General features: G+C 63.0%; 53 protein-coding genes and 1 pseudogene (1 of these 54 running past the window's edge). 33 read left to right on the top strand and 21 right to left on the bottom strand.

Translation table 11 applies throughout. The features are described 5' to 3' along the window. Positions 1–564, top strand: partial view of an LON peptidase substrate-binding domain-containing protein gene (locus tag D0550_RS17165; protein WP_116810415.1) — the 3' portion only. Its footprint begins 18 nt before the window's first position; only the last 564 of its 582 coding nucleotides appear in the window; its start codon lies off the left edge, out of view; it ends in the stop codon at positions 562–564. Between the two features lie 9 nt (positions 565–573). Here the strand turns inward: D0550_RS17165 and D0550_RS17160 are convergent, their stop codons facing one another. Both D0550_RS17160 and D0550_RS34630 read right to left on the bottom strand, forming a co-directional pair. Further along, positions 574–1446, bottom strand: a complete 873-nt coding sequence (locus tag D0550_RS17160; protein WP_116810414.1) for a CPBP family intramembrane glutamic endopeptidase — start codon at positions 1444–1446, stop codon at positions 574–576. A 3-nt stretch (positions 1447–1449) separates the two neighbouring features. Further along, positions 1450–1629, bottom strand: coding sequence for a hypothetical protein (locus tag D0550_RS34630; RefSeq protein WP_153067208.1), 180 nt, complete (start codon positions 1627–1629; stop codon positions 1450–1452). Here D0550_RS34630 and D0550_RS17155 point away from each other — a divergent pair. Next, positions 1628–2038, top strand: a complete 411-nt coding sequence (locus D0550_RS17155; protein ID WP_153067207.1) for a hypothetical protein — start codon at positions 1628–1630, stop codon at positions 2036–2038. The genes D0550_RS34630 and D0550_RS17155 overlap by 2 nt on opposite strands. A 106-nt stretch (positions 2039–2144) precedes the next feature. Then, entirely contained in the window at positions 2145–3008 is an 864-nt protein-coding gene (locus tag D0550_RS17150) for a glycosyltransferase family 2 protein (RefSeq protein ID WP_153067206.1), read from the top strand. On the opposite strand, the gene D0550_RS17145 is transcribed toward D0550_RS17150, so the two are convergent. Further along, a complete protein-coding gene (locus D0550_RS17145) occupies positions 2925–4706 on the bottom strand; it encodes a glycosyltransferase family protein (protein WP_116810411.1) in 1782 nt (593 codons plus the stop codon). The two genes, D0550_RS17150 and D0550_RS17145, sit on opposite strands and share 84 nt — an antisense overlap. Before the next feature lie 345 nt (positions 4707–5051). On the opposite strand from D0550_RS17145, the gene D0550_RS17140 reads away from it, so the two are divergent. The 3 genes from D0550_RS17140 to D0550_RS17130 are packed head-to-tail and all read left to right on the top strand — an operon-like array spanning position 5052 to position 8947. Further along, positions 5052–6983, top strand: a complete 1932-nt coding sequence (locus D0550_RS17140) for a capsule assembly Wzi family protein (RefSeq protein ID WP_116810410.1) — start codon at positions 5052–5054, stop codon at positions 6981–6983. A gap of 2 nt (positions 6984–6985) precedes the next feature. After that, the gene (locus D0550_RS17135) at positions 6986–7963 is read left to right on the top strand and encodes a glycosyltransferase family 2 protein (RefSeq protein ID WP_116810409.1); all 978 of its coding nucleotides are present in this window, start codon (positions 6986–6988) and stop codon (positions 7961–7963) included. A gap of 9 nt (positions 7964–7972) precedes the next feature. After that, on the top strand, positions 7973–8947 hold the full coding sequence (locus D0550_RS17130; RefSeq protein WP_116810408.1) for a glycosyltransferase: 975 nt from the start codon (positions 7973–7975) through the stop codon (positions 8945–8947). Positions 8948–8963: 16 nt separating this feature from the next. On the opposite strand, the gene hemL is transcribed toward D0550_RS17130, so the two are convergent. Beyond that, positions 8964–10232: a glutamate-1-semialdehyde 2,1-aminomutase gene (hemL, locus tag D0550_RS17125; RefSeq protein ID WP_116810407.1), complete on the bottom strand. Its 1269-nt coding sequence runs from the start codon at positions 10230–10232 to the stop codon at positions 8964–8966. 131 nt (positions 10233–10363) lie between these two features. Between hemL and D0550_RS17120 the strand changes: the two genes are divergently transcribed. Next, on the top strand, positions 10364–10528 hold the full coding sequence (locus D0550_RS17120) for a rubredoxin (protein ID WP_116810406.1): 165 nt from the start codon (positions 10364–10366) through the stop codon (positions 10526–10528). A gap of 11 nt (positions 10529–10539) precedes the next feature. Here the strand turns inward: D0550_RS17120 and D0550_RS17115 are convergent, their stop codons facing one another. Then, a complete protein-coding gene (locus D0550_RS17115; protein WP_116810405.1) occupies positions 10540–11406 on the bottom strand; it encodes a TraB/GumN family protein in 867 nt (288 codons plus the stop codon). Between the two features lie 46 nt (positions 11407–11452). After that, positions 11453–12226 carry a metallophosphoesterase gene (locus D0550_RS17110; RefSeq protein ID WP_116810404.1) on the bottom strand — a complete coding sequence of 258 codons (774 nt, stop codon included), beginning with the start codon at positions 12224–12226 and terminating at the stop codon, positions 11453–11455. A 352-nt stretch (positions 12227–12578) separates the two neighbouring features. On the opposite strand from D0550_RS17110, the gene tkt reads away from it, so the two are divergent. The 7 genes from tkt to D0550_RS17075 all read left to right on the top strand — a co-directional run bounded on the left by tkt (position 12579) and on the right by D0550_RS17075 (position 22776). Continuing rightward, positions 12579–14582 carry a transketolase gene (gene tkt, locus D0550_RS17105; RefSeq protein ID WP_116810458.1) on the top strand — a complete coding sequence of 668 codons (2004 nt, stop codon included), beginning with the start codon at positions 12579–12581 and terminating at the stop codon, positions 14580–14582. A gap of 18 nt (positions 14583–14600) precedes the next feature. Then, positions 14601–15614 carry a type I glyceraldehyde-3-phosphate dehydrogenase gene (gene gap, locus D0550_RS17100; RefSeq protein WP_116810403.1) on the top strand — a complete coding sequence of 338 codons (1014 nt, stop codon included), beginning with the start codon at positions 14601–14603 and terminating at the stop codon, positions 15612–15614. Between the two features lie 2 nt (positions 15615–15616). Further along, positions 15617–16795 (top strand): phosphoglycerate kinase, encoded by a 1179-nt coding sequence (locus D0550_RS17095; RefSeq protein WP_116810402.1) that lies wholly within the window; start codon positions 15617–15619, stop codon positions 16793–16795. Positions 16796–16808: 13 nt separating this feature from the next. Then, positions 16809–18242, top strand: a complete 1434-nt coding sequence (pyk, locus tag D0550_RS17090) for a pyruvate kinase (RefSeq protein WP_116810401.1) — start codon at positions 16809–16811, stop codon at positions 18240–18242. A 10-nt stretch (positions 18243–18252) separates the two neighbouring features. Continuing rightward, a complete protein-coding gene (locus D0550_RS17085; protein WP_116810400.1) occupies positions 18253–20649 on the top strand; it encodes a penicillin acylase family protein in 2397 nt (798 codons plus the stop codon). Positions 20650–20745: 96 nt separating this feature from the next. Further along, a complete protein-coding gene (locus D0550_RS17080) occupies positions 20746–21591 on the top strand; it encodes an AAA family ATPase (protein ID WP_116810399.1) in 846 nt (281 codons plus the stop codon). Between the two features lie 9 nt (positions 21592–21600). Continuing rightward, positions 21601–22776, top strand: a complete 1176-nt coding sequence (locus D0550_RS17075) for a vWA domain-containing protein (protein ID WP_116810398.1) — start codon at positions 21601–21603, stop codon at positions 22774–22776. A 289-nt stretch (positions 22777–23065) separates the two neighbouring features. Here D0550_RS17075 and D0550_RS17070 read toward each other — a convergent pair whose 3' ends face one another. Beyond that, a complete protein-coding gene (locus D0550_RS17070) occupies positions 23066–23635 on the bottom strand; it encodes a peroxiredoxin (protein ID WP_206606359.1) in 570 nt (189 codons plus the stop codon). A 157-nt stretch (positions 23636–23792) separates the two neighbouring features. Here D0550_RS17070 and D0550_RS17065 point away from each other — a divergent pair, with 157 nt between their 5' ends. Continuing rightward, positions 23793–25043, top strand: coding sequence for a patatin-like phospholipase family protein (locus D0550_RS17065; protein ID WP_161965878.1), 1251 nt, complete (start codon positions 23793–23795; stop codon positions 25041–25043). On the opposite strand, the gene mgtE is transcribed toward D0550_RS17065, so the two are convergent. The 9 genes from mgtE to D0550_RS17020 all read right to left on the bottom strand — a co-directional run bounded on the left by mgtE (position 25008) and on the right by D0550_RS17020 (position 32963). Continuing rightward, a complete protein-coding gene (gene mgtE / locus D0550_RS17060; protein ID WP_116810396.1) occupies positions 25008–26360 on the bottom strand; it encodes a magnesium transporter in 1353 nt (450 codons plus the stop codon). The genes D0550_RS17065 and mgtE overlap by 36 nt on opposite strands. Before the next feature lie 74 nt (positions 26361–26434). Further along, a complete protein-coding gene (gene rapZ, locus D0550_RS17055; RefSeq protein ID WP_116810395.1) occupies positions 26435–27307 on the bottom strand; it encodes an RNase adapter RapZ in 873 nt (290 codons plus the stop codon). Between the two features lie 163 nt (positions 27308–27470). Next, positions 27471–27791, bottom strand: coding sequence for a ribosome hibernation-promoting factor, HPF/YfiA family (hpf, locus tag D0550_RS17050; protein ID WP_116810394.1), 321 nt, complete (start codon positions 27789–27791; stop codon positions 27471–27473). Positions 27792–27827: 36 nt separating this feature from the next. Next, complete coding sequence (locus tag D0550_RS17045; RefSeq protein ID WP_116810393.1) at positions 27828–29330, bottom strand: RNA polymerase factor sigma-54; 1503 nt, start codon at positions 29328–29330, stop codon at positions 27828–27830. Positions 29331–29415: 85 nt separating this feature from the next. Then, positions 29416–30141, bottom strand: a complete 726-nt coding sequence (lptB, locus tag D0550_RS17040) for an LPS export ABC transporter ATP-binding protein (protein ID WP_116810392.1) — start codon at positions 30139–30141, stop codon at positions 29416–29418. Continuing rightward, positions 30138–30905, bottom strand: a complete 768-nt coding sequence (locus tag D0550_RS17035) for an LptA/OstA family protein (protein WP_116810391.1) — start codon at positions 30903–30905, stop codon at positions 30138–30140. The genes lptB and D0550_RS17035 overlap by 4 nt, the downstream gene beginning before the upstream one ends. Further along, positions 30874–31446: an LPS export ABC transporter periplasmic protein LptC gene (gene lptC, locus D0550_RS17030; protein WP_116810390.1), complete on the bottom strand. Its 573-nt coding sequence runs from the start codon at positions 31444–31446 to the stop codon at positions 30874–30876. Before lptC ends, D0550_RS17035 begins: the two co-directional genes overlap by 32 nt. Then, positions 31443–31961 carry a KdsC family phosphatase gene (locus D0550_RS17025; protein ID WP_116810389.1) on the bottom strand — a complete coding sequence of 173 codons (519 nt, stop codon included), beginning with the start codon at positions 31959–31961 and terminating at the stop codon, positions 31443–31445. The genes lptC and D0550_RS17025 overlap by 4 nt, the downstream gene beginning before the upstream one ends. A gap of 3 nt (positions 31962–31964) precedes the next feature. Further along, positions 31965–32963 (bottom strand): KpsF/GutQ family sugar-phosphate isomerase, encoded by a 999-nt coding sequence (locus tag D0550_RS17020; RefSeq protein ID WP_116810388.1) that lies wholly within the window; start codon positions 32961–32963, stop codon positions 31965–31967. 166 nt (positions 32964–33129) lie between these two features. On the opposite strand from D0550_RS17020, the gene D0550_RS17015 reads away from it, so the two are divergent. Both D0550_RS17015 and murA read left to right on the top strand, forming a co-directional pair. Continuing rightward, positions 33130–33360, top strand: a complete 231-nt coding sequence (locus D0550_RS17015; protein WP_116810387.1) for a BolA family protein — start codon at positions 33130–33132, stop codon at positions 33358–33360. A gap of 3 nt (positions 33361–33363) precedes the next feature. After that, a complete protein-coding gene (gene murA / locus D0550_RS17010; protein ID WP_116810386.1) occupies positions 33364–34620 on the top strand; it encodes a UDP-N-acetylglucosamine 1-carboxyvinyltransferase in 1257 nt (418 codons plus the stop codon). A gap of 13 nt (positions 34621–34633) precedes the next feature. Here the strand turns inward: murA and D0550_RS17005 are convergent, their stop codons facing one another. Continuing rightward, complete coding sequence (locus D0550_RS17005) at positions 34634–35782, bottom strand: S1C family serine protease (RefSeq protein WP_206606358.1); 1149 nt, start codon at positions 35780–35782, stop codon at positions 34634–34636. A gap of 179 nt (positions 35783–35961) precedes the next feature. Here D0550_RS17005 and petA point away from each other — a divergent pair, with 179 nt between their 5' ends. Genes petA through D0550_RS16980 form a run of 5 tightly spaced genes read left to right on the top strand, consistent with a single transcriptional unit; the run spans position 35962 to position 39719 of the window. Continuing rightward, positions 35962–36582, top strand: coding sequence for a ubiquinol-cytochrome c reductase iron-sulfur subunit (gene petA, locus D0550_RS17000; protein WP_116810455.1), 621 nt, complete (start codon positions 35962–35964; stop codon positions 36580–36582). Continuing rightward, complete coding sequence (locus tag D0550_RS16995; protein ID WP_241520828.1) at positions 36582–37832, top strand: cytochrome b; 1251 nt, start codon at positions 36582–36584, stop codon at positions 37830–37832. Before petA ends, D0550_RS16995 begins: the two co-directional genes overlap by 1 nt. Next, positions 37822–38619, top strand: a complete 798-nt coding sequence (locus tag D0550_RS16990) for a cytochrome c1 (RefSeq protein WP_241520827.1) — start codon at positions 37822–37824, stop codon at positions 38617–38619. The genes D0550_RS16995 and D0550_RS16990 overlap by 11 nt, the downstream gene beginning before the upstream one ends. Positions 38620–38677: 58 nt before the next feature. Then, positions 38678–39277, top strand: a complete 600-nt coding sequence (locus tag D0550_RS16985) for a glutathione S-transferase N-terminal domain-containing protein (protein WP_116810385.1) — start codon at positions 38678–38680, stop codon at positions 39275–39277. A gap of 16 nt (positions 39278–39293) precedes the next feature. Beyond that, positions 39294–39719, top strand: coding sequence for a ClpXP protease specificity-enhancing factor (locus D0550_RS16980; protein ID WP_116810384.1), 426 nt, complete (start codon positions 39294–39296; stop codon positions 39717–39719). A gap of 21 nt (positions 39720–39740) precedes the next feature. Here the strand turns inward: D0550_RS16980 and pdxH are convergent, their stop codons facing one another. Beyond that, positions 39741–40403, bottom strand: a complete 663-nt coding sequence (pdxH, locus tag D0550_RS16975; protein ID WP_116810383.1) for a pyridoxamine 5'-phosphate oxidase — start codon at positions 40401–40403, stop codon at positions 39741–39743. A gap of 191 nt (positions 40404–40594) precedes the next feature. Between pdxH and D0550_RS16970 the strand changes: the two genes are divergently transcribed. The 6 genes from D0550_RS16970 (at position 40595) to D0550_RS16945 (ending at position 47261) form a co-directional block, all read left to right on the top strand. Further along, complete coding sequence (locus tag D0550_RS16970; protein ID WP_161965877.1) at positions 40595–41698, top strand: prephenate dehydrogenase/arogenate dehydrogenase family protein; 1104 nt, start codon at positions 40595–40597, stop codon at positions 41696–41698. A gap of 25 nt (positions 41699–41723) precedes the next feature. After that, entirely contained in the window at positions 41724–42845 is a 1122-nt protein-coding gene (locus D0550_RS16965; RefSeq protein ID WP_116810381.1) for a GGDEF domain-containing protein, read from the top strand. A 92-nt stretch (positions 42846–42937) separates the two neighbouring features. Next, the gene (locus D0550_RS16960; protein ID WP_116810380.1) at positions 42938–43954 is read left to right on the top strand and encodes a Fe(3+) ABC transporter substrate-binding protein; all 1017 of its coding nucleotides are present in this window, start codon (positions 42938–42940) and stop codon (positions 43952–43954) included. 9 nt (positions 43955–43963) lie between these two features. Further along, complete coding sequence (locus D0550_RS16955; RefSeq protein ID WP_116810379.1) at positions 43964–45613, top strand: ABC transporter permease; 1650 nt, start codon at positions 43964–43966, stop codon at positions 45611–45613. Then, a complete protein-coding gene (locus D0550_RS16950) occupies positions 45603–46646 on the top strand; it encodes an ABC transporter ATP-binding protein (protein ID WP_116810378.1) in 1044 nt (347 codons plus the stop codon). The genes D0550_RS16955 and D0550_RS16950 overlap by 11 nt, the downstream gene beginning before the upstream one ends. A 33-nt stretch (positions 46647–46679) precedes the next feature. Then, on the top strand, positions 46680–47261 hold the full coding sequence (locus D0550_RS16945; RefSeq protein ID WP_116810377.1) for an RNA pyrophosphohydrolase: 582 nt from the start codon (positions 46680–46682) through the stop codon (positions 47259–47261). Here the strand turns inward: D0550_RS16945 and D0550_RS16940 are convergent. Continuing rightward, positions 47258–47680: a CopD family protein gene (locus D0550_RS16940; RefSeq protein WP_116810376.1), complete on the bottom strand. Its 423-nt coding sequence runs from the start codon at positions 47678–47680 to the stop codon at positions 47258–47260. The two genes, D0550_RS16945 and D0550_RS16940, sit on opposite strands and share 4 nt — an antisense overlap. Positions 47681–47920: 240 nt before the next feature. Here D0550_RS16940 and D0550_RS16935 point away from each other — a divergent pair, with 240 nt between their 5' ends. The 4 genes from D0550_RS16935 (at position 47921) to ppx (ending at position 51212) form a co-directional block, all read left to right on the top strand. Further along, positions 47921–48661, top strand: a complete 741-nt coding sequence (locus tag D0550_RS16935) for a DUF6776 family protein (RefSeq protein WP_116810375.1) — start codon at positions 47921–47923, stop codon at positions 48659–48661. A 36-nt stretch (positions 48662–48697) separates the two neighbouring features. Next, positions 48698–49123, top strand: a complete 426-nt coding sequence (locus D0550_RS16930) for a bactofilin family protein (protein ID WP_116810374.1) — start codon at positions 48698–48700, stop codon at positions 49121–49123. A 95-nt stretch (positions 49124–49218) separates the two neighbouring features. Then, complete coding sequence (gene erpA / locus D0550_RS16925; protein ID WP_116810373.1) at positions 49219–49593, top strand: iron-sulfur cluster insertion protein ErpA; 375 nt, start codon at positions 49219–49221, stop codon at positions 49591–49593. A gap of 122 nt (positions 49594–49715) precedes the next feature. Further along, a complete protein-coding gene (ppx, locus tag D0550_RS16920) occupies positions 49716–51212 on the top strand; it encodes an exopolyphosphatase (RefSeq protein ID WP_116810372.1) in 1497 nt (498 codons plus the stop codon). A gap of 9 nt (positions 51213–51221) precedes the next feature. Here the strand turns inward: ppx and ppk1 are convergent, their stop codons facing one another. After that, entirely contained in the window at positions 51222–53303 is a 2082-nt protein-coding gene (ppk1, locus tag D0550_RS16915; RefSeq protein WP_116810371.1) for a polyphosphate kinase 1, read from the bottom strand. Positions 53304–53464: 161 nt separating this feature from the next. Further along, positions 53465–54886: a peptidoglycan DD-metalloendopeptidase family protein gene (locus D0550_RS16910; RefSeq protein ID WP_116810370.1), complete on the bottom strand. Its 1422-nt coding sequence runs from the start codon at positions 54884–54886 to the stop codon at positions 53465–53467. A 248-nt stretch (positions 54887–55134) separates the two neighbouring features. Between D0550_RS16910 and tyrS the strand changes: the two are divergent. Then, positions 55135–56222, top strand: a pseudogene (gene tyrS / locus D0550_RS16905) (tyrosine--tRNA ligase); the annotation flags it as partial.

Genomic DNA, 56222 nt, shown 5'->3' with positions numbered 1-56222 from the left:
TTATTCCCGCTGAACACCGTGCTGTTCCCGGGCGGTCCGCTGCGTCTGCGAATTTTCGAGCCGCGCTATCTCGATATGATCAGCCGCTGCATGCGCGACAACAGCAACTTCGGCGTCGCGCTCATCACTGAGGGGCGCGAAGCCGGCGGCAAGGCCAGAACGACGGCCGTCGGCACCACTGCCCGCATCGTCGACTTCGAGCGCCTCGACGATGGCCTGCTTGGCATCACGGCGCGCGGCGAAAAGAAATTCAGCATTGCCGAGGTGAAGACGCAGAGCGATGGCTTGAATATCGCCGACGTGAGCTTGCTCCCGGAAGAGCCGGCGATGGAGGTTCCCGAAGACCTTGCGATTCTGGCCGAGCTGCTGAAGCAGGCGTTCGTGCAGGTGGGAACGCTCTATGGGGATGAGCCGCCGCACTATGAGAACGCGAGCTGGGTGGGGATGCGGCTGGCCGAAATCCTGCCGCTGCCCATGCCGGAGAAGCAGCAGTGTCTGGAGATGAATGACGCGGTGGAGCGCTTGCGGCTGTTACGCGAGCGTTTGGATATTCGGCAGGCCTGAGTGCGCCCGTTACGGCTGGGCGCGTCGCCGACTCAAAACTGCGAATGTCACCGCGATCACCGTGAACCAGACCAGTGCGGCCCAGCCGATGACGCCGTCGTAGGAACCGACCAGCACTTCGAACTGCGAGTCTGGGTTCACCAGCGTGGCTTCACGAAGCACGGCGATGAACGCCACGCCAGCCGCGTGCAAGCCAATGCATCCTGCGATTGCTCCTGTCCGTAGTCGCACCAGGGCAAACAGCACGCCCAACATGGCCAGTGCGACGAACGAATCGGCGAACGTCAGCGGATGCACATAACGCTCGAACAGTTTGCTCAGCACCTCGAAGCCGTGCGCCCACGACACATCTTCCGGTGCCACGCGTAGCTTTCCGCCGAGGAAGTGCAGGGATGCGTACAGCACGCTCGGTGCAATTACTGCGGCTGCCGCCCCTGACGTTCGTGAGACAGCTGTAAACAGCACGCCGCGGAAGAATGTTTCTTCGATGAACGCCACGGTGATGCCCGTGAGCAGGCCGCCTGCGATCAAGCTGGGCCATGCGCCGTCGAAGCCCGGCTTCACCTCGCGAATATCCAGTCCGAGCAGCAGCGCCGTCAGCGGCAACATCAAGCCAATGCCGCACACGAAGCCGATGCCCATCTGCCGTAGAAACTCACGGCGCGGCAATCCGTAGCCCAGCGATTCCTTATCCGTCAGCCCGAGCCGGCGCGTGAGCACTACCAGTCCGACCAGCGCGATCAGCATGGCGATCCGATGCATGACGCGGTGGACCGGTTCGATGGACACCAGGCTGACCAGCCACCAGGCGGGATAGGTGAGGACCGCGGCCACCAGCAGCGAGCCCGCCAGCAGCGCGACGAACAGAGCGAAGGCACGCATGGGTCAGCCTGGGAACGGATCGCGGCTCGGGATGCGCGCCATTTCTCGATGAATCGCCAGATATGCAGCGGATTTGCGCGGGGTCGACGCATCTACACTGCCGCCAGCCTCGAGGCCGCGCGCGCCGAGGCGGAAAGGATTTGGATTCATCGAGTACAACGCTTCTATGGAGAACAGCATCATGGATGACAGCAAGGCTCTGAGCATCGTGTCCGCGCTGGCGAATGGCGTCAACCCGCAGACCGGCGAATTGTTCGAAGTCGACTCACCGTATCAGGCGGCCGATGTGATTCGCGCATTGTATGTCGCCGTCCGCGCGCTGGAGTTGAGCAACCGATCCAGGATGCGCGGCAACCGTGCGCGGATGCCCGCCAATGCCGGCAAGCCCTGGGCGGAACAAGAGGATCGTGACCTGCTGGAAAAGTTCGATGCCGGGCTGTCCCTTGCGCAGCTCGCGCAGGCCCATGACAGAACCCTGGCCGGCATCCAGGCCCGCTTGGAACGGCATGGCCGGTTGGCCGGGCAGGGCGTGCAGTGGCGCAATCGGGTCGGCAATGTTCTCGGCAATCGGACCGAACGTTCTGAGTCATGAACGGACGGCCACTGAGCTTCGGTATGCGCGCGTTGTCAGTCCGCACGTATCCTGCTCCAATCGCTCGCAGCCGGAAGAGCCTGAGCCATACAGGTAGCTGATGCGAGTGCACAAGCCAATCGCCGACTCCGCGCTGGTAATCGTGGGCTGCGTACGCAACGGCGAGAAGACGTTGCGACGCTCGGTCGAAACATTGGCTTGCGCGAGCGCAGGATTCGCGCGGGTGCAGTTCCTGATCGTCGAGAGCGATTCGGCCGATCAGACACTGGCCGAGCTGCAGCGCCTGCGAAGAGAAATGAGTGCCTTGCAGTTCACGACGCTCGGTGCGCTCGCGGCGCAGATTCCGGCACGCACCGAACGCATTGCAGCGTGCCGCAATCGCTATCTCGATGAGCTGCGCCACGATCCACAGTACGCAGACGTCGATTATGTGATGGTCGCGGACCTGGATGGGGTGAACAACGATCTGCGCGCCGAGGCGGTGGCGACGTGTTGGGCATCGCCCTGGCCGTGGGATGTCGTTACCGCCAACCAAAGCGACGCGTATTACGACATCTGGGCGCTGCGCCATCCGGACTGGTGTCCAGTGGATTGTCACGATCAATACGCGCGGCTCCGCGATTTGTTCGGTCATCCGCGCGCGCTGGCCATTGCCATTCATTCGCGGATGGCTCGGCTGGATCCCCGAGCGGATTGGGTCGAAGTCGATTCGGCGTTCGGCGGGTTGGCGATCTATCGTCGCGAAGCGTTACTTGCCGGTCGCTATAGCGGAGTGTGTGAAGGTCATGCCGTTTGTGAGCATGTGCCGCTGCATGCCGGGCTGCGTGCCGGGGGCTGCCGGATCTTCATCAATCCGGCGCTGATCAATGCTCACCGCACCGACCACTCAGCGCGCATTCGATTGAGCGTTCGCTTGCGCCGGCAGATCGAGTTCGTCGGGCGTCGCGTGCGAGCGCGGCTGCACGGCTGATTCGGCACGCAGCAGCCGGGCGACGATCTGCTCGGCGTTGAAATATTCGGCGCAGCGCTTGGCGAAGGCGCCAGAACGCTGACGATAGTGATCGATATGGAGCAGGACATCGCCGAGCAGCTCGCCGCTCTGATCCATGTTCGCCGCCGTCAGGCCGACCGAGCCTGCTGGATAATTCTCGCCATACAGGCGGCATTCGACGGCGTCCACGGTGATTACACCGTCGTCCCAAGCATTGCGCCATTTGAGCCTGGCGCGCCGTGCGTTCTCGTGCAGATGGAACAGCGAGTACACCGCCGCAGGATCGCTGCCAGGGCCGATGATCGCGGCGAATGTCATCAACTGAGTGCCCTGTGCATCCAGTTGTTCCAGCTCGACGTGTGCATACGTGCCGCGCGTCGACGGCTCCAGCCACCGCAGGCGCAGTAACAAGGAGCGCGCGCCGGTGGCTAGCTCGAACTCACAGCTCGTCTCGGCATTGGTGAACGAGATCGCGGCACCGCTGGTGTCTGTGCCGGCCTGCCACGCAAGCGAGCCTGCGCCAATCTGTTGCAAGGGCATGGCGCGTGTGGCGATGTCACGCAGGTGACGCTGGTTTTCGTCGTGAATCTGTTCCGAGAGCCAACAGCCCCCAGGCACGATGACCGGTACGCCTGCGCTGAGCATCTCGAGCAATACGCCGCTACAACGGCTGTAGTAACGAGTGCTGTCATAGAGCAGCAGCCCGACATCGGAACTGCGCACCAGCTCAGCATAGCGCTCCAGATCCAAGGGGAACGGCGCGTAGACAATGGGCGGGGTGGCGCTGTGTGCGCCGAGATCGGCGACTGTCGAGTCGAGTGCACGTTGCAGGTCACGCCGGCGGGTCTGCATCACCAATTGCGCGCGCCCCTTGCTCAGATAATCGTTCCACAACTTGCGCACTACGATGGGCAGCTCGCGGTAACCTTTCTCGCGACGGCTGTGGCCGAGGCAGGCAATACGCACGCTGTCGCTCGACGACTTCGGGGCCGTCGGTAAAAGGAACAATGGATGCACGGGGTAGGGCAGTGTGTGGAATGGCCCCACGCCGAGATATTCGTACTGCGCGCTCAGCTCTCGAGTCGTGCAATACAAATGAATGTGATGGCCGGGCGCGCGTGACAGTGCATGCAGGAAGATCTCGCGCATGAACTCCCGGCGCGGCAGTTGCTCGGCATAGTCCGGATCCCGGCCTTCGAAGATGCCCAGGTGGAACTGCAGATGCCAGTGGATGCGGCGGTATTCAGCCGGCGCGCTGCGCAGGAACATCCCCAGACCATCCAGGTCGATCTCGGAAGCGGACGCGAAGAACACATGATCGCCCGCCTTGAGCGCGACCCTGCTCAACAGAGTGGCGCAATCCTCGGCGAAGCTTTCCGCGAGCCGCTGCCGTTCGCGGGCACGCCACTTGCTTTGCGTGCGAGCCCACCAGGCGCCCAGCGTTCCACGAGCGCTGGCGGTTTCGACGTAACGCTGCGAATAACTCTTGTTGCGGAAGATGGCATGCGCCTGCCAGCTCGGCGGCAACGCGGCCAGATCGCGAAAATCACGATGCATGGCCAGCACCGGCTGCATGCCGGCGCGCTCGGCCGCAGGCAGCACGCAACTGGCATATGTGTAGTAATGACCCCCCAGATCCCGCATGGAGTGGTCGATGAGAACGAACTTTCGTGTCATGTAACTGGCCAGCTCACGCAACCGCCTCCGAGCGGCGCGGCGTCAACGCCCCTGATGGCAGCGCATCGTACGCGCTGCGAGCTCCTCCTGCAGCACTGCCGTCGCAATCGGGCGACTCACAGGCCGGCTGTGGCGGTTGGCGGGTATCGATGCGCGGGCTGGTGAGCATGAAGCGGGATAATATTCCAGTGCTGTGGCCACCGCGCGACGGAAACTTGTTGAGTTCGATGTGCCCATGCAAACTCCCGGTTTCAACGCGTCGGCACCGATGCGCGAGGAGTCAGTTTGGGAAACCGACGTAGAGCCGTCAGTGTCTGGGGCTCGTTGTTCATATTATCAGGGGCGATGATCGGTACGCAGGCAGCGGCGCGCGGCGTCAGCCCTTATCTGCCTCTGGATATGTCGCCAGAGCTGGATCGGAAGATCCAGCGCGTGCTGGTTCTCGGCGGCAAGACGGTCATGCGCCGGCCCGTTCCGGCCGCCGTCGTGCTCGATGCCTTGCCGAAGGCCTGCGAGCGGGACCCGGTTCTATGCGGTGAAGTGCGTGCCTATCTGCAGCGATACATGCAGCGCGCCGGGGTTACGCATGCCCGCGCCAGCGCGGCTGTTGCCGATACCGATTCCCAGAGCACCCAGCCGAATGCACATGGCGAGCGGGTCGACAATGCCTGGGAGGCACGGGTCAACGCCCACTTTCAGGTGAACGACTATTTGCTGCTCTCGGCGGGAGGACTCGCGTACCAGGACGAAACCTCACCGGTCGGCACACTGCTCAGCTTCGGCACGGAGTATGCGCAGCTGGATATCGGCTATCGCGATCATTGGCTGTCGCCGCTCAACGATAGCAGCTCGCTGATCAGCACCCAGGCACTGACCATGCCGTCGATCACCCTGTCCAACTACAAACCGATCAGCTCGCTCGGGCTGAGTTATGAACTGTTCGCCGCGGAGATGTCGCGCCAGGTCGGCTTCCCCGTGGTCGATGAGGATTCGCCGACGTCGGGAACGCCGCGACTGGCGGGCTTCCAGGGCGTCATTGCACCCGCCGAGGGGCTCGCATTTGCGATCAATCGGATCACGCAGTATGGCGTCGGACCGGACGATTCAGGCGGCTTTTCCGCCTGGAGGCAGGCGCTGACCAGCAGCAACAATGCGACTCCAGACACTCTGCAGTATGACAATCGGGTCGCCTCGATCACCAGCAGTATCATCTTTCCCGGTAAAACCCCCTTCGCCGTGAACGTGGAATACGCCGGCGAGGACAGTGCTTATTCCGGCAGCTACCGGCTGGGTGCCACCAACATGTCGGTGGGCATCGATTTCCCGCAGTTGTGGCGCGACTTCGATGTCAGTTACGAAGTTTCGGAATGGCAGAACGATTGGTATATCCACCACGTGTATCCGCAGGGACTGACGTATCGCGGCCATGTCATCGGTCACTGGTTCGGCGACCAGCGGGTGTTCGGGGATGCGATCGGCGGCTCGAGCCAGAGCTTGCGGGCTGGCTGGCGCAGCCCGTCGGGACGCTACTGGCAGGCGACCTATCGCACCATGTCTCTGAATGAGGCGTGGCGCCGTGGCGATGGGCCGAATGTCGGCTACGAAACCTTCCAGTCATTGCGCCTCGACGTGGCAATGAACGTACGGGGCTACGCGGTGGAAGCTGGCGTTCAGGTTGGCCAGGATATATTCGGCGACTCGTTTGCACGCCTTGCGGCGTCGGTGGACTTCGCGCAGCCCGGCCCGTCCGGGCGCATGCAATTCGAACCATCGAGCGGGCGCAGTCAGGACTCGACGCAACTGTTCGTCGATTTCGGTGTGGCATACGGCAGCGTCAACAAATTTTTTGGAGTGGACATTCCGAATGTGCGATCCGATTCGCAGATCGAGCCTCACCTTGGTTTGGGCGCACGGCGCATGGTTTCGGATCGCAGCGACTTCGGTGTGCGAGTGGAGTTCGATCGGCTCGATGGCTACAGTCTGATCTCCTTGCGCGCCCTCGATTACCGCTTCAGGTACAGCCAGAAGCTGGCGCTCAACGGCTTTTTCGGTGCCGGTCGGTATGACTATGGGCTGCCAGCCTACGGCTATTATTTCGGCCTCGGGGTGCAAGTGATGGACCTGTTGCCCGGCTGGGATCTGTCGCTGGATTTCAGGCATCACGAGAAGCTCGGTCGCGACAAGGTCTTGCCGGGTGATCCGCCGAGCACCCCGGATCGCACTCGCTTGTTCTTCGATGCCGATACCATTGCGCTCTATCTGAGCCGGCGCTGGTAACCATGAGTCACGATGCCGCCGAGCCGTTGATCTCCGTGGCGTTATGTACGTACAACGGAGAGCTCTATTTGCGCGAGCAGCTCGAGTCGCTGCTCGCGCAGACGTACTCGAACATGGAGGTTGTGGCGGTCGACGATGGATCCACGGATCGGACGATCGAGTTGTTACGCGAATATGAGCGCCGCGATGCGCGGCTGCGCGTGTTCGTGAATACGCGCAATCTGGGCTTTGTCCGAAACTTCGAGCGCGCCATTTCGTTATGCCAGGGCGGACTCATCGCGCCTTGCGATCAGGACGATGTCTGGCTGCATCAAAAGCTACGTACCTTGGCCAATTGCATCGGCGAACACTCCATGGCGTATTGCGACTCCGAGCTGATCGATGCGCAGGGGCGCGGTTTGGGGGTGAGCATGTCGCGGTTCTGGGCCATGCGGGACCTGAACGATCCGGCCGAGCTGGTTTTGTCGAATTGCGTCTCGGGGCACGCGATGCTGTTCCGGCGCGAGCTTCTCGACGGTCGGCCGCTGCCCACGGATGTGTTCCATGACTGGTGGCTGGCCATGCGAGCTGCCGCACGCGACGGCGTTGCTTATTGTCCGCAGCAGTTGGTGCGTTATCGCCAGCACGGTAACAACGTGACGAACATTTTGCGCACGCATCGCAAGCGGATGCGGCGCATCCCGGGATCGCGCATGAAACATTTCGATGACCTGGCGAGACGACTGAGCTATCTCGCCGGCGTGGGGGATTCGTATAGTCCGTTCTTCGCCGAATTTCACCGCCTGTGGGTGAACAGCGAAAGCGTATGGTTTGCGCCACGGCTGGCATTGTTCATGTGGCAGCATCGGCGGCGTTTGTATCCGCTGCGGAACAAGGGCCAGCTCAGTGCACTGCGCAAGTCGCTGTCGCATGTGTTCGGTCTGCGGCTGCGACGGCTGTTCAAGCCGACGAAGTATGCGCGGGTAGCGGCTTTCGTGTAGTACGTGAGCATGACGTGCGGACCCTTCAGAGTAAGCATCCTGATGCTGACGTATCGAATGGAAAATACGATACGTCCGGCGCTGGAGGCTGCGCTCGCGCAAACGGTGCCCTGCGAGATCATCGTGTCCGACGATGCGTCGGGCGATCGCATCCTGGAGATCGCGCGTGAAATGACGGCCGGTTATGCGGGGCCGCACAAGGTGATCATTCGCAGCAACGAGCGGAACCAGGGGCTGTGCCGGCACATCGACACCGTGGCGAAGATCGCGACTGGCGACATCCTGGTCTTCATGGCGGGTGACGATGTCTCTTATCCGCAGCGCGTCGCCCGACTCCTAGCCGAATTCGACGCTCATGCGGATGCATACGCGGTCGGCTCGACCGTCGACGAGATCGATGCGTCGGGCCAGCTGCTGCGTCCGGAGGCCTGGTATCTGCACTCGCCCATGGATCAGCACAAGCTGCTGCATCTGGGAAAGTTCGCCACCCTGCTGGGAGCTTCGATGGCCGTGCGCCGCGAGCTCCTCGATGGCTTGCCGCCGCTGACGGGCCTGGTCGAGGACAACATGCTGACCCTGCGCGCCAGTCTGTTCGGCCGGATCTACTGCCTCAGAGAATCCCTGCTCGGCTATCGTCGGCACGCAGCCAATCTGGGCAGGACTGTGTTCGTGCGCACCGGACCGAGCCGGACCGCGCGCCGGCAACGTTACGAGCGCACGATCCGCATGTATCGCGAGATCGCCGACGATCACGAGCGCTGTTTGAGGGCGCTGCCGCAGCTGTCGCCCGAGCGGCGCCAGGTGGGCGAGCAGATCGTGTCGATGTACCGCATCGAAGCGGAGAGCCGCGAGGCGGTGCTCGGCTTGCCGAAGCTGCGTTGGTTGAAGCTGATCTGGAAAGGGCTCAAACATCCGGGCCTGCGCCGCAAGTCGTTCGAGCGCGCGCTGAAGCTTGCTGTGCCGCGCCGCTGGCTCTTGTCCTGAGCCCTTCCCAACGCCGTTACAGCGTAGCGAATACTTTTTTCGCCGCCGCAATCGTCGCGTCGATGTCGGCAGGCGTGTGTGCTGCCGACACGAAGCCCGCTTCGAACGCCGAGGGTGCCAGGTAGATGCCTTCGTCCAACATGCCGTGGAAGAAACGTTTGAAGCGCTCCACGTCGCAGGCCATCACTTCACGGAAATACCGCACTGGCGTCTGGTTGGTGAAGAACAGACCGAACATGCCGCACACATGGTTGGTGGCGAGCGGAATGTTGGCCAGTTGCGCGGCCTGTTGCAGACCTTCCAGCAGTTGCGTGGTGCGCGCGGCGATCTGCTCATAGAACTGCGGCTGATCGAGCAACTCGAGCGTGGCCAGACCCGCAGCCATTGCGACCGGATTGCCCGAGAGCGTGCCGGCTTGATACACCGGGCCGAGCGGCGCGATCCTTTCCATGATGTCGCGACGTCCGCCGAACGCGCCGACCGGCATGCCGCCGCCGACGATCTTGCCCAGCGTGGTCAGATCCGGACGAATGTTATAGAGCGCCTGTGCGCCGCCGTGCGCGACGCGGAAGCCGGTCATCACTTCGTCGAAGATCAGGACGGCGCCGTGCTGATCGCACACCGACCGCAATGTTTCCAAAAAGCCCGGCACCGGCGGCACGCAATTCATGTTGCCGGCGATCGGCTCGACGATGATGCAGGCGATCTCATCGCCGCTGTCGCTGAACAGCTGCTGCACCTGGGCGATATCGTTGTAATTGAGCGTCAGAGTCTGGGCTGCGAATTCCTTCGGCACGCCAGGCGACGTCGGCACACCGAAGGTGAGTGCGCCGGAGCCGGCTTTCACCAGCAGCGAATCGGAATGGCCGTGATAGCAGCCTTCGAACTTCACGATCTTGTCGCGGCCGGTGAAGCCGCGCGCCAGGCGGATCGCGCTCATGGTGGCTTCGGTGCCGGAGCTCACCATGCGTACCAGCTCGATCGACGGCATGATCTCGCAGATCTTCTGCGCGACCTTGGTCTCGATCTGAGTCGGGGCACCGAACGACAAGCCCAGCGCGGCGCGTTCCTGCACGGCGCGAATCACGTCAGGATGCGCGTGCCCCAGGATCATCGGGCCCCACGAGCCGACGTAGTCGATGTAACCCCGGTCGCTTTGATCGAACACACGCGCGCCGGCCGCGCGCTCGATGAAAACAGGCTCGCCGCCGACCCCGCGAAAAGCACGGACGGGAGAGTTCACGCCGCCGGGGATGTAGCGGCTGGCATCGGAAAATAACGACACGGGGAGCTCCGGATGATCTCGGCTGCGCAGTGTACCATTGGCCTGAAATCACGCCTCAAGCGCTCCCATCGCCGGCCTCACTTCCCTATAATCCGGCCCCTTGTCTGACTAGGTTCGATCGGCGCTGCGAAATGAAAGCCTACATGTGCGTGATCTGCGGTTACGTCTACGAAGAAGAAAAAGGCGATCCCGCATCCGGCATCGCGGCCGGCACGCGTTGGGACGACGTGCCGCTGTCGTGGCGCTGCCCGGATTGCGGCGCCGGCAAGGAAGACTTCGAGATGGTCGAGGTCTGATGCGGCCAGCATCAATGCTGGACAACTTTGTGTCCGCGGCCTTCCAGTAGCTCGATCAGGCTGTCCTTGCCCACCAGGTGCAGCGTCCCGACGATCACCAGATAGTCCTCGCGCTTGTCCAGCAGCGCCTCCACCTGACCCAGCCAGCGGCGGTTGCGATCGACCGTCAGCGGTCGGTACAGATCGGGATATTGCTCGAAGCCCTCCGCCAGCAGCGCCGCCAGTGCCTTGCTGTCGCCCGTGCGCCAGGCCGATAGCAGCTCGTCGATCTCCTGCCCCATGCGATCCGCATCATCGATGCTGTAGAGCAGGAACTCACGCTGCTGGCGATCCGGCAAGCCGGCCAGCATGCTCAGCTGCTCGCGCAATGTTTCCAGGCCGTGGATCGGCTTCTTGTCCGCGACCGCGCGCGTGGTGAAGCGTTGCTCGATGCCCGACGACGCATCGAGGCCCATTTTCACCAGCTGTAGCTGCACCAGGGTCATGGCCGCAAACCACGGCCTGAAGCGGTTGAGCAGCATCGGGTCGATGCCGACTTCCTGCGCGCGCGCCGACAGTCGGGAGTAGGTGGGCTTGCCGAGCTGTTGCTCGAGCGATTGTCCGGCGGGGAGCATGCCGAGCTCGAGCGTGATCTGCTGGGTTTCGGCAGGATCGAGATCGTCCATGTCGATCTCCATCACCAGCACCTCGGAGTCCTTATAAGCCTGCTCGACCACCGCGGGCAGCTTCTCGGACGCGTTGAGGAAATGTACTGAGCCGAGCAGATAAACGGTATTGGTCTTGCCCTTGAGCGACCACAGGCTGTGGTGCTGCTGATCGGCGGCACAGGCGCTCGCGCTGATCCACAGCGCGCACAGCGCCACGAGTATTTTCTTCATCCGTTGTCCCCAGCGGCTTGGCCGTGGGGGCGAAGACTACCGCACCTCAGGCGACGCTGCTTTGAGCGTAGGTCTCCAGCCAGCAGACTTCGGTGGCAATGCTGCCGTCGGGCATCAGCTCGAGCACGCGGTAGCCGGGCGGGCGGTTATCGATCGCGAAATCGACGCTGTTGGGTACGAATTGCGCGCAGGTGGCCGGCGTCGCCATGAAACGGACGCCATGCATGAAGCTGTCCAGCGATTGATGCACGTGACCCCAGAGCACGCCGCGCACGTTCGAGTGCTCGCGCACGATGGTCATGAATTCGTCGGCGTCGTACAGGCCGACCTGATCCAGCCACTGGCTGCGGATCGAGATGGGGTGATGGTGCAGGCACACCAGTACGTGATGGCTGCGGTGGGTGCGCAGCACCTCGCGCAGATAGTTCAGCTGCTCGGTGCCGAGGCGTCCGCCGGCGTCGTTGGCCACCCAGGAATCGAGCATGACCACCAGCCATCGGCCGAACTCGGTATGACCGCCGACTTTGAACGGGCCGCCGCGCAAAGCCGCACGCATGTGTTCGGGAAGATCGTGATTGCCGGCGAGGCACAGCACCGGCACGCGCGAGGCGCCGAACACGTGGCGCACCCAGCGGTAGCCCTCCGGCTCGTCCTGGACCAGGTCTCCTGTCAGCAACACACCGTCAGCACGAGGGCTGCGGCGCTGAGCATCGGCGACCGCGGCTTGCAGCGCCGGCAGGCACTCGACACCACGCAGGCGCCCACTCGCGTCGCCGAGCAGGTGCAGATCGCTGAACTGAATGAGGCGGACCGATTGCATCGTGAGTCTTCGAACGCTTGGGCCTTAGGACGCGCTACATAATGGGGCAAAATAGCCACAATCATCGTAGCAACGGGGGCGGGGCGAAAAGGTGACCAGTGTCTAATCGCCTGGCTCGCAGGCGCGGGGAGCGCGAGTTTTGCGCTTCGCCTCACAAAGTCCAGGTGTCGCGACGGAACGACCCCCAGCCCAACAACGTGCCGTTGCCGTTCCGGTTCCGATGCGCGAGCCACGATAGGCGCCAATTGCATTGCCCCACCTCGCCCCATAGTCCAAAATGCGCGGCTCTTCCGGCGTGCGCTCATCTCGCGATCGGGCCAGCCTTTCCACGCACTTTTCGAGATATTTTCTGATGCAGACCTCGCACCGCCGGCAGCTCGCCAACGCCATCCGCGCCCTGGCGATGGACGCCGTGCAAAAGGCCAACTCAGGCCATCCCGGCATGCCCATGGGCATGGCGGATATCGCGGAAGTCTTGTGGAACGATCACCTCAAGCACAATCCCGGCAATCCACTGTGGTCGGACCGCGATCGCTTCGTGGTGTCCAACGGCCACGGCTCGATGCTGCTGTACTCAGTGCTGCACCTGACGGGTTATCCGCTGACGAGCGAAGACCTGCAGAAATTCCGGCAGCTCGGCTCGCACACCGCCGGTCACCCCGAGCACGACGCGCACCTCGGCATCGAGACCACCACCGGTCCGCTGGGCCAGGGCCTGGCCAACGCGGTCGGCATGGCGCTGGCGGAGAAGCATCTGGCCGCCCAGTTCAACCGTCCGGGGCATGACATCGTCGACCATCGCACCTGGGTGTTCCTCGGCGACGGTTGCCTCATGGAAGGCGTATCGCACGAGGCCTGCTCGCTGGCCGGCACGCTCGGGCTCGGCAAGCTGATCGCGTTCTACGACGACAACGGCATTTCCATCGACGGCGAAGTGCATGGCTGGTTCACCGACGACACGCCGAAGCGGTTCGAAGCCTACGGCTGGCACGTGGTGCCGAGCGTCGACGGCCACGATCCGGCGGCGATCGAGCAGGCGATCGCGGCGGCGGTGGCACAGACCGACAAGCCTTCGCTGATCTGCTGCAAGACCATCATCGGTTGGGGCTCGCCGAACAAAGAGGGCACCGAAGCCACGCACGGCGCGGCGCTCGGCGCCGACGAAGTGGCGGCCACCCGCAAGAACATTGGCTGGAACTACGAGCCGTTCGCGATTCCGGATGAAATTCGCAAGGGCTGGGACGCGCGCCAGCAGGGCGCCAAGCGCGAAGGCGAGTGGCAACAGCGCTTCGCCGCATACAAGGCGCAGTTCCCGGAGCTCGCCGCGGAGTACGAGCGTCGCCACAAGGGCGAGCTGCCGTCCTCGTGGCGCGATACGGTCACGAAGTACGTCGCCGACGTTGCCAAGGAGAGCAAGCCGCTCGCCACCCGGCAGAGCTCGCAAGCCTCGTTGAACGCCTTCGGTCCGGGCTTGCCGGAATTGCTGGGCGGCTCGGCCGACCTCACCGGCTCGAACAACACCAACCGCAAGGACTCGCGTTCCATCACCGGCGCGGATGCGTCCGGCGACTACATTCACTACGGCGTGCGCGAGTTCGGCATGTCCGCGATCATGAATGGCATGGCCCTGCACGGCGCTGTGATTCCTTACGGCGGCACGTTCCTGGTGTTCTCCGATTACGCGCGCAATGCCATGCGCATGTCGGCTCTGATGAAACAGCGGGTCATCTACGTCATGACCCATGACTCCATCGGCCTCGGCGAGGATGGCCCGACGCATCAGCCGATAGAGCATCTGCCAAGCCTGCGCATCATTCCGAACATGACTGTCTGGCGTCCCTGCGACAGCACCGAGACGGCCATTGCATGGGCCGACTCGATCGAGCGCAGCAATGGCCCATCGACGCTGGCGCTCACCCGTCAGGCGTTGCCGCCGCAGGCCCGCACCGATCAGCAGATCGCGAACATCCGCCGCGGCGGTTACGTGCTGAAGGATTCGGAAGGCACGCCGGAAGTCATCCTGATCGCAACTGGCTCGGAAGTGGCCATCGCGGTCGAAGCGGCTGGCCAGTTGCAACAGAGCGGTAAGCGGGTGCGCGTAGTGTCCATGCCGAGCACGAACGTGTTCGATGCGCAGGACGAGTCATATCGCGAGCAGGTACTGCCCCGCGCTGTCGAAGTCCGCGTCGCTATCGAAGCGGCTGCGACCGACACGTGGTACCGCTATGTCGGCACACGCGGCGCCATCATCGGCATGACGACGTTCGGTGCGTCGGGTGTCGCCAAGGATTTGTTCAAGCACTTCGGCTTCACGGCGGACAATGTTGTGCGCACCGTGCAGAAGCTGCTGCAGTGATCTAACGAGGTAAACGTAATGCCCATTAAAGTTGGTATCAATGGCTACGGCCGTATCGGCCGCAACATCCTGCGCGCGCTGTACGAAGCGAACCGCCAGCAAGAGATCCAGATCGTCGCGATCAACGACCTCGGCGATGCGCAGACCAACGCGCACCTCACTCGCTATGACACCGTGCACGGCAAGTTCAGCGGCGACGTAAAGGTCGACGGCGACTCGCTGGTCATCAACGGCGACCGCATCAAAGTGCTCGCCGAGCGCGATCCGGCCAAGCTGCCGTGGGGCCAGCTGGGTGTCGATTACGTGTTCGAGTGCACCGGCCTGTTCACCAGCAAGGCGAAGGCGGGGCTGCACATCCAGGGCGGCGCGAAGAAAGTCGTGATCTCTGCTCCGGGTGAGAAAGACGTCGATGCCACGGTCGTCTACGGCGTGAACCACAACACGCTGAAGTCCAGCCACACCGTGATCTCCAACGCGTCGTGCACGACCAACTGCCTGGCGCCGTTGGCCAAGGTGCTGCACGAGAAGATCGGCATCGTATCCGGCGTGATGAACACGATTCACTCGTACACCAACGACCAGGTGCTCACCGACGTGTTCCACAAGGACCTGCGTCGCGCGCGCTCGGCCACTCAGTCGATGATTCCGACCAAGACGGGCGCGGCTGCCGCGGTCGGCCTGGTGCTGCCGGAATTGAACGGCAAGCTCGACGGCTTCTCGGTGCGCGTGCCGACCATCAACGTGTCGCTGGTCGATCTGAGCTTCGTTGCCAAGCGCGCGACTTCGATCGAAGAGATCAACAGCGTGATGAAGGAAGCCGCCAACGGTGCGTTCAAGGGCATCCTGGCGTACACCGACGGCCCGCTGGTGTCGGTGGACTTCAACCACGATCCGCATTCCTCGTCCTACGATGCCACCATGACCAAGGTCATCGACGGCACGCTGGTGAAGGTTTGCGCGTGGTACGACAACGAGTGGGGCTTCTCCAACCGCATGCTCGACACCACGGTTGCCTGGTCGAAGGCGGGCTGATCATGACCGTCTTGCGGATGGTCGACTTAGACCTGCGCGACAAGCGCGTGCTGATCCGCGAGGATCTGAACGTGCCGGTGCAGGGCGGTGTTGTGACCAGCGACGCGCGTATTCGCGCGTCGCTGCCGACGATCCAGGCGGCGAAGGAAAAGGGCGCACGCGTCCTGGTCATGTCGCACCTGGGACGCCCGGAAGAGGGCGTGTACGACGAAGAGTTTTCGCTCGCGCCGGTGGCGCAGCGGCTGTCCGAGCTGCTGGGCTTCAAGGTGCGCTTCGAGAAGCACTGGCTGGACGGCGTGGAATGCGCGCCCGGCGAGGTCGTGCTGCTCGAGAACGTGCGCTTCAACAAAGGCGAGAAGAAGGACAAGGAAGATCTCGCCAGGAAGATGGCGGAACTGTGCGACGTGTTCGTCATGGACGCGTTCGGCACGGCGCATCGCGCCGAGGCCAGCACGCACGGTGTCGCGAAGTTCGCGAAAGTTGCCTGCGCCGGCCCGTTGCTGATGAACGAGCTGGTGGCGCTCGAGACCGCGCTGGAAAAGCCCAAGCGGCCGTTGATCGCCATCGTCGCCGGCTCCAAGGTCTCGACCAAGCTCACGGTGCTGGAGACCCTGCTGTCCAAGGTGGACACGCTGATCGTCGGTGGCGGCATCGCCAACACGTTCATCGCCGCGCAGGGCCATCCGGTGGGCAAGTCTTTGTACGAAGCCGATATGATCGACATCGCCAAGGACCTGCTGAAACGCTCCGCGGAGCTGAAGGTGCAGATTCCGATCCCGACCGACGTGGTCGTGGCCACGGAGTTCTCCGCCAAGGCCGAAGCCGATGTGAAACCGGTGACCAAGGTGCAGGCCGACGAGATGATCCTGGACATCGGTCCGGACACGGCTGAGAAGTTTGCGCGCACCTTCGCCAGCGCCGGCACCATCGTCTGGAACGGTCCGGTAGGCGTGTTCGAGTTCGATCAGTTCGGCGAAGGCACGCGCACTCTGGCGCAGGCCATTGCCAAGAGTTCGGCATTCTCTATCGCCGGTGGTGGCGATACGCTAGCGGCGATCGAGAAATATCGTGTAGAAGACGACATTTCCTATATCTCAACCGGCGGCGGGGCGTTCCTGGAGTTCCTGGAAGGCAAGAAGCTGCCGGCCGTTGCGGTATTGGAAGAGCGTAGTCGTAGCTAACACGAGGTTCTCAATGCTCCGTCGCACCAAGATCCTGACCACCCTCGGGCCGGCCACCGATAACCCAAAGGTGCTTGGTGAGATGTTGCGGGCCGGAGCCGACGTCGTGCGAGTGAATTTCTCGCACGGCGAGGCTGCGGCCCACGCCAAACGCGTGCAGATGGTGCGCGAAGTGGCGGAGCAGGTCGGCAAGTGGGTCGCCGTGCTCGGCGACCTGCAGGGCCCGAAGATCCGCATCGATCGGTTCGTCGAAGGCAAGGTGTTCCTGAACGAGGGAGAAACCTTCGTGCTGGACGTGGCGCTCGACTCCAAGGCCGGCACCGCCCAGTCAGTGGGTGTCGCGTACAAAAATCTTCCGAAGGATGTGCGCGCCGGCGACACGCTGTTGTTGAACGACGGCCTGATCGTTCTGGAAGTCGCCGATGTCGATGGCCCGCGCATCATGACCAACGTCGTGGTGGGCGGTGAGCTTTCCGATAACAAGGGCATCAACAAGCAGGGCGGCGGCCTGTCGGCCGGCGCGCTGACCGACAAGGATCGCGAGCACATCAAGCTGGCCGCGGAGCTGGGCGTCGATTACCTCGCCGTTTCGTTTGCTCGCGACGGTCAAGACATGGACGAAGCCCGGCAGCTGTTGCGCGGGGCCGGCGGTCACGGTCATCTGGTCGCGAAGATCGAGCGTAGCGAAGCGCTCGTGAACCTGGATCGCATCATTCAAGCCAGCGACGCTGTCATGGTGGCGCGTGGCGACCTCGGCGTCGAAGTCGGTTACGCCGAGCTGACGGGTCTGCAGAAGCACATCATCTCCGCGTGCCGTAAGCGCAATCGTGTCGCCATCACCGCGACCCAGATGATGGAATCGATGATTCACAATCCGGTGCCGACGCGCGCCGAAGTTTCAGATATCGCCAACGCCGTCATGGACGGCACCGACGCGGTGATGCTCTCCGGCGAGAGCGCGGTTGGTAAGTATCCGGTCAAGGCCGTGGCGACGATGGCTCAAGTCATTCTCGGCGCGGAGAAGTACGAGAGCTCGCATACGCCGGTGCGTGCCCGCAGCGAGCACGGCATTTTCGAGAAGACCGACGAAGCCATCGCCATGGCGGTGATGTACACGGCCAATCATCTGAAGGTGAAGGCCATCGTCGCATTGACCGAGTCGGGCTCGACGCCGCTGTGGATGTCGCGTATTCGCGCCGACATTCCCATTTACGCGTTCACCCGGCACGAAGAGACCCGCCGTCGCGTGATGCTGTATCGCGGTGTGTATCCGGTGACTTTCGATATCACTCACAGCAACGCACAGCTGTTGTACGCCGACATCTTCAAGCTCATGCTCAAGCAGGGCATGGTGGAAACCGGCGATCGCATCATCCTCACCAAGGGTGAATTGTCCGGAGTCTCGGGCAAGACCAATGCGATGAAGATTCTCGAGGTGCGAGTCTAGACTCACTCAGATGCGTCTGCTTCGGCCGCTGCGCGTTGTTGGACTTGCTCTGCTGATCGTTCTGGTCGTCGGCGGACTGGCCGGTTTCTTCGCACTGCGCGCCAGTCTGCCCAAGCTCGACGGCAATATTGCCAATGCCCGGATCACAGCGCCCGCTGCCATCGAGCGGGATGCTGAGGGCACGCCGGTGCTGCGCGCCCGCACTCGCGCCGATCTCGCATTTGCTACCGGTTTCGCCCACGGCCAGGACCGCTATTTCCAGATGGATCTGATGCGGCGTGCGGCCGCCGGCGAGATGGCCGAGCTGCTCGGCGCATCCATGCTGAACACCGATCGCAAGTTGCGCGTCCACGGTTTCCGTCGGGTCGCGCGACAAGTGCTGGCTGCGGCGCCGGCGAACGATCGTGCCTTGCTGGATGCGTACTCGGCGGGCGTGAATTTCGCACTCTCACAGGCAACGGCCAAGCCTTGGGAATATCTGCTGTTGGGGGCGAAGCCCGCGCCGTGGCTGCCGGAAGATTCGCTGCTGGCCGCGTTCTCGATGTATCTCAATTTGAACGATTCCAGCGGCAGCGAAGAGCTGACGCGTCTGCAATTGCGCGACGCCTTGCCGGCGGCCATGTTCGCGTTCATCGCGCCGCTCGGCACCGAATGGGATGCGCCGATGTCCGGCGGCACGATTCGCTCCGCGACCATTCCGGGTCCGGACGTGTTCGATCTGCGCGATGGCGGCGCAAGGTCGGCCGCTTTGCGCGCGCCACGCTCGACGCAGTTGCTGGAAGAAAAGAATTACGTCGGCAGTAACAGCTGGGCAGTTGCCGGCAGCCACACGGCCGATAAAGGCGCTTTGCTCGCCAACGACATGCATCTCGGTCTGCGCTTGCCGCATGTTTGGTATCGCGCGCGCATGATCGTCGACGCTGAAGGCGATGCGCGGCGCGATCTGGTTGGCGTCACGCTGCCTGGACTGCCAGTGTTGATCGTCGGCAGCAATGGTCACGTTGCCTGGGGTTTCACCAACAGCTTCGGCGACTGGACCGATCTGGTCATCGTCGAGCGCGATCCCAACGACGCCTCGCGCTATCTCACGCCGGAAGGCTCCGAGCCGTTCGAAGTGCACGAGGAAGTTCTCAAGGTGAAGGACGGCAATGACGAGAAGCTCACCGTCATGGCCACGCGCTGGGGACCGGTGGTGCGTGAGGACACGTCGCAACGGCCGCTCGCGCTCGCGTGGACCGCGCACTCTGCGCAAGCGACCAATCTGCGAATGCTCGATCTGGAGACGGCGAATACGGTCGATCAGGCGTTGCTCATCGCGAATCGCTCGGGCGTGCCGGTGCAGAATTTTGTGGCGGTCGATGCGAGCGGTCGTATCGGCTGGACGCTGATGGGGCAGGTGCCAGTGCGTGGCAACTACGATTCGACCATGCCTTATCTGTGGAACACGCCGGAAGCTGGCTGGAATGGCTGGCGCAAGCCAGAGGAATATCCGCGCATCATCGATCCGCAGGCGGGGCGGCTGTGGACTGCGAATGCGCGCACCGTCGATGTCGAAACGTGGTTGTCGTTCATGGGGGATGGCATGTACGACAACGGCGCGCGTGCCGCGCAGATCCGCGACGATCTGCTGGCGCTCGAAGGCGCGACTGCCGCGGACATGGTCAACATCCAGCTGGACGATCGCGCTTTGTTTCTAATCCGCTGGCGCGATTACCTGCTCGAGTTGCTCGACGAGGACGCCGTGCAGGGGCAGCCATTGCGGGCCGAGGCCAGAAAATTCCTGGAAGACTGGTCGGCGCGCGCGGCGGCCGAGGACGTTGGCTATCGCCTGGTGCGAGCGATGCGTCTGCAGATTCGTCAGGATGTATTCGAGTCGCTGACTGCGACCGCCCGGCTCAAATATCCCGAGAGCAAGTTCTCACCTTCGGCGCAGTTCGAAGGTCCGCTGTGGCAACTGGTGACGCGGCGGCCGGTGCACATGCTCGATCCCCGCTATCCGAGTTGGGACGCCGCGTTGCTCGCGTCGGTCGATGCGGCACTCAAGAAACTGGTGCAGGAGTGCGGCTCGCTGAGTCAGTGCAGCTGGGGCGCGCAGAACACGCTCGCAATGAGACATCCGCTGTCGCAGGCCATGCCGTTCTTCGGACCCTGGCTCGACATGCCGGCTCAGCAGCTGTCGGGCGATTCGTTCATGCCGCGCGTGCAAGGACCGTCATTCGGTGCGTCCCAGCGCATGGTGGTGTCGCCGGGGCGTGAAGCCGCCGGCTATTTCCAGATGCCCGGCGGTCCGGTCGACCACCCCCTGTCGCCGTTCTACGGAGCGGGCCACAAAGCCTGGGCCCGCGGCGAGCCGCGCCCGCTGCTGCCAGGCGAGCCGAAGCACATCCTGAAACTACTCCCGAAGTGACTAATGACTAGTGACTAATGACTGGTCAGAGAGCAACAGTGGTATGGTTGATGCTCTCTGACTAGTCATTAGTCACCAGTCACTTCGGGGTATTTCATGTCACGGTTCGAGGGCACGGACAATTACGTCGCCACTGAAGATTTGATGATGGCGGTCAATGCGGCCGTGGTGCTGGGGCGTCCGCTGCTGGTCAAAGGCGAGCCGGGCACCGGCAAGACACAGCTCGCCGAAGAGGTTGCGCGCTCGCTGGGGCGGCCGCTGTATCGCTGGCACATCAAGTCGACGACCAAAGCGCAGCAGGGCTTGTATGAATACGATGCCGTGTCCCGCCTGCGCGACTCGCAGCTCGGTGAGGCGAAGGTGCACGACATCGGCAATTACATCGTCAAAGGGCGGTTGTGGGAAGCGTTCGAAAGCGATGTGCAGCCGGTGCTGCTGGTCGACGAGATCGACAAGGCCGATATCGAATTTCCCAACGATCTGTTGCATGAGCTGGATCGCATGGAGTTCTACGTGTACGAGACGCGTCAATGGATCAAGGCGCGGCATCGTCCGATCATCATCATTACCAGCAATAACGAGAAGGAACTGCCGGACGCGTTCCTGCGCCGCTGTTTCTTCCATTACATCCGTTTCCCCGATGCAACGACCATGGAGCGCATCGTCGGCGTGCACTACCCGACGTTGAAGAAGGAACTGCTGTCGGAGGCGCTGAGCGCGTTCTTCAAAGTGCGCGAGATGCCGGGTCTGAAGAAAAAGCCTTCGACGTCCGAGTTGCTGGACTGGATCAAACTGCTGGTCGCGGAAGATATTCCGCCCGAAGCGCTGCGCAGCGACGACCCGAAGAAATCGATCCCGCCGCTGTACGGCGCGCTGCTGAAGAACGAGCAGGATGTGCACCTGTTCGAGCAGCTGGTGTTCATGAATCGTCGGGGACGTTGAGCGCCTGCCATGCTCGTGCCGTTCTTTTTCAAGCTGCGCGAGGCTGGGGTGCCGGTGTCCATCACCGAGTTCCTGTCATTGCTGCAGGCATTGCAGGCGCGCGTTGCCAGCGCCAGTGCCGAGGATTTTTATTATCTGTCGCGTGCCTGCCTGGTGAAGGACGAGCGGCACTTCGATCGTTTCGATCGCGCCTTCGCCGCGCACTTCAAGGGCGCCGAAGAGTTGTTCGAAAGCATGATGAAGAGCATTCCCGAGGAATGGCTCCGGCGCATGGGCGAGCGCACGCTCAGCGATGAAGAGAAAGCGCAGATCCAGGCGCTGGGCGGCTGGGACAAGCTGATCGAGACGCTCAAGCAGCGGCTCGCCGAGCAGAAGGAGCGTCATCAGGGCGGCAACAAATGGATCGGCACCGGCGGCACGTCGCCATTCGGCGCGTACGGTTACAACCCGGAAGGCATTCGCATCGGGCAGGACGAGTCGCGCCATAAGAGCGCGGTGAAAGTGTGGGATCAGCGCGAGTTCAAGAATCTCGACGACACCGTCGAGATCGGCACGCGCAACATCAAGATCGCGCTACGCAAGCTGCGCAAATTCGCTCGCGAGGGCGCGGCCGAGCATCTGGATCTGGATAGCACGATCGACTCGACGGCCCGCAACGCGGGGTTCCTCGATTTGAAATTTGTGCCCGAGCGGCACAACGCCATCAAGGTGCTGCTGTTCCTCGATGTGGGCGGCTCGATGGACTATCACGTCCGCGTCTGCGAAGAGCTGTTCTCCGCGGCCCGCTCCGAGTTCAAGCATCTGGAATATTTCTACTTCCACAACTTCGTGTACGAGCACGTGTGGAAGGACAACCGCCGGCGCCACGCGGAAAAGATTCCGACCCTGGAAGTGATGCGCACCTACGGCCATGACTACAAACTGATCGTGGTCGGCGACGCGACCATGAGTCCGTACGAAATCGTGCAGCCCGGCGGCAGCATCGAGCACTGGAACGAAGAGTCCGGCGCGGTATGGATGCAGCGGCTGGCGAAGACGTGGCCGCATCACGTTTGGCTAAACCCGGAGCCCGAGCAACGCTGGGATTACACGCAGTCCGTGCAGCTCACGCGTGAGCTGATCGAGAACCGGATGTTTCCATTGACGCTGGGTGGGTTGGAGCAGGCGATCAAGGCGCTGCACTGAGCGCCTGTTCGAAGAGACGTCGGTGGTCAGGCAGCGCTAGGGCGGGGAGACGGCGGTGGTTTGGCAGCGTCAGGGTGGGGTGTCTCCTCCCGGCGCCGGGCACGGCCGGAGCGCATTGCGCTCCTCACCGCACGTCCATGATGAGCCCTGCTGTTTCGGTCCCGTCCCTGTACCGAAAAGCCGCCGGGAGGAGACACCCCACCCTGACGCTGCCCGATATCACGGATGAGCTTGCAACCTCGAAGACAGTCGTTAGCACTCTCAGCGCGGTGTGGCTGGATTGCAGCGCTCAGCTCTTTGCCTGCAGTTCCTTGATGTCCTTCAGCACGACTTGCGAATGACCTTTGGGATCCACATCCGGATAGTGGCGGACGATCTTGCCTTGCGGGTCGATTAGAAACGTATCCCGTTTCGCCAGCTCGAATGCGCCGAGGAAGCGCTTCAGCACGCCGTATTGTTTTGCGACCACTTTCTGGTCGTCGGCCAGGATGGGAAATGGCAGGCCGTGCTTCTCGGAAAATTCCTTGTGAGATTCGACGTCATCGACGCTTACGCCGAGGATGACGGCGTTGGCGTCGCGGAACGCAAACACGTTGTCGCGGAACTCGCACGCCTGGGTGGTGCAGCCGGGCGTCTTGTCCTTGGGATAGAAGTACAACGCTACCCACTTACCGCGATAGTCCTTCAGCTCGTGCCATTTGCCGTTCTGATCCTGCAGTTTGAACTCGGGCGCGGCGCTGCCCAGGGCCGGGCCTTCGGCCGCTGCGGCGACGCTGGCGGCGAGCCAGGTAAAAGTGACGGCCAGCAGCCAGGTGCGCAGCCAGGCATGCATGTTCAGGCGAGACAGACGCAGATTCATGGCAAATCCCCTGAAAAAAGGCGGACCGCGACGCCGTATAACACGCGTGTCACGGGGCGTTCCGGGGCACTGTGCCATACTAATCACTCAGCGGCGAGCACCCGGATCGAGGCAAGCGTCCGGGATTTCGCCAACGATTACGGCACGGATTCAACATATGAGCGAGCGCACTCCGACATCTGCGCCTCCGGTGGGAACGCCCAAAGTAGGGCTGGTGCTACCGGGCGGCGGCGCGCGGGCCGCCTATCAAGTGGGCGTCCTGCGGGCGATTGCGGATCTGTTGCCGGCGCGCGCGAACAATCCTTTCCCGGTCGTGTCGGGGACTTCAGCCGGTGCTGTGAACGCCACGGCCATCGCGGTTCACGCCGATCGTTATCGCGTCGCTGTTGGCAATCTCGAGCGGGTCTGGCGCAATTTCCAGGTGGGGCAGGTGTTTCGCGCCGACACTGCCAGCATGCTGCGCGCCAGTCTGCATTGGATGTTCGCGATGCTGTCCGGCGGGTGGCTGCTGCCGCCGCCGAAGTCATTGTTCGACAACTCGCCGCTGCGCGAGTTGCTCAAGGAGCAGTTCGATTTCAGCCGCATCAGCCGCTCCATCGCCGAGGGCCATCTCGATGCCATCGCCATGTCGACCGCCGGTTATGCGAGCACCCGCTCCGTTTCTTTCTTCGAGGCCGGGCCCGGCAGCATGCCGTGGAAACGGACACGGCGGGCCGGCGAGCCGGTGTCGCTGTCCGTCGAGCATTTGATGGCGAGCGTCGCCGTGCCGTTCCTGTTCCCGCCTGTGTTGCTCGGCGAGGAGTATTACGGCGACGGCGCGATGCGCGAGGCGAATCCATTCAGCGCGGCCATTCATCTCGGTGCGCAACGCTTGCTGGTGATCGGCACGCGCAATGAAGCGTCGCCGACCCTGGCGGTGCCGCCGCTGTGTCCCACTTTCGGCCAGATCTTCGGCTACATGCTGGATTCGTTGTTCACCGATGGCATGTATTCGGATCTGGAGCGGCTCACGCAGCTGAATCAAATCGTCGACAAGGTCGGTCCCGTCACAGTGAACACTCCGGACGGTGCGGCGCATCTGCGCCGCATCGACATGCTGGTGATCCTGCCGAGCCGTGATCTCTCCGAGATCGCGCGTCATCACGTCGACTCGCTGCCGCGCACCTTGCGCGTCTTGCTCAGAACGATGGGCGCGATGAATACCGGCGGCGGTCAGCTGATGAGTTACTTGCTGTTTCAGGAAACGTACACGCGCGAGCTGATTGCGCTCGGCTATCAGGACGCGATGAAGCGCGCCGATGATCTGGTGTCATTCCTCGAGGGCGACTCGATCGTGTCGACGGGGGCTACCGCCATCCTGCGGCGGCTGGACTCACGTAAGGAACAACGTGCCGAGGCCCAGAAGTGAGGCGAAGCCGACGGTGTCGGTGACGGTGGTGAGCACCACGCCGCCGGCCAGGGCGGGATCGATGCCCAAACGTTTCAGGATCAACGGGACGCCGACGCCGGCCAGCGCCGCGGCGGTCAAATTGATCATCAGCGCGGCGAAGATGATGACGCCGATCGTCCATGCCTCGAACCAGATGCCGGCGGCGAGTCCCACCATGCTGGCGACCCCGACGCCGTTGAGCAGACCGACCGAGATCTCGCGAACCAGCAGCCAGCGTGCATTGGTCTGCTCGACCTGGCCGAGCGCGATACCGCGGATGATGAGCACGAGCGTCTGACTGCCGGCGATGCCGCCCATGCTGGCGACGATGGGCATCAGCACGGCGAGCGCCACGACTTTCTCGATCGTCGCCTCGAACAGGCCCACGACGTTCGCCGCCAGAAACGCGGTGCAGAGATTGACGCTCAGCCAGACGGCGCGGCGGCGTGCGCTCGTGACGACGCCGGCGAACATATCCTGGTCTTCGCCGAGGCCGGCCATGCTCATGACCGAGTGATCGGCTTCTTCGCGGATCACGTCGACGACGTCATCGATGGTGATACGGCCGAGCAATGTGCCGTCATGGGTCACCACGGCGGCAGACACGAGGTCGCGGTCTTCGAACAGCTTCGCGACTTCGCCGGCCGGCGTTTCCGGCGGGATGCCTTCGATGCTGGAGTCCATCACCTCGCCGACCGTCTTCTCCGGATCCTCGGTGAGCAGTCGCGTTATGTCCACGGCGCCGCGATACCGATCGTGACGATTGACCACGAACAACTGGTCAGTGCGCGCAGGCAATTCGCCGCGCATGCGCAGATAGCGCAGCACCACTTCCAGCGTCACGTCGGCGCGGACGGTGACGGCGTCGAGGTTCATCAGACGTCCGGCGCTGTCCTCTTCGAACTGCATGACCGCGTTCAGGCGCTCGCGGTCCTGTGCGTCCATCGAGTGCAGCACGCGCTCGTTGAGCGTCTCGGGCAGGTCGCCAATCAAGTCGGCGAGGTCGTCGACTTCCATGCCTTCGGTGGCCGCGATCAGCTCCTCGGCGTCCATGCCGCCGATCAGCTCGGCGCGCACTTCCTCGTTGAGCTCGATCAGCACGTCGCCTTCGATTTCCGGATCGACGAATTCCCACACGATCTCGCGGCGCGCCGGCGGCAGCGATTCGATCAGCGATGCTATTTCCGCCGGATGCAGGCTATTGATGAGCCGATGCCCGTGACGCAGCGAGCCCTGCTCGAGCGCGCTGCGTAGCGCGGCGAGTCGGCTTGGCTTGTGTTGCTGGGCTTCGGTCATGGCGCGCGCAGTGTAGCGGCGAGCGGCGCGCCCGCGAAGTTAAGTTGCCATGGATTTTTTGGCGCGCGTGCCGATCAGCTGGTGCGGTGGGCGCCGACTACTTGGTGGCGCGCGTGGACCTGCGGAAACTTTGCCGAGAAATGTCGCGCCAAACGTTCCACGAGATACACGGAGCGATGCTGGCCGCCGGTACAGCCGACCGCGATGGTCAGATAGCTGCGATTGGTGCGTACCAGCTCGGGAATCCAATGCTCCAGGAAACCGACGATGTCCTCGAACATCTTGGTTACCTGCGGATGGCGTTCGAGATATTCCACCACGGCCGGATCGCGGCCGGTGAAACGCGCGAGCCCCGGCTCCCAGTAGGGATTCGGCAGGCTGCGCACATCGAACACGAAATCCGCATCGCCCGGCACGCCGTGACGGAACGCGAACGATTCGAACAGGATGGACATGCGTCCTTCGACGCGGGCGCCGACCCGGTCGCGAATCAATTCGCGCAATTCGTGCACGCTGGTGCGCGTGGTATCGATGATCAGATCGGCCGCGTCGGCAATCGGCTCGAGCAGCGCTTGTTCCTGACTGATGGCGTCGGCGAGACCCAGGCCGTCGCGGCTCAACGGGTGGCGTCGGCGCGTTTCGCTGTAACGTTTCAGCAGGACTTCCTGGTCGGCGCGCAGAAACAGCACTTCACAAGCGACGCCGCTGCGCTTGAGATCGGCGACGAGCTTCGGCACCGAGGCTATCTCAGCGGGGCGGTTGCGTGCGTCGACCCCGACCGCCGTGTACCCATAGGTCGACTCGCGCGAGCGGACGGTATGGGAAATGAACATCGGCAGCAGGCCTGCGGGGATGTTGTCCACGCAGTAATAGTCGAGATCCTCGAGCATGTGCAGCGCCACGCTTTTGCCGGATCCGGACAGTCCACTGACGATGACGAGACGCATGGGTACGAACAGAAGCGCGCCGTAGGGGCTGCGGCTGCACAGACTAAGCGAGCCGCGCGCGGGCGGCAACGAGTCGCCGATGGCTGACGCCGGGGCACTTTCCCTGTGCCCGCAGATCGGCGGAATTGTGAGCTGCTCGGTGGTGTTACCGGGCGGTGACCGACTAGGAGGGACGGACCTTCAGCGCTTCCAGCGCGTGGTGGTCGGCCAGTTTTTCCTTGTGCTTCTTGACCCGGCGGTCGAGCTTGTCGGCCAGCGCGTCGATGGCGGCATACATATCCATGTCGACGGCGTCGGCGTACACCATGGCGCCGTTCAACAGCACCTTGGCCTCGGCCTTATGGCGCAGTTTTTCCACGGTCAGGATGCAGTGAACGTCAATGATGTGGTCGGAATGCCTGATGATGCGATCCAGCTTCTTTTCGACGTAGCCCTTCATGGAAGTGGTGACATCGACATGGTGACCAGTGACGTTCAGTTGCATGGAAGCCTCCTAGGATTGGAGCGGGGGAACTGCTGGCTATCTCACCGAAACTTTCTTCCGTTCGCTGGACGGAGGTATACCTAGTGCTTCACGGTATTTAGCAACCGTGCGCCGGGCCACGAGCACGCCCTCGCGTGACAGGATGTCCGCGATCCGGCTATCCGACAGGGGCTTGTCGGGCTCCTCCGCGGCCACCAGCTTGCGAATCTTGGCGCGGATGGCCGTCGAGGACATCTCCGTGCCGTCGCTGGCGGCGACATGGCTGGAAAAGAAATAACGAAACTCGAACACGCCACGATGCGTGTGCATGTACTTGTTGGTCGTGACTCGGGAGATGGTCGATTCGTGCATCTGCACGGCTTCGGCCACGTCCTTGAGAATCATCGGCTGCATGTACTCGTCGCCGTTCTCGAGGAACGCGGACTGCCGCTGCACGATGCAGCGGGCCACCTTGAGCAGCGTTTCGTTGCGGATTTCCAGGCTGCGGATCAGCCAGCGCGCTTCCTGCAGCTGGGTCCTGAGCATGGCGTGGTCCGCGGAACGGCCGATCAGGCCCGCGTAACTTTGATTCACGCGAATGCGCGGCAGGCTCGCGGGATTGATATCGACCGCCCAGCCTCGCTCGGTCCGGCGCACGAACACATCGGGCACGATGTACTCGGCCGGTACGGAGTGCACGCTGGAACCGGGGCGCGGCTGACAGGCGCGGACCAGCACCAGCGCGTTTTCCAATTCCTCTTCAGTGACGCGCAGTTGTCGACGCAATAGCGCGTATTGCTGCTCGGCGACTTGATCGAGATAACCGGCGGCAATGGCCAGTGCGGTTTCGCGGCCCGGCGTGTCTGGGTCCAGCTGGCGAAGCTGCAGCTCGATGCACTCGCTGACCGAGCGCGCGCCGACGCCCGCGGGATCCATGGCTTGCACATGCTTGAGCACGCGCTCGACTTCGGGAGTGGCGACGACCAGCTCGGGTTGTAAATTCCGCGCGATCTCATCGAGCGGCTCAATTACGTAGCCGTCGTCATTGATCGCATCGATGATGGCTGCGCCGATGCGCATCTCGCGCTCGTTGAGGCGCGACATCTCCAGCTGCCAGGTCAGATGCTCCTGCAGCGTTTCACCGCGCGCGTCGGAAAAATCCTGAGAGTGATCGTCATCGCCCGACCAGGGCGATTCGGCGGGGCCGGTGATGGGCGAATCGCTCCAGTCCTGATCCTCGACGATGTCGAGCGGCTGCTCGGCCTCGGCGGGCTCGCCGCGGTCTTCGTTGTGTTCGCTGCGCTCGTTGCTGGAGCTGGCTTCGGCGCTTGGCGAGGACGATTCGAACGGCGTCTCGAATTGGGGTTCGAGTGCCGACTCGCCGGTTTCCAGGCTGCCCGATTCGTCCTCGGCCTCCAGCATGACGTTGCTTTCCAACGCCTCGCGGATCTGCGCCTGGAGCTCCAGCACGGGCAGCTGCAAAAGGCGGATGGCCTGTTGCAGCTGGGGAGTCATGGTCAGCTGCTGGCCAAGTCGGAGCTGCAGGGCGGGCTTGAGCATTCGTCTCGCTTGTGGGTCGTCAACGGGTCGACGAGCTTGGGGCTCGCCGGCGGCGTCCGGCTCTGGTCTGCCTCGGGAGGCTCCTCTACAGCCGGAAATCCTGACCCAAGTACACCTCACGGACCTGCTGATTTGCAAGGATCTCGTCGGCAGTCCCGGCGGCGATCACACCGCCCCCGCTGACGATGTAGGCCCGGCTACAAATTCCTAAGGTTTCCCGGACGTTATGATCGGTAATCAACACCCCGATGTTGCGTCCGACCAGGTGCCGGATGATGCGCTGGATGTCCAGCACCGAGATCGGATCGACGCCCGCGAAGGGCTCGTCCAGCAGCATGAACTCGGGCTCGGCGGCCAGCGCGCGTGCGATTTCGACGCGCCGCCGCTCGCCGCCGGACAGGCTCTGGCCGACGCTGTTGCGGATGTGGCCGATGTGCAGCTCGTCGAGCAGCGACTCGAGCATTTCGTTGCGCTTGTCACGGCTCAGCTCGGGGCGCACCTCGAGGATGGCGCGGATGTTGTCCTCGACCGTCAGCTTGCGGAAAACCGAGGCTTCCTGCGGCAGGTAGCCAACGCCCAGACGCGCGCGTCGGTGCACCGGCAACTTGGAGATGTCCTGATCGTCGATGAGGATGCGCCCGGCATCCGTGGGGACCAGGCCGACGATCATGTAAAAAGCGGTCGTCTTGCCGGCGCCGTTCGGGCCCAGCAGACCGACCACTTCACCGCTCGATACTTCCAGTGAGAGGTCTTTGACGACCTGTCGCGAGCGATACTTTTTGGCGAGCCCCTCGACGCGCAGCCGGCTCATGCGCCGCCGCCGTGGTTGTCGGTCGCCAGCTTCGGCTCGACGCGCTCGTCGCCGATCTTCTCGCCGTTCTCATTGAAGGTGGGCTCGACGATGGCCGCCGTGCCGCCCGTGCCGCCACCGCTGGTCTGGGACTTGTCCTGGTTCGGGCGAATGATGCCGCGGACCCGGTTCGACGAGCCGCCCGGATTGATCTGCACGCGCTCGTCGCGCACGTTGTAGATCACCACGTCACCCCGGAACTCGTCCTTGCCATTGCTGAACCACACTTGATCGGTGAGCTTCACCACGCCACTGTTGATGTCGTATTCGATGACGCCGGCGCGGCCGCGCACCTGACGGTTGTTGGCGGCACCGATCTGTTCGAAGCGGGCCGGCGAGCCCTGGATGCGCACATCGGACAGCTCGCCGTTGAGGAAATCGGCGGTGGCGACATTGGACTGCAGGTCCGCCTCGGCACTGCGGATGCGCACCGCTTGCTCGAAGGTCCAGTGACTGTTGGGGGCCCGGAAATTGCGCGCCTTCGCGGTCTGCGCTTCGATCGACATCGGGCCCTGTTCTGCGCGCACGTTGCCGGAAAGTTCGAGCGTGTCGTGGCGAAAATCGGAGCTGACCACATCGGCGCTGTAGGCGAGGCCGCCGTCGAGTGTGTCGAGCTTGGGCATGTTCGCAGCGCCGCCGGCCACTGTTGCTAACAACAGCAGCACGGCACCGAGCGCGCCCTTCGCGTGTCGCTTACTTCCGCGGTTGCGGATCAAATCTGCCATTCACTGTCTCCAGCCTCAGTTTCTCGCTGGTCAAATCGGCGCGTAGGCTCTTCGCGGTCATCGAGTGCTGGCCGAAGCGCATCTGCGCCGGCGAGCGGGTGCTATACGCGATGTTCTTCTCGGTATCGATCGCCAACTCGTCGGTGCGCAGGAACGCATTCGCATCGCCCGAGAGCGAGCGCAGCTCCACATCGCCTTCCAATTCCACGATGCGCGAGTTCGGCGGCACCAGCCCGGTCTTCGCGGTCAGGACCCATTGCCAGTCGTTCTGGCCGAAATAATTCACGCGCACCGCTTCCATCGTGATCGCTTCGCCGTGCTCCGGACGGCTCAAGCGCTGGTCAATGCGCCGTGCGATCAATTCGATCCCGGGCGAGCCGTCTTCGCGCGTGCGCAGGACCACCGCGTCCTTCAAGTAATAACCGGGCTGCTCGGGCATCTCATGATTCGCCAGGGGCACGTTGGTATTGTCCATGAACGCGCCATAGCCGATCACGATCGCGGCCAGCGTGGCGGTCAATGACACCCAGCGCCAGTTCATCCGTGTACCTGCCGATTGACGTCGATGCGCCGGGTCTCCAGCAGCAGATCGCACACCTCACGCACCGCGCCCTGGCCGCCGCACGCCTGAGTAATGAAATGCGCGCGCGACTTCACGCTCGAATGCGCATCCGCAACCGCCACGGCCAGCCGTGACGCTTCGAACAGCGACAGGTCCGGCGTGTCGTCACCGATGCTCGCCACGGCTTGTGGTGTGAGGTTCAACATCTCCAGCAACTCGCGCAGCGCGGCCAGCTTGTCGTGCACGCCCTGACGGACCCAGGTCACGCCGAGCTCGCTCATGCGCTTGTCCACCGCCTTCGACTGGCGGCCCGAAATCACTGCGACCTGCAGGCCGGCATTCAGCACTTGCTTGATGCCCGCACCGTCGCGCACGTGAAAGCACTTCATGGTCTCGCCGCGGGACGTGAAATACAGCCGTCCGTCCGTAAGCACACCGTCCACATCCAGTACTAGCAGGCGCACGTCGTTGGCGCGTTCCACCAGGGTATCCATGGATTACATCACCCCGGCCCGGAACAGATCATGAACGTTCAACGCGCCGATCAGCTCGTTGCCGGCATCGGTGACCAGCAATTGCGTGATGCGATGTTTTTCCATCAGGTGCACCGCCTCCGCGGCCAGGACTCTCGGTTGGATCGTCTTGGGGTTCGCGGTCATCACATCACGCATCCGCACGGCGTTGATATCGATCGGATGGTCCAGCGCGCGGCGCAGATCGCCATCGGTATAGATGCCGAGTACGCGTTGCTGGTCGTCGACCACGGCCGTCATGCCGAGGCCCTTGCGGCTGATCTCCAGCAGGCCATCCTTCAGCGAGGTGTCCGGACTCACCCGGGGCAACTGATCGCCGGTGCGCATCACGTCTTCGACATGTAACAGCAGCCTTCGTCCCAGGCTGCCGCCCGGATGCGAGCGGGCGAAGTCCTGCTCGCTGAAGCCGCGCGCTTCCAATACCGCGACCGCCAGCGCATCGCCCATCACGAGCGTGGCAGTAGTGCTCGCGGTAGGTGCCAGGTTGTGAGGACAGGCTTCCTCAGGGACGCTGACATCGAGCACCGCGGAAGCCGACCTGGCGAGCGTCGATTGAATCTTCCCGGTCATCGCAATCAGGGGCACGCCCAGTCGCTTGATACCCGGAAGAATGGTGAGCAATTCCGCCGTCTCTCCCGAATTGGAAATGGCCACGACCACGTCGTCGTGGGTGATCATCCCCATGTCGCCGTGACTGGCCTCGGCCGGATGCAGGAAAAATGCTGGCGTCCCGGTGCTGGCCAGGGTCGCGGCAATCTTGTTGCCGATGTGCCCGGATTTGCCCATGCCGGTGACGACCACCCGGCCGCGGCAGTCATGCAGCAGCTGACAGGCCGCGACGAAATCACCATCCAGGCGCGCTTCCAGCGCTTGCACCGCAGCGACTTCCGTAGCCAGCACGCGGCGGCCGCGTGAGAGCAACTGTTGGGAATCGAGCTGGGTGGACGTCGGTAAAGATCGCATCCGTGAATGATAGCGCGGCAGGTTGCGCCATGTACCGCGTGTAATTGAAGAGTTACGCGCAGTAATTGTCACGACTCCATGTCGCGCCAAGCTCTAATCAACGCGGCGGAGCGGCCCGGGCATCGGATATCATGAGCCCCCTTTGCAATTGCGGATGCCAAGCTCGATGAATGCCGCCGAAGTCCAAGCGCTGATCCAGACCGGATTGCCCGGCGCGCAGGTGCGCGTCGCATCCGATGACGACACTCACTTCGAAGCGGTGATCGTAGCCCCGCAGTTCGAGGGGCGTCGCATGATCCAGCGGCATCAGCTGGTGTACGCGACGCTCGGTCAGCTGATGGGGCGTGAGATCCACGCACTCAGCATCCAGGCGTTCGCGCCCTCGGAACAAAAGTAACTCATGGACAAGCTGCTGATTCAGGGCGGCACGCCGCTCGAGGGTGAGGTTCGTATCTCCGGCGCGAAGAACGCCGCGCTGCCCATCCTGGCCGCGACGCTGCTGGCCGAAGGGCCGGTATCGGTGGGCAATGTGCCACATCTGCATGACGTTACGACCATGATCGAGCTGCTCGGTCGCATGGGCGTGAGCGTCACCATCGACGACCGCATGCGGGTCGAAGTCGATGCGTCCACGACCAATGCCTTCGTCGCGCCGTACGAGCTGGTGCGCACGATGCGCGCCTCGATCGTCGTGCTGGGGCCGCTGCTGGCCCGCTTCGGCAGGGCCGATGTGTCGTTGCCTGGTGGCTGTGCCATCGGCGCACGACCGGTGAATATCCACGTCGATGGTCTGCGCGCGATGGGCGCGGACATTCAAATCGAAAATGGTTACATCCGCGCCAAGGCCGATCGGCTCAAAGGCGCGCGCATCGTGTGCGAAACCGTGACGGTCACCGGCACGGAGAACCTGCTCATGGCCGCCACGTTGGCGGACGGGCAGACCATCATCGAGAACGCCGCGCGCGAGCCCGAGGTCGTCGACCTCGCGAATTTCCTCAGCGCCATGGGCGCGAAGATCAGTGGCGCAGGTACGGACGTCATTACCGTGCAAGGCGTCGAGCGATTGACCGGCGCGAGCTATGACGTGCTCCCGGATCGAATCGAGACGGGCACGTATCTGGTCGCCGGCGCGATCACTGGCGGGCACGTAAAGATCAAAGGCACGCGGCCGGATCATCTCGACGCCGTGTTGTTGAAGCTGCGCGAAGCTGGCGCGCAGATCGAGATCGGCGACACCTGGATCGATCTCGACATGCGCGGCCGGCGGCCGAAGTCGGTCGATCTGCGCACTGCGCCGTATCCGGCGTTCCCGACCGATATGCAGGCGCAATTCGCGGCGTTGAATACGGTCGCGGAGGGCGCGGCAGCGGTGACAGAGACGATCTTCGAGAACCGCTTCATGCACATGCTGGAGATGCGCCGCCTCGGCGCGGACATTCGCATCGAAGGCAATACCGCGATCATTCGCGGCGTGCCGCGCCTGACGGCCGCCCCGGTGATGGCCACGGATTTGCGCGCCTCGGCGAGCCTGGTGCTGGCTGCGTTAGTCGCGCAGGGCTCGACGGAAATTCACCGCATCTATCATATCGACCGCGGTTACGAGCGCATCGAAGAGAAGCTCGAGCAGCTCGGCGCGCAGATCAGGCGCGTGGCTTGAGGGTTTAGATGGGCTAACGCGAGCCGCGCGGCGGGCGTTCTTCCAGCGTCGCCTCGAGACTCAGTTGCGTGCGGCCTCGGCGACCGCCGATTTCGAGGGTGGAGCCGGGCGACATGGCCGCCACGCGGTTCAACGCTTCCTGCGCATTCACGATCTGCTGGCCGTTGAAATGGGTCACCAGATCGTCCACGCGCATGCCGGCCTTCGCGGCCGGTCCGAGGGGATCCACTGAACTGATGCGTAACGCGACCGGCGGATCGATACCGAGCGCCGCTGCCGTGGCACGCGGCAACTCTTCAGAAGAGACGCCCAGCCAGCCACGGCGCACCCGGCCATGCGCGATGATTTGATCCATCACACCGCGCACCATGTTCACGGGAATCGCGAAGCTGATGCCGTCAGTGCCCAGCGTTTGCGCGAGCACCGCGGTGTTGATGCCGATCAGCTCGCCGTCGGCATTGATCAGCGCGCCGCCCGAATTGCCGAAATTGATGGCGGCGTCGGTCTGAATGAAATCCTCGAAATCGGTGACGCCGAGTCGCCCCCGCCCGGTGGCGCTGACGATGCCCTGGGTCACGGTCTGACTCAGCCCGAACGGGTTGCCGATCGCGAGGACGACATCGCCTGCGCGCAGCACGTTCGACCGGCCCATCGGCATCACCGGCGGGTTCTCCAAGTCCACGCGCAACACCGCCAGATCGGTATCCGGATCGGTGCCCACGATCGTGGGAGTGGCCACGCGACCGTCCGCCAGCTGCACGCGGATCTGGTCCGCACCCCGGATCACGTGATCGTTGGTGACCAGATGGCCGTCGGCATCGAGGATGACGCCCGAGCCGAGGCTGCCCTCGACGCGTTGGCGCACCCGGGACTGATTCTGTCGCAACAGGGAATTGTCAGCGGAGGGCGCATTCGCGACCACGCGGGCCGTGTAAATGTTAACTACGGCCGGTCCGGCACGGCTGACTGCATCGGCATAAGATCTGCGCGGTTCGCCTTCGCGCGGCGGGAAAGACACGGGCGTTACCGGGGATTCCTGCGTGGCGGGCGCCGCGGACGGGCCCGTCTGCGCCGGTCGTACGAGCAACAGAACGGCGGCAATGGCGAGGCCCACCAAGGTCCATTTCAGCAGGAACAGCAGGGTCTGCGGCACGGTGGGCACGGTGAAGGCTCGAATAAGAGTACCGGGGGTGACCGGTGACGCTTCGTAGCGCCCTGAGAGATAGTGCGTGGGGCGATGTGTGTATAATGCGGAATTCCTTGAACGTTTGAAACCTCAGCTGGGCTTCAAGGGCTCGGGTGAGGTTGCGCGTGCGACAGATGCCTCGCGGAGAAGAGTGGATGACGTCAGAAGTTGGCAAATCTAAAGAAGAGGGAGTCGATGGCGGCCGGCGCCATTTCCTGCTGGTCGCGACGACCGTAACCGGTATAGCCGGTGCCGCGATGACTGCCGTGCCGTTCCTGGCGTCCTGGAAGCCGAGTGCTCGCGCGCAGGCGCTGGGCGCGCCGGTGGAACAGGACATCAGCAAGCTCGAGCCGGGCGCGATGGTGAAGGTGAACTGGCGCGGCCAGGCCATTTTCATCGTGCACCGTTCGCCGGAAATGATGAAGCAGCTCGAAAACCCGGCACTGGACGGTCGCCTGCGCGATCCGAAGTCCGAGGAGTCCGAGCAGCCCAAGTACGCGCAGAACGAGTTGCGCTCGCTCAAGCCCGACTACCTGGTGCTGGTCGGTGTGTGCACCCACCTCGGTTGCGCGCCGCTGGGCCGCTTCCAGCCTGCGGATGCCGAGCTCGGCGCCGACTGGCCCGGTGGCTTCTACTGCCCGTGCCACGGCTCGAAGTTCGATCTGGCCGGCCGCGTCTTCAAGGACGTGCCCGCGCCTACCAATCTCAAAGTGCCGCCGTACCGCTTCGTCACTGACGGCGTGGTGCAGATCGGCGTCGACGCGGAGGTCGCCTGATGAGCGCCACAATGCAAGAAAAAGGGCGCCTGGCGCAGCTGGTCGATTGGATCGATGCACGCTTCCCCATGACTCGGTTCATGAAGGAGCATGCCAGCGAGTACTACGCCCCCAAGAACTTCAACTTCTGGTACTACTTCGGCTCGCTCGCGCTGGTCGTGCTGGTACTGCAGATCGTCACCGGCATCTTCCTGACGATGAACTACAAGCCCTCGGCCGCGGACGCGTTCGCGTCGGTCGAGTACATCATGCGCGACGTGGAGTGGGGCTGGCTGATCCGCTACATGCACTCCACCGGCGCATCGGCGTTCTTCATCGTCGTCTATCTGCACATGTTCCGCGGCCTCATGTACGGCTCGTACAAGAACCCGCGCGAGCTGGTGTGGATCTTCGGCATGCTCATTTATCTGTGCCTGATGGCCGAGGCGTTCTTCGGCTACCTGCTGCCCTGGGGCAACATGTCCTACTGGGGCGCGCAGGTGATCGTGTCGCTGTTCGGCGCGATCCCCGGCATCGGTGAGTCGCTGGTCGAGTGGATCCGCGGCGACTACTACATCTCCGACATCACGCTGAACCGCTTCTTCGCGCTGCATGTCATCGCGTTGCCGCTGGCGCTGGTGTTCCTGGTGATCGCGCACATCTTCGCCCTGCACGAAGTGGGCTCGAACAATCCGGACGGCGTCGAGATCAAGAAGCTGAAGGGCCCGGACGGTCATCCGGTGGACGGCATTCCGTTCCATCCGTACTACACAGTGAAGGACCTGGTGGGCTTCATCGTGTTCGCGATGCTGTTCGCGCTGGTGCTGTTCTTCGCACCGGAGATGGGCGGCTACTTCCTGGAGCACGCCAACTTCGACCCGGCCAACGCGCTGCAGACCCCGGAGCACATCGCACCGGTGTGGTACTTCACGCCGTTCTACGCGATCCTGCGTGCGGTTCCGAACAAGCTGCTCGGTGTCGCGCTGATGGGTGCGGCGGTGGTGTTGTTCGTGTTCCTGCCGTGGCTCGACCGCTCCAAGGTCAAGTCCATCCGCTACCGCGGCTGGCTGTTCCGCGGCTTCCTCGGTGCGTTCGCGGTGAGCTTCATCGCGCTGGGCTACCTCGGCCTGCAGCCGGCGACCCCGGGTTACACGCTGGCGGCCCGCTTCTTTGCGGTCGTCTACTTCGCGTTCTTCCTGCTCATGCCCTGGTACACGAGGATCGACCAGACCAAGCCTGTGCCGGAACGCGTGACTTACCATGCCCACTGAGCATCTAGCCGAAGCCATGATGAAGAAGAGTTTCCATAAGCTGGTTCTGGGTGTGGTGGGGTTGTCGGCTCTGACCTGGTCCGCGGTTGGCGCGGCAGCGGGGGGCAACAACTCGGCCATGCAACTGGCGCGCAACGATGTTGCCAACGTCGCCTCGCTCCAGCGCGGCGCGCGCAACTTCATGAACTACTGCAGCGGCTGCCATTCGGCCAAGTACGTCCGGTACAGCCGTCTGGAGAAAGATCTGTCGTTGAGTGAAAAGCAGGTGACTGACAACCTGATGTTCGTCGGTGAGCGGATTCACGACACGATCAAGATCGGCATGAAGCCGGAGGATGCCAGCCACTGGTTTGGCACTACCCCTCCGGACCTGTCCCTCATTGCGCGCAGCCGCGGGCCCGACTACATCTACTCCTTCCTGAAGTCGTTCTACCTGGACCCGAGCAGGCCGACCGGCACCAACAACCTGATCCTGCCGGGCACTGCCATGCCTCACGTGCTTTGGGAGCTACAAGGCTTGCAGCGCGCGGTCTATGATGGCGAGAGCGATGCGGAACACAACGCGGTCCATAAGAAGTTCAAGGAATTCGAACTGGCGAAGCAAGGCAGTCTCTCGCCGCAGGAGTACGACCAATTCGTCCGCGACACAGTGAATTTTCTCGACTATATCGGCGAGCCGATGCAGCTCGAGCGGCGCAATCTGGGCATGCGCGTGCTGGCATTCCTGATAGTCTTCTTCCTGTTCGCTTACTTCCTGAAGAAGGAATACTGGAAGGACGTAAAGTAGCCCCCCTCGTGGGAGCTGCCGCGCGTTCGTTCAGACCTGCCTGGAGCGTACTACCGTGATGACGCTCTTCTCACGTGCCGACGATCCCTGGAGCCACCGCACCAGGATCGTTCTGGCTGAGAAGAGCATCCACGTCGAGACCATCGACGTGCAGGGCGGCAACCTCCCCGAGGATCTGCTCGACCTGAATCCCTACCACACGGTCCCCACCCTGGTGGACCGTGATCTGGTGCTGTACGACTCGCGCGTCATCATCGAGTACCTGGACGAGCGCTTCCCGCATCCGCCGCTGATGCCGGTGGATCCGGTGGCGCGCGCGCAGTTCCGGTTGGCGCTCTATCGAATCGAACGGGACTGGTACAGTCTGGCCCAGCAGATCGACGATCCGTCGGATCGCAAGAATGGCCTGAAGGCGCGCAAGATCCTCCGCGACAGCATTCTGGCCAGCACCGATGTGTTCAAGGCCAAGCCGTACTTCCTGTCGGATGAGTTCTCGCTGGTGGATGCCACCATTGCTCCCATCCTGTGGCGCCTGTTGTATTGGGAAATCGACTTGCCAGCTCAAGCCCAACCTATTACCAAGTACGCCAACTTATTGTTCTCCCGGCCCGCGTTCAGGCACAGCCTGTCGCGCGCCGAGCAGGAAATGCGCGCTTAAAACCGCGGCGGTACTCATGGCAGATGCTCCAGTTCGATCGCGTCGTCCCTATTTGTTGCGTGCCATGCACGAATGGATCAGCGACAGCGATCAAACGCCCCACATAGTCGTCGATGCTTCGATACAGGGTGTGGAAGTGCCGCGCCAGTACGTTCAGGGGGGCAAGATCATCCTGAACGTAAGCAATAGTGCGACCAGCAACCTCAGCTTGGGCAACGACATGGTGCGTTTCCGCGCGCGGTTTGGTGCGGTCACGCATGATGTGTTCGTGCCGATTGCCGCGGTGTTGGGTATCTATGCGCGCGAAACCGGGCAGGGAATGATTTTCTCGGAGGCCGACGCACCGCCGCCGCAGCCGCCCAACGCGCCGACGGAGACGCCATCCGGCAGCAGCCCTGAGCAGCCCAAGCGCGCCAAGCCGACCTTGAAGGTCGTCAAATAACGCACGCGCGCCGCCTGGCGATCAGGGATTCAGGCGCGTCCCGGTCCAAGGTCCGGCGCTGAACGAGAACTCATCTTTCTTGGTGAGCGTGCGCTGCCAGCGCGCGCGCTCGTGAATGCGACCGGCGCCTTCCGCCCACAATTCGATCGAATCGATCCACAGCCGAAACCCGCCCCAATGCGGGGGGCGCGGCACTTCACCTTCATTGGTCTTCATCAGGCCAAGCCGCTGCTTCACTGATTGGACTTGCTCGACCAGCGCGGCACGCGACGCGAGCGGCTCGCTCTGAGCGCTGGCCCACGCGCCGACGCGGCTTTCAAAGGCGCGGGTGGCGAAATACTGATCGCTCTCGGGCGCGGGCGAGATCACGATGGGCCCTTCGAGCCGCACCTGCCGATGCAGCGTGTCCCAATGAAACACGGCCGCTGCGCGCGGATGCTCGGCCAGCTCCCGCCCTTTGCGCGAATCGTAGTTCGTGAAGAACACCACGAAGCCCTGATCCGGTACCAATCGCTTGCACAAAACGACGCGGGCCGATGGCGCACTGTTTTCGCCCACGGTCGCGACCACCATGGCGTCCGGATTCGGCTGCACATTGCGCGCGCGCGCATCGCTGAACCAGGTCGCAAAGATGGGGAGCGGGTCAGCGGGCAAAGGCTCGGGAAGCAATTCGTCGGCGGCCATGGCAGTTCTTGGGACTTTGAAACGAGTCGCCGTAATTATGCCAGTCTGGTGCTGGGCAGGACGCCCGAATGCCAGGAGCGCAGGGATGCGCAGGACTGGCGGAAGCGATTTATGAGCCGCTAACTTGCGGCACGCGCGCGCCGGTTGGTAAAAGGCGTCAGCTACCCTCCATGCCCGGGACTGAAATTCCCATGAATCTGCAAGAAATTCGCGAACGTCTGTCCGAGCTGGACCGGCAGGTGCTCGCGCTTGTCGCTGAACGCCAACGGCTGAGCCGTGAGGTGGCCGAGGCCAAACGCGCCGAAGGCAAAGCGACGCGTGACTACACGCGCGAGCGCGAAGTGTTGCTGCAGGCTCGTGCGACGGCCGATTCCCTGGGCGTTTCTCCGGCACTGGCGGAGCAGGTGATGCGGTTGTTGATCCGTGGCTCGCTCACGACGCAGGAGCGCATTCGCGTCGTTGCCGGCGGACGCGGTGGCGGCAAGACGGCGCTGGTGATTGGCGGCACCGGCAAGATGGGACGCTGGTTCAGCGATTTCATGGCCTCGCAGGGTTACACGGTGACCGTGGCCGACCCGGTGCGGCGTCCGGACAACGCTGCATATGCGTACATCGCGGATTGGCGCGAAAGCTCGCTCGACTACGATCTGATCGTGGTGGCCACCCCGCTGAAGATTGCGAACGTGGTGTTGCAGGAACTGGCCGAGCGCAAGCCGCGCGGCATCGTCTTCGACATCGGCTCGCTCAAGACTCCGCTGCGACAGGGCATCGATGCGTTGCAGAGCGCCGGGGTGAAAGTCACCTCCGTGCATCCCATGTTTGGACCGGACACCGAGCTGCTGTCGGGCCGTCACGTCATCTTCATCGACATGGGGAATCAGGAGGCGGTGCAGGCCGCGCAGGAACTGTTTGGCTCGACCATGGCCAAACAGGTAGTCATGGGGCTCGATGAACACGACCGTTTGATTGCCTACGTGCTGGGTCTGTCACACGCATTGAACATAGCGTTCTTCACCGCGCTCGCCGAGAGCGGTGAAGCGGCGCCGCGGCTTGCGCAACTGTCGAGCACGACTTACGACGCACAGGTCGACGTGGCAACCCGCGTGGCCGCCGAAAGCCCCGATCTGTATTTCGAGATTCAGCATCTGAACGACTACGGCCGCGAATCGCTGCTGGCACTGCGCGGGGCCGTGGAAAAGTTGTGGCAGTCGGTGTCGACCGGCGACGCGCCACAGTTCACGGCGATGATGCAGCAAGGCCGCGAATATCTCGCGGGCCGCGTGCGTAATGATTAGCTGTTTGTCCGTGAGGCACGCATAGATGTCGGCTCGGGATCTCCAAGGCGAGATCCGCGAATTGCGCGGGCGCATTGCCGCGCTCATGGACGAGGCTGCGAACAATGAAAAGCTGCTGCGCCGGAGCCAGGAGCGCGAGCTCGAGCTGCTCAAGGCCGAGAACATGTCGCAGCTGTTCGACGCGATCTGCAAAGGGCTGAAAGCCTCATACGCGCTCGAATCGGTCACCTTGCTGTTGCTGGATCCACAGCACGAGATCCGTCATCTGTTGATCGCGGACAACGTGAATCTGGAAGACTTTCCGCAGGTGCTGTTCACGGACAGCCTCACCGGCATGGCGCCGCAGTTCAATTCGTTTCATCGACCGTGGCTCGGGCCGTATATGGGCTGCGACCATCAGCTGCTGTTCCCCAATGCGCAGGGGTTGAAGAGCACCGCGCTGATTCCGCTGCGTCGGCAGGATCGTCTGCTGGGCAGTCTGAACTTCGGCAGCATCGACGAGAAACGTTTCTCCCGGCACCTCGCGACCGACTTCCTCGCGCACCTCGGTGTGATCGCTTCGTTCGCGATCGAGAACACGATCAACCGCGCGCGCCTGGTGCGCAGTGGCTTGACCGACTTTCTCACCGGCTGGCACAACCGTCGCTATCTCAACGCGCGGCTCAAAGAAGAGCTGGCCCGCGCGCAGCGTCAGGGCACGAGCCTCACCTGCCTGGTCATCGACCTGGATCGGTTCAAGCAGATCAACGATCAGCACGGCCACCTGGCCGGCGACATGGCTTTGCGCGAGGCGGCGCAACGAGTCGACGCGCACATCCGAGGCAGCGATGCCGCGGCTAGATTTGGCGGCGACGAGTTCGTCGTGCTGGCGCCGGCGATTGCCCCGAAACAGGCGGCCTGCCTGGCCGAGCGCATCCGTACCACGGTGTGCGAGACGCCGCTGACACTGCCGTCAGGAGCTCAATTGAATATGACCGTGTCCATCGGCGTTGCGTGGATCACGGTCGCTCGTGACGAGGCCGATCTGAAAGCAGCCGCTGAGCGGCTGCTCGCCGACGCCGACGCCGCGCTGTATCGCGCGAAGCAGGCCGGCCGCAATCGGGCCGCGCTTGCTTCGGGCGAGATGCCGGACAAACCGTGCGGCTAAACAAATACGCCAGCCGCGTCTGACAGACCGCGGTAAAACGTGATTAAATGCGAGTCATTCGCATTGATTGGTCAGCCGAGGTCTCGCGGGTCATGTCAGTAAGGTTCGGTGTATTTGCGCCAATGTTCGGCGCACTGGTACTCGCTGTTGGACTGGCCGGCTGCGCCAAGCAACCTTCCGAGCTGGTGGTGTACTCGGCTCGCAACGAGCAGCTGATCAAGCCCATCTTCGATCGCTACGCCGCCGAGAGTGGCCAGAAAATCCGCTTCGTTACCGACGATGCCGGTCCGCTGATCGAGCGCCTGAACGCCGAAGGCGCGCATTCACAGGCCGACATTCTCATGACCGTGGATGCCGGCGAGTTGTGGCACGCCGCGGATCTCGGCCTGATGCAGTCTGTGAACTCGGACGTGCTCAACGCCAATATTCCCGAGAGCCTGCGCGATCCGCAGGGCCGCTGGTTCGGCTTCTCGATCCGCGCGCGCACCATCGTCTACAGCACCGAGCGCGTGAAGCCGGAAGAGCTGAGCGATTACGCTGCGCTTGGCAGCGACCGTTGGAAGGGCAAGCTGTGTCTGCGCACGTCTAAGAAGGTCTACAACCAGTCGCTGGTCGCCATGCTGATCGCCGAGTACGGCGAGCCGAAGACCGAAGAAATCGTCCGTGGCTGGGTGGCGAACCTTGCCGCCGAGCCTTTCTCGAACGACACGTTGCTGATGGAGGCCATCGCCGCGGGTCAGTGCGATGTGGGCCTGGTGAACACTTACTACTATGGCCGCCTGTTGCGCGATAAGCCCGATCTGCCGGTGAAGTTGTTCTGGGCGGATCAAGCGGGCCAGGGCGTCCACATCAATATTTCAGGTGCCGGCGTGACGGCACACTCGCCGCGCAGTGAGGAGGCGAAGAAATTCCTCGAGTGGCTGTCGCAGCCCGAGGCGCAGGCGTTCTTCGCGGGTCAGAACCTCGAATATCCCGCCAGTCCCAGCATCGAGCCGGACCCGATCGTGAAGGCGTGGGGCGATTTCAAGCGCAGCCCGATGAACGTGGCGCAGGCCGGCGAGTTGCAAGCCACGGCGGTGAAGTTGATGGATCGGGCGGGCTATCGCTGACGATTCGCCATGAGCGCGGAGGTTGTGCAGCCTGAAACGCGGCGCGCATGGCGCGATCCGCTGAGCGTGGTGCTCGCGGTTGTGCTATGCCTGCCTGCGCTCGTGCCTCTGCTCGTCATTGTGCACGCGAGCGTCTCGCCTGAAGCCGAGGTCTGGGCACACCTGTCGCGCTACGTGCTGCCCGAGGTGACGGTCAACACGATCAAGTTGCTGATCGGTGTCGCGTTGTTGAGCGGCACCGTCGGCACTGCACTGGCGTGGCTCACGTCGATCTGTGAGTTTCCCGGCCGGCGCTTTTTCGATTGGGCGCTGCTGTTGCCCCTGGCGATTCCCACTTACGTGCTGGCGTTCGTCGCGGTGGGGTTCCTCGATTTCGCGGGCCCATTGCAGACCTGGTTGCGCGCCTGGACCGGCAGCTCGGCGTGGGTGCCGAAGATCCGCTCGACTGGCGGCGTGATCGTCGTCTTGTCGCTCGCCTTGTATCCGTACGTTTATTTGCTGGCGAGAACGGCGTTTCTCACTCAAGGTCGACGTGCACTCGAGGCTGCGCAGATGTTGGGGTACGGGCGCGCGGCGGCGACTTGGAAGGTCGCGCTGCCCATGGCGCGTCCCTGGATCGCCGCCGGCATCGCGTTGGTCTGCATGGAAACGTTGGCCGACTTCGGCGCGGTCTCGGTGTTCAACTACAACACGTTCACGACTGCGATCTATCGCGCGTGGTTCGGCATGTTCTCTGTGAGCGCGGCGCTGGAGCTTGCCGGCGTCTTGTTGTTGTTCGTCATCGCAGCGTTCGCGCTCGAGCGCAGTTCGCGAGCGGGAGCTCGTTTCGCCAGCGGCCGGGACATGACACGCGAAGCTGCGCGCTTGCAGCTTGGTCCCGTGGGGCGATGGGGCGCGTTTGCCGGCGCGGCGTTGGTGTTGGCGCTCGCGTTCGTGCTGCCGCTGTTCCAGCTTTTGATCTGGTCGGCCAAGAACGTGGGCGACATCGACAGTCGCTACTGGGGTTTTATCGCGCGCAGTTTGATCCTCGCTGGCAGCGCCGCGGTGGTCATTGTCACCGCCGCCCTGGCGCTCGCTTACATCGAACGGAGCAGGTCGACGACGTCGATGCGACTGCTCGTGCGGCTCGCGACGCTGGGTTACGCCATCCCGGGCACCGTGTTGGCCGTCGGCATCGCGGTGCCGTTGGTGCTGTTGAACAATCAGCTGCAGAGCTGGCTGCGCGCGTGGATGGGAGAGTCTGCGCCGGTATTGTTGCTCCAAGGCACATTGCTCGCGGTGCTCATCGCTTACCTCGCGCGCTTCCTTACGGTCGGATTCAATCCGATCGAGAGCGGCTTGCAGCGGGTCACTCGCAGTATCGATGAAGCCGCCGCCAGTCTGGGCGTGGTCGGCACCGATCTGATTCGTAAAGTGCATGTGCCGCTGCTGCGAACCAGTCTTGCGACCGCGGCGACTTTGGTGTTCGTCGACGTGATGAAGGAAATGCCGATCACGTTGATCACACGGCCACCGGGCTGGGACACTCTGGCGGTGCGCGTGTGGGAAATGACGTCTGAAGGTGAGTGGGAGCGTGCCGCGTTGCCGGCAGTTGCCATCGTGCTCGTCGGGCTGATTCCTGCTGCCATGCTGACGCGCAGAGGTGCGCATGTGGCTTGAGCTCGAAAATGTAGTGCGTCGGTTCGGCACACGCTCGGCCGTGAATGGCTTGTCGATGCGCCTGGAGAAAGGCTCGATCGGTTGCCTGCTGGGGCCCAGTGGCTGCGGCAAGACGACGGCTTTGCGTTGTATCGCTGGGTTCGAGGCGGTCGATGCGGGGGTGATTCGCGCGCACGGTCGTGTGCTCGCGTCCCCGGATTTTCATTCGCCGCCCGAGAGCCGGCAGATCGGCATGGTGTTCCAGGACTACGCGTTGTTTCCGCATCTCACGGTGCTCGACAACGTCGCTTTCGGTCTGCATCGGCTGGAGCGGAGCAAACGCAAGCGACGCGCGGAAGAAGTCTTGGAAACAGTGGGCCTGGCGGAGCATCGAGGCCATTACCCGCATCAGTTGTCAGGCGGCCAGCAGCAACGCGTGGCGTTGGCGCGCGCGCTGGCGCCGGAGCCGCAGATTGTGCTGCTCGATGAGCCGTTCTCGAGTCTCGATGTGGAATTGCGCGAGCGCCTGAGTCTCGAAGTGCGCTCGGTCTTGAAGGCGCTCAACACCACGGCGCTGCTGGTGACTCACGATCAGCAGGAAGCGTTCGCGGTCGCCGATCTGGTGGGCGTGATGAAGGACGGCAGGCTCGAGCAGTGGGACACGCCGTATCAGCTCTATCATCGACCTGAGTCGCGATTCGTCGCTGACTTCATTGGCCAGGGCGTTTTCATTCCGGGTGAAGTGGTCGCGGCCGGCTCGGTGCGCACCGAGCTCGGTGTGGTGCGCGCCAATGGCAATGGGCAGTGGCAGACCGGTCGTCATGTCGATCTGCTGTTACGGCCGGACGATGTCATTCATGACGACGCCAGCACGCTGCGCGCCGAAGTGTGTCAGCGCGCGTTCCGAGGAGCGGAGTTCCTTTATACGTTGAAGCTGGCGAGCGGCATGCAGCTGCTATCGCTGGTGCCGAGCCACCACGATCACGCGGTCGGTGAGCACATCGGGATTCGCATCGAGCCTGACCACGTGGTGGCGTTCGCCCGCGACAGGTGAAAGAATCGGGTCAATCCGATTTTCAAAAGTTCCATGACCGATTTCATCGATGCAGACGGCTTTCGCGCCAATGTCGGAATCGTCTTGATCCGCGAGGACCGTCAGGTCTTCCTTGGCGGCCGGACCGGCGGCCGCGGCTGGCAATTCCCCCAAGGCGGCGTACAGCAGCGGGAAACCCCCGAAGAAGCCTTGTACCGCGAGCTCAAGGAAGAGGTGGGGCTGGAGCCCCATGACGTGAAGCTGATCGCTGGCACCCGCAACTGGCTGCGCTATCGCCTGCCCAAGCAATACGTGCGCAAGAACAGCAAGCCGCCCTGTATCGGGCAGAAGCAGCGCTGGTTCCTGCTGCGCTTCACCGGCTCCGAAGACCGTTTCGACCTGGAGTCGACCGGCGAGCCGGAGTTCGAGAGCTGGCGCTGGGTCGACTACTGGACGCCGGTGCGCGAGGTCATTTACTTCAAGCGCGCCGTCTATGCCCGTGCGCTCGATGAGCTGGCGCGCACCGCCTTCCCGCAAGACCCACCGGCGTTGCCCGAGTGGTCCCAGGAAGAAAAATATTTACGCAACCTGGCTCAACGCCAGCAAAAGGCCGCGCAGGACAAGGCGATCGGTTAGAACGGCTTAACGACCACGAGGATGACGATGCCGAACAGGAACAGGGTCGGCACCTCGTTGAAGCCGCGGTACCAGCGCTCCGAATGCTGGTTCCGGTCGTTGCGGAACGCGATCAGCAAGCGGTGGCACCAGAGGTGGTAGACGATGAGCCCGGCCACCAGCGTCAGCTTGGCGTGCATCCAGCCGGTCTGCATGAACCCCGGCACCTTGCCCAGCGTCGCCGCGCCGAACACGATCGCGAGCGCACCGCCTATGGTCATCATGGTGAACAGGCGCCGCTCCATGACCTTGAAGCGCTCCGCGCCAGCGGGGTCGCCGCCTGCGAGCGCCGCGTGATACACGAACAGGCGCGGCAGATAGAACAATCCGGCGAACCAGGTGATTACGAAAATAATGTGCAACGCCTTGAGCCAGAGCATGAATGACCTTTGCCATGAGTGTCGGGACTGACTGGCTTTCGCCTAAGCCGCTTTGCGTCATCGCCTTATCGGGTCGCGCAAATGCCGCCGCTGGGGTGGAAGCTGGCGCGCCGGGACGGGATTCTTTGCGGCGCTTCTCAATCGGAGCGCGGCGGCTGTGCTCTAATTTCACCAGCTTTCGTCAAATTCGTACTACTTATTTTCGGTGCAGACGCCTCGATCCACCACAGTCATTCAGTAATGCCTGATTTTTTCCCACAGCGCACCGGTGCCTTCATCATCCGCCAGCATCCGACCTGGCGGCGCCGGGCCGTGCTCATCGGCGGCACGCTGGGCGTGTTGATCGCCTTGTACCTGATGTACGAATGGGGCCGTTTCGAAGGCGGTTACAGCAAGTTCGCAGAAATTCAGCAGCGTCGCGAGCTGAACGCGAAGATCGAGTCGCTCGCGGAGGAAAACGAACGGCTGCGCGCCGCGGTCGCCTCCGCGGAGCTGGATCGCAAAGTCGAGTACAAGGCGTACGCCGACGTCGAAAAGAATCTCGCGGACCTGCAGGCGCAGGTCCTCAAGCATCGCGAGCAGCTGACCTTCTATCGCGGCATCGTTTCGCCGGAAGACGGCATCGGCGGCTTGCGCATTCAGCGTTTCCAGGTGCTGCCCGGCGCGGCTGACCATCATTACCGGCTGCGGCTGGTGCTGGTGCAGTCGATGCGTCAGGAGAGCGTGGTCTCCGGATCGGTGGTCGTGCAGCTCGAGGGCGTGCGCGAAAACAAGCCGGTTCAGCTGCCGCTCTCGGCTGCTGCCGAGACGGCGCGGGCCGATGGCCAGCTGCCGTTTCAATTCCGCTATTTTCAGAATCTCGAACAGGACATCGTGCTGCCGGAAGGCTTCGAGCCGCGGGCAGTGACGCTCGAGGTGCGCTCCCCGCGCATGGACCCTGTGCGAGAATCCTATCCCTGGCGAGTGCAGACCGAAGCTTAGAGCCTCGAGGCCGCTAGCCCCTGATTTGGACGGCGCATGTTCAACCGTAATAAACCCAAACCGCATCGTATCGACACGCTGATCGGCGCCGGCACGCGCATCATCGGCGATGTGCAGTTCGCCGGCGGCTTCCATGTCGATGGCCACGTGAAAGGCAACGTCGATGCGCCTGCTGATTCCGGCGCAACGCTCAGTGTCAGCGACAGTGGCGTCGTCGAAGGCTCGGTGGCCGTGCCCAATGTGATCCTCAACGGCACGGTGAAGGGCGACATCCTGGCGCACGAGCGCGTCGAGCTGGGTGCGACGGCCCGGGTCACCGGCAACGTGTATTACGCGCTGATCGAGATGGAGATGGGTGCGGAGATCACCGGCAAGTTGATCCACGAGCCGCGGCGCGGCGCCAAGGCCGAGCCCGAAATCAAGCCGGCGCCGGGCGATGCAGCCGCAGATTCCGCGGGCTGATGGCGTTATAGCTCAATGGTTTGGGAGCGTTTTCACGTTCCCGGCGGTGGCTGCGTTACACTTGATTCAGACGCTGCTGCCCCCAACGTGGCCTCATGAACACTGAATCCGCTCTTTCCAGTTTTTCTCCGGGTATTGGCGCGCCCAGCCTGGTCTTCACCGATGCCGCGGCCGCCAAGGTCAGCGAGCTGATCCGTGAAGAGTCCAATCCCAATCTGAAGCTGCGCGTCTTCGTGCAGGGTGGCGGCTGCTCGGGCTTCCAATATGGCTTCACGTTCGACGAGAACCTGGAAGAGGGCGACACGCGCGTCGAGAACGGCGGCGTCACGCTGCTCATCGATCCGATGAGCATCCAGTATCTCGCCGGCGCCGAGATCGACTACAAAGAGGACATCGAAGGCGCGCAGTTCGTCATTCGCAATCCGAATGCATCGACGACCTGCGGCTGCGGCTCGTCGTTCTCGATGTAACCTACGGAAGCGCGGATTGCACGACTTCCCTGGGCTCGGCAGAGTTGCCGCTGCCGTCGGAGGCTTCCTCGATTAAAATCCCGCGGTAAGGTGTGTCAACTTAGGGTGGGATGGTTTCTGCAATGGCGCGCAAGATTCCCGACGTCATTGCTGCCGTCGATCTGGGTTCCAACAGTTTTCACATGATCGTGGCCCGTCACACGCACGGGCAGCTCATCATTCTCGATCGTCTGCGTGAGAGCGTGCGCCTCGGCGCCGGTCTCGACGAGCAAGGCCGCCTGAAGCGCGAGGCCATCGACGTTGCGCTCGCCTGCCTGGAACGCTTCGGCCAGCGCTTGCGCGACATGAAGGCCGAGAGCGTTCGCGTCGTCGGCACCAATACCCTGCGCAAGGCCAAGCGCAGAGGCGCCTTCCTCGATCGCGCGCGCTCGGCGCTCGGTCATCCCATCGAAGTGATCTCGGGCATCGAAGAGGCACGGCTGATCTATCTCGGCGTCGCCAACACCATGCCCAGCGACCCTGGCCGCAGGCTCGTCGCCGACATCGGCGGCGGCAGCACCGAGATCATCATTGGCGAAGGCCAGCATCCGAAGAAGCTCGAAAGCCTGCACATGGGCTGCGTGAGCATGAGCTCGCGCATCTTCAACGACGGCGTGGTCACCGAGAAGCGCATGAAGCGGGCTCGACTCGCCGCGCGACTCGAGCTGGAGCCCGTCCAGTCAACCTTCAAAGATTACGGCTGGGACCACGCGGTGGGCTCGTCCGGCACGATCCGTGCGGTCAGCGATGTTCTGCGCGCGCGCTCGAACGGCGATGGAATCATTACGCCGGCGGGCATCGAGCTGCTGATCGAGCAGTTGCTGCGTGCGGGCGATCTGTCCAAGCTGCGCCTGCCCGGGTTGACGGACGAACGTCTGCCCGTGTTTCCCGGTGGCCTGGCCATCCTCGCCGAAGTTCTCAGCGTGCTCGACATCAAGACGATGAAGGCCGCCGACGGCGCATTGCGCGAGGGCTTGCTTTACGACCTGGTCGGCCGCTTTACCGATGAAGATGCGCGCTTGCGCAGCGTGCGCGCCATGCAAGGTCGCTATCACGTCGATCTCGCGCAGGCGTCACGAGTCGAGGCCACTGCGCTCGATTTTTTACGCCAGACTCAAGTCGCGTGGGAGTTGGACGATCCATTCGCCGAGATGGCGCTGCTGTGTGCCGCGCGACTGCATGAGATCGGTCTCGATGTCTCGCATTCTCACTATCAGAAACATGGCGCGTATCTGCTCGAACATGCGGACTTGCCGGGCTTTCCGCAGGAAGAGCAGAAGATCCTCGCGGATATCGTCGGCGCTCATCGACGCAAGCTGCAGCTCGAGACGCTGCAGGATCTGACTCCGCCCTGGCACATCAAGGCGCAGTTCTTGATCCTGATCTTGCGGCTCGCGGTGCTGCTGCATCGTGGGCGCACGGCCGAGGCGTTGCCGAGGATCGAGCTCGTGCCGCGCGCCAGGGCCATGGAGATTACCTTCCCCAGGGGCTGGCTCGATTCCCATCCGCTGACCGCCGCCGATCTGGAAAACGAGATCGAGTATTTGAAAGCGGCCGGCTACCGCTTGCGCGTCAGCTAGCACCCCACGCTAATCGTTGCAGTCCGAATACCGCTGGAGCAGCACTTGTTGCGCGGTCACCGGCGGCGCGCCATTGGCGCTGGCTCGCTCGTACTTGCCGTCCGGCCTCAGCACCCACGCCTGCTCGTTGTCGGCCAGATAGGTCTGCAAATCCTCGACGATGCGATCGCGATGCTGTTTGCGCTCGATCGGGAAGCACACCTCGATCCGGCGGAAGAAGTTGCGCTCCATCCAGTCGGCGCTGGCGCAGAAGATCTCCGGGCTGCCGTCGTTGTGGAAGTAGTAGACGCGTGAGTGTTCGAGGAAGCGCCCGATCACCGAGCGCACAGTAATGTTCTCGGAGATCCCCGGCATTCCTGGCCGCAACGCGCAGATACCCCGCACGATCAGATCGACTTTCACGCCGGCCATCGCGGCGGAGTAGAGCGTCTGGATGATTTGCGGCTCGATCAGCGCGTTCATCTTGGCAATGATGCGGGCGGGCTTGCCTTCGCGCGCGAACGCCATTTCACGGCGCGTTTTTTCGAGCAGGCCTTCGTGCAGAGTGAACGGCGACTGCAGGATCTTCTGCATGGTCGCGACGCGCGTCGGGCTGGTGAGCTGCAAGAACAGCTCATGCAAGTCTTCGCCGACTGCCTCATCGCATGTGAAGAGGCCGTAATCGGTGTAAACGCGCGCGGTATTCGGGTGATAGTTGCCAGTGCCGCAGTGACAGTAGCGACGCAGTTTTCCGCGCTCGCGCCGCACGACCATGATCAGCTTCGCGTGCGTCTTGTAACCGACGACGCCATACATGACGTGCGCGCCAGCTTCCTGAAGTCGAGTCGCGAGCTGGATGTTCGCTGCCTCGTCGAAGCGCGCCATCAGCTCGATGATCACAGTGACTTCCTTGCCGGCGCGCGCAGCATCGACGAGCGCGTCGACGACGGGCGACTGCGGGCCGGTTCGATACAGCGTCTGCTTGATCGCCAGCACATCCGGATCGGCCGCCGCCTGGCGCAGAAAATCGATCACCGGCGCGAACGCTTCGAACGGGTGATGCAGTAGCACCTCGCCTTCGCGCATGACCGCGAAGATGTCTTCCTTCGCGACCAGGCGCTTCGGAATGCACGGCGTGAACGGCGGAAATTTCAGGTCCGGGCGATCGACCAGGTCGTAAATGGCCATGAGCCGGTTGAGATTCACCGGGCCGTTGACCTGATACAGATCGTCGCGCTTCAGCGCGAAGTGACGCAGCAGGAAAGAGGTGATGTCTTCCGGGCAGTCGAGCGAGGTTTCCAGGCGCACGGCCGCGCCATAGCGGCGTTGCGCTAGCTCGCCCTCGATCGCGCGCAGCAGGTTGTCCACTTCCTCGTCGTCGACGAACAGATCGCTGTTGCGCGTGACGCGGAATTGCCAGGCGCCTTCCACCTTCATGCCGCTGAACAACTGCGCCACGAAGGTCGAAATCACCGCCGACAGGAACACGAAGTAGGTCTTGCCCGGCTCGTCGCCGGTGGTCGCCGGCAGACGAATGATTCGAGGTAACGAGCGCGGCACTTGCACGACCGCGAGCTCGGCGTCGCGGCCGAACGCGTCCTTGCCGGACAAGCGCACGATGAAATTCAGGCTTTTGTTTTGAATTCTGGGGAACGGCCGCGCCGGATCGAGCCCCAGCGGTGTGAGCACCGGTTCGACTTCCTTGGCGAAATAGTCGCCGACCCATTTGCGCTGAGCCGGCGTCAGCGTCTTGGCATTCACGAACTGGATGCCTTGGGTCGCCAGGTCGGGAAACACCAGCTGATGAAGCAGCTCGTATTGATCTTTGACCAGGGCGGCGGCGCGCTCGTGAATGGCGGTCAGTTGCTCCGGCACGGTCATGCCGTCGGGACCGCCGGTGAGCGAGCCCAGTTCCTGCCGCTGCTTCAGGCTGGCGACGCGGATCTCGAAGAACTCATCGAGATTGGAGCAGGAGATGCCGAGGAAGCGGATCCGTTCCAGCAGGGGCAGGCGCTCATCGTGAGCCTGGGCGAGCACGCGCTGGTTGAAGTCGAGAAAGGACAGCTCCCGATTGATGTAGTGCTCGGGGGCCTTGAGATTCACATCGAGCATGATGCTGCCGTCACCGAAGTCCCGTGTCCTGGGGGACATCGAGAATACTACGGTCAGCGGCTTGCATGTGTTACACGCGCAAGGCAGCAGAATCGCGCCACATGGGCGCGATTTGCATGGAAATTGTGCTGATAGCGTCGGCGAGCGCGACGCTGGTTGGATTATGGAGCCAGAGCCGCGGTCGTGACCGTGGCTGCGCCAGCGCGGTCCAGCTTGGCGAACAGCAGGCCGGACTTGGTCATGAACTCGGCGCGATAGGAGTCGGGGATCGGCGCGGCTTCCGGCAGCAACACCGTGCGCGGATTCTTGTGCACGCCATTCACGAGGTATTCGTAGTGCAGGTGCGGACCGGTTGCGGCGCCGGAGCTGCCGACATAACCGATGGTCGTGCCCTGGCGAACGCGCTGGCCATTGCGAATGCTGGCGAAGCGCGACATGTGACCGTAGAGCGTCGAGACGCCGCCGCCGTGCTCGAGAATCACGACGCGGCCATATCCGCCCTTGGTGCCGACGAACGCCACTTTGCCATCGCCCGCCGCTTTGATCACCGTGCCGGTTGCGGCTGCGTAATCCACGCCCTTGTGAGCGCGAATCGTATTCAGGATGGGATGACGGCGGGCGGGATTGAAGTTCGAGCTGATCCGCGTGAATTCCAGTGGTGCGCGCAGGAATGCGCGACGCACGCTGCGGCCATCGGGCCGGAAGTAATCGGCGACTTTGCCGTCCTTGGACTCGAAGTAAACCGCGCGATGCAGGGTGCCGTTGTTCATGAAGTCGGCGGCCAGGATGCGGCCGTTGCCGATGAACTTGCCGTCGCGATACTTCTGCTCGTAAACCAGATTGAACTTATCGCCGGGCTGGATATCGAGCGCGAAGTCGATTTCCCAGCCGAAAATGTCGTTGGCCATTTGCAGAATCAACTCGGGGCTGACGCCGGCCGCACGAGCCGCGACGAACAGCGAGGATTCGATGGTGCCTTCGGCCTGGACTTCCTGAATATCCAGCGGCGTCGCGATCACTTCGGCGTTGAAGCCTTCGTTGGCGCGCGTCACCGAGAGAATCTCGGTCTCGCTGATGCGGCGGGTGAGCGACTGCACCAGGCCTTCGTCGTGTACCAGCGTAATGATGTCGCCTACGCGCAGCTTATCCAGCTGCGACTGCACGCTCGGCATGTCGCGAATCACAGCGAGGTCGGTGAGATTCAGTTTCAGCTGCCGGAAAATGCGATCCATCGTGTCGTTGCGACGGACTACGTACTCGACCGTGTCACCGAGGATGGAAGTCGGCATCGCGGACAGCGGCACTTCCACGTCCTCGATCTCGATTGGCGGCAGGGTGGCCACGTTGACGGCCGGCTGGCGCGGCGCAAGGAACGAGCCGTCGCGAGTGGCCAGCCCGTAGGCGACCAGCCCGCCGACCAGCGGCAACAGCAGGCCGGATACGAACCAGCGCGCATGATTGCTGCTACGAGTCGACTGCGGCTTGTAATCGAACGCGGTCCGGGCGGAGGGGGAGGCAGACGCGGGATTAGCTTGAAATCCCTTTCGAAAGCCGAGTTGTGCCGATTGCCTAGACTCGCGCATGACTGTGCGTAAATAAGTTAAAGTAAACGAACCAAGCCGCAAATTTGAAGAATCACAGCGCCTGCGTCAACTACTGACTGAACCGATGAACCTGGGTCGCAGATCCAACGTGCGTCCTGTTCAGGTCACATCGGTCGCGAAACAATCGCACCGCGCGGTTTTACGGGAGTGATCGGAGCGACTAAAGTCGCCGCGCACTCCAACTCAATCCATCATTACCGTGCCCTTCGCGGCACGCTGGAAATCCGATGCTTTCCGCCGACGAACAATTGTCCGAGCTCAAGCGTGGCAGCAGCGAAATACTGCTGGAGTCCGAGCTGCTCACCAAACTGAAGCGGGGCAAGCCGCTCAAGATCAAGGCCGGCTTCGACCCGACCGCGCCCGATCTGCACCTCGGCCACACGGTGCTGATTAACAAAATGCGCCGCTTTCAGGATTTCGGCCACGAGGTGATTTTCTTGATCGGCGATTTCACCGGCTTGATCGGTGATCCCTCCGGCCGCAACGCGACGCGGCCGCCGCTGACGCCGGAAGATGTGCAGGCCAATGCCAAGACCTATCAGGACCAGATCTTCAAGATCCTGGACCCGGCCAAGACCCGCGTCGATTTCAATTCCCGCTGGATGAGTCAGCTCGGCTCGGCCGGCATGATTCAGCTGGCAGCCAAGAGCACCGTGGCGCGCATGCTGGAACGTGACGATTTCAGCAAGCGCTACAAGGGCGGCCAGCCGATCGCCATTCACGAGTTCCTGTATCCGCTGGTGCAGGGCTATGACTCGGTGGCGCTGCAGGCCGATGTCGAGCTCGGCGGCACCGATCAGAAGTTCAACCTGCTGATGGGACGGCAGTTGCAGGAAGCGTTCGGCCAGGAGCCGCAGATCGTGCTCACCATGCCGTTGCTCGAAGGCCTCGACGGCGTGAACAAGATGTCCAAGTCGCTCGGCAACTATATCGGCGTGAACGAGGATGCCGACAGCATGTTCGGCAAGCTCATGTCGATCTCCGACGAGCTGATGTGGCGCTACTTCGAGCTGCTGTCGTTCCGTCCCAATGCGGATCTGGCCAGCTTGCGGCAGCAGATCGCCGACGGTCGCAATCCGATGGAGATCAAATTCGAGCTGGCGATGGAAATCACTACGCGCTTCGCGGGGAGCGCGGCAGCCGAACAAGCTCGACAAAACTTCTCGTCACGCAGTCAGCGTCGGGAAAAAATTTTCCCGAAAACATCGAGACCAAGACGCTCACGATCGACGGCGCGGGCATTGGTGTGGCCGCAGCCATCAAGCAAGCCGGGCTCGCGGAGAGCACCTCGGCCGCAAATCGCCTNATTCAGCAG

Source organism: Steroidobacter cummioxidans (genome assembly GCF_003104955.1).
This window is presented reverse-complemented; position numbering and strand designations above follow the sequence as displayed.

Bases quoted from the DNA above. Each gene is read 5' to 3' on its own strand.
- D0550_RS17160 (WP_116810414.1), bottom strand. From the start codon at position 1,446: ATGCGTGCCTTCGCTCTGTTCGTCGCGCTGCTGGCGGGCTCGCTGCTG.
- D0550_RS17155 (WP_153067207.1), top strand. From the start codon at position 1,628: ATGGATGACAGCAAGGCTCTGAGCATCGTGTCCGCGCTGGCGAATGGC.
- D0550_RS34630 (WP_153067208.1), bottom strand. From the start codon at position 1,629: ATGATGCTGTTCTCCATAGAAGCGTTGTACTCGATGAATCCAAATCCT.
- D0550_RS17145 (WP_116810411.1), bottom strand. From the start codon at position 4,706: ATGACACGAAAGTTCGTTCTCATCGACCACTCCATGCGGGATCTGGGG.
- D0550_RS17140 (WP_116810410.1), top strand. From the start codon at position 5,052: ATGATCGGTACGCAGGCAGCGGCGCGCGGCGTCAGCCCTTATCTGCCT.
- D0550_RS17135 (WP_116810409.1), top strand. From the start codon at position 6,986: ATGAGTCACGATGCCGCCGAGCCGTTGATCTCCGTGGCGTTATGTACG.
- D0550_RS17130 (WP_116810408.1), top strand. From the start codon at position 7,973: ATGACGTGCGGACCCTTCAGAGTAAGCATCCTGATGCTGACGTATCGA.
- D0550_RS17120 (WP_116810406.1), top strand. From the start codon at position 10,364: ATGAAAGCCTACATGTGCGTGATCTGCGGTTACGTCTACGAAGAAGAA.
- D0550_RS17115 (WP_116810405.1), bottom strand. From the start codon at position 11,406: ATGAAGAAAATACTCGTGGCGCTGTGCGCGCTGTGGATCAGCGCGAGC.
- D0550_RS17110 (WP_116810404.1), bottom strand. From the start codon at position 12,226: ATGCAATCGGTCCGCCTCATTCAGTTCAGCGATCTGCACCTGCTCGGC.
- tkt (WP_116810458.1), top strand. From the start codon at position 12,579: ATGCAGACCTCGCACCGCCGGCAGCTCGCCAACGCCATCCGCGCCCTG.
- gap (WP_116810403.1), top strand. From the start codon at position 14,601: ATGCCCATTAAAGTTGGTATCAATGGCTACGGCCGTATCGGCCGCAAC.
- D0550_RS17095 (WP_116810402.1), top strand. From the start codon at position 15,617: ATGACCGTCTTGCGGATGGTCGACTTAGACCTGCGCGACAAGCGCGTG.
- pyk (WP_116810401.1), top strand. From the start codon at position 16,809: ATGCTCCGTCGCACCAAGATCCTGACCACCCTCGGGCCGGCCACCGAT.
- D0550_RS17085 (WP_116810400.1), top strand. From the start codon at position 18,253: ATGCGTCTGCTTCGGCCGCTGCGCGTTGTTGGACTTGCTCTGCTGATC.
- D0550_RS17080 (WP_116810399.1), top strand. From the start codon at position 20,746: ATGTCACGGTTCGAGGGCACGGACAATTACGTCGCCACTGAAGATTTG.
- D0550_RS17075 (WP_116810398.1), top strand. From the start codon at position 21,601: ATGCTCGTGCCGTTCTTTTTCAAGCTGCGCGAGGCTGGGGTGCCGGTG.
- D0550_RS17070 (WP_206606359.1), bottom strand. From the start codon at position 23,635: ATGAATCTGCGTCTGTCTCGCCTGAACATGCATGCCTGGCTGCGCACC.
- D0550_RS17065 (WP_161965878.1), top strand. From the start codon at position 23,793: ATGAGCGAGCGCACTCCGACATCTGCGCCTCCGGTGGGAACGCCCAAA.
- mgtE (WP_116810396.1), bottom strand. From the start codon at position 26,360: ATGACCGAAGCCCAGCAACACAAGCCAAGCCGACTCGCCGCGCTACGC.
- rapZ (WP_116810395.1), bottom strand. From the start codon at position 27,307: ATGCGTCTCGTCATCGTCAGTGGACTGTCCGGATCCGGCAAAAGCGTG.
- hpf (WP_116810394.1), bottom strand. From the start codon at position 27,791: ATGCAACTGAACGTCACTGGTCACCATGTCGATGTCACCACTTCCATG.
- D0550_RS17045 (WP_116810393.1), bottom strand. From the start codon at position 29,330: ATGCTCAAGCCCGCCCTGCAGCTCCGACTTGGCCAGCAGCTGACCATG.
- lptB (WP_116810392.1), bottom strand. From the start codon at position 30,141: ATGAGCCGGCTGCGCGTCGAGGGGCTCGCCAAAAAGTATCGCTCGCGA.
- D0550_RS17035 (WP_116810391.1), bottom strand. From the start codon at position 30,905: ATGGCAGATTTGATCCGCAACCGCGGAAGTAAGCGACACGCGAAGGGC.
- lptC (WP_116810390.1), bottom strand. From the start codon at position 31,446: ATGAACTGGCGCTGGGTGTCATTGACCGCCACGCTGGCCGCGATCGTG.
- D0550_RS17025 (WP_116810389.1), bottom strand. From the start codon at position 31,961: ATGGATACCCTGGTGGAACGCGCCAACGACGTGCGCCTGCTAGTACTG.
- D0550_RS17020 (WP_116810388.1), bottom strand. From the start codon at position 32,963: ATGCGATCTTTACCGACGTCCACCCAGCTCGATTCCCAACAGTTGCTC.
- D0550_RS17015 (WP_116810387.1), top strand. From the start codon at position 33,130: ATGAATGCCGCCGAAGTCCAAGCGCTGATCCAGACCGGATTGCCCGGC.
- murA (WP_116810386.1), top strand. From the start codon at position 33,364: ATGGACAAGCTGCTGATTCAGGGCGGCACGCCGCTCGAGGGTGAGGTT.
- petA (WP_116810455.1), top strand. From the start codon at position 35,962: ATGACGTCAGAAGTTGGCAAATCTAAAGAAGAGGGAGTCGATGGCGGC.
- D0550_RS16995 (WP_241520828.1), top strand. From the start codon at position 36,582: ATGAGCGCCACAATGCAAGAAAAAGGGCGCCTGGCGCAGCTGGTCGAT.
- D0550_RS16990 (WP_241520827.1), top strand. From the start codon at position 37,822: ATGCCCACTGAGCATCTAGCCGAAGCCATGATGAAGAAGAGTTTCCAT.
- D0550_RS16985 (WP_116810385.1), top strand. From the start codon at position 38,678: ATGACGCTCTTCTCACGTGCCGACGATCCCTGGAGCCACCGCACCAGG.
- D0550_RS16980 (WP_116810384.1), top strand. From the start codon at position 39,294: ATGGCAGATGCTCCAGTTCGATCGCGTCGTCCCTATTTGTTGCGTGCC.
- pdxH (WP_116810383.1), bottom strand. From the start codon at position 40,403: ATGGCCGCCGACGAATTGCTTCCCGAGCCTTTGCCCGCTGACCCGCTC.
- D0550_RS16970 (WP_161965877.1), top strand. From the start codon at position 40,595: ATGAATCTGCAAGAAATTCGCGAACGTCTGTCCGAGCTGGACCGGCAG.
- D0550_RS16965 (WP_116810381.1), top strand. From the start codon at position 41,724: ATGTCGGCTCGGGATCTCCAAGGCGAGATCCGCGAATTGCGCGGGCGC.
- D0550_RS16960 (WP_116810380.1), top strand. From the start codon at position 42,938: ATGTCAGTAAGGTTCGGTGTATTTGCGCCAATGTTCGGCGCACTGGTA.
- D0550_RS16955 (WP_116810379.1), top strand. From the start codon at position 43,964: ATGAGCGCGGAGGTTGTGCAGCCTGAAACGCGGCGCGCATGGCGCGAT.
- D0550_RS16950 (WP_116810378.1), top strand. From the start codon at position 45,603: ATGTGGCTTGAGCTCGAAAATGTAGTGCGTCGGTTCGGCACACGCTCG.
- D0550_RS16945 (WP_116810377.1), top strand. From the start codon at position 46,680: ATGACCGATTTCATCGATGCAGACGGCTTTCGCGCCAATGTCGGAATC.
- D0550_RS16940 (WP_116810376.1), bottom strand. From the start codon at position 47,680: ATGCTCTGGCTCAAGGCGTTGCACATTATTTTCGTAATCACCTGGTTC.
- D0550_RS16935 (WP_116810375.1), top strand. From the start codon at position 47,921: ATGCCTGATTTTTTCCCACAGCGCACCGGTGCCTTCATCATCCGCCAG.
- D0550_RS16930 (WP_116810374.1), top strand. From the start codon at position 48,698: ATGTTCAACCGTAATAAACCCAAACCGCATCGTATCGACACGCTGATC.
- erpA (WP_116810373.1), top strand. From the start codon at position 49,219: ATGAACACTGAATCCGCTCTTTCCAGTTTTTCTCCGGGTATTGGCGCG.
- ppx (WP_116810372.1), top strand. From the start codon at position 49,716: ATGGCGCGCAAGATTCCCGACGTCATTGCTGCCGTCGATCTGGGTTCC.
- ppk1 (WP_116810371.1), bottom strand. From the start codon at position 53,303: ATGCTCGATGTGAATCTCAAGGCCCCCGAGCACTACATCAATCGGGAG.
- D0550_RS16910 (WP_116810370.1), bottom strand. From the start codon at position 54,886: ATGCGCGAGTCTAGGCAATCGGCACAACTCGGCTTTCGAAAGGGATTT.